The organism is Pseudomonas sp. DrBHI1 (assembly GCF_002205115.1).
In the GTDB taxonomy this organism is placed as follows: Bacteria; Pseudomonadota; Gammaproteobacteria; order Pseudomonadales; family Pseudomonadaceae; genus Aquipseudomonas; species Aquipseudomonas mosselii.
On record NZ_NIBE01000091.1, the window covers coordinates 85,955 to 131,350 of the forward strand.

General features: G+C 64.5%; 51 protein-coding genes, 1 tRNA gene, 1 pseudogene and 1 riboswitch (1 of these 54 running past the window's edge). Of the genes and pseudogenes, 18 read left to right on the forward strand and 35 right to left on the reverse strand.

Features of this window, described 5'->3' with window-relative positions:
• From CC207_RS18660 to CC207_RS18745, 19 genes are all read right to left on the reverse strand, one after another.
• Positions 1–1,064: the 5' portion of a phage tail protein gene (locus CC207_RS18660; RefSeq protein WP_088852554.1), read on the reverse strand. The gene continues 985 nt to the left of window position 1, outside the view; only the first 1,064 of its 2,049 coding nucleotides appear in the window; its start codon is at positions 1,062–1,064; its stop codon lies beyond the left edge, outside the window.
• 9 nt (positions 1,065–1,073) lie between these two features.
• Positions 1,074–1,598 (reverse strand): phage tail protein, encoded by a 525-nt coding sequence (locus CC207_RS18665; protein ID WP_088852555.1) that lies wholly within the window; start codon positions 1,596–1,598, stop codon positions 1,074–1,076.
• Positions 1,595–2,767, reverse strand: coding sequence for a baseplate J/gp47 family protein (locus tag CC207_RS18670; protein ID WP_088852556.1), 1,173 nt, complete (start codon positions 2,765–2,767; stop codon positions 1,595–1,597). Before CC207_RS18670 ends, CC207_RS18665 begins: the two co-directional genes overlap by 4 nt.
• The gene (locus CC207_RS18675) at positions 2,764–3,081 is read right to left on the reverse strand and encodes a DUF2590 family protein (protein WP_088852557.1); all 318 of its coding nucleotides are present in this window, start codon (positions 3,079–3,081) and stop codon (positions 2,764–2,766) included. The genes CC207_RS18670 and CC207_RS18675 overlap by 4 nt, the downstream gene beginning before the upstream one ends.
• On the reverse strand, positions 3,081–5,195 hold the full coding sequence (locus tag CC207_RS18680; RefSeq protein WP_088852558.1) for a phage tail tape measure protein: 2,115 nt from the start codon (positions 5,193–5,195) through the stop codon (positions 3,081–3,083). Before CC207_RS18680 ends, CC207_RS18675 begins: the two co-directional genes overlap by 1 nt.
• 6 nt (positions 5,196–5,201) lie before the next feature.
• Entirely contained in the window at positions 5,202–5,348 is a 147-nt protein-coding gene (locus CC207_RS28395; protein ID WP_371263118.1) for a hypothetical protein, read from the reverse strand.
• A 20-nt stretch (positions 5,349–5,368) separates the two neighbouring features.
• Positions 5,369–5,656 carry a putative phage tail assembly chaperone gene (locus tag CC207_RS18685; protein ID WP_050703720.1) on the reverse strand — a complete coding sequence of 96 codons (288 nt, stop codon included), beginning with the start codon at positions 5,654–5,656 and terminating at the stop codon, positions 5,369–5,371.
• Positions 5,657–5,712: 56 nt separating this feature from the next.
• On the reverse strand, positions 5,713–5,919 hold the full coding sequence (locus tag CC207_RS18690; protein ID WP_062364656.1) for a TraR/DksA C4-type zinc finger protein: 207 nt from the start codon (positions 5,917–5,919) through the stop codon (positions 5,713–5,715).
• Positions 5,919–6,368, reverse strand: a complete 450-nt coding sequence (locus CC207_RS18695) for a phage protein (protein WP_046857144.1) — start codon at positions 6,366–6,368, stop codon at positions 5,919–5,921. The genes CC207_RS18690 and CC207_RS18695 overlap by 1 nt, the downstream gene beginning before the upstream one ends.
• A gap of 3 nt (positions 6,369–6,371) precedes the next feature.
• Positions 6,372–7,487 (reverse strand): DUF2586 domain-containing protein, encoded by a 1,116-nt coding sequence (locus CC207_RS18700; RefSeq protein WP_088852559.1) that lies wholly within the window; start codon positions 7,485–7,487, stop codon positions 6,372–6,374.
• Between the two features lie 92 nt (positions 7,488–7,579).
• Complete coding sequence (locus CC207_RS18705) at positions 7,580–8,044, reverse strand: phage tail protein (RefSeq protein ID WP_062364652.1); 465 nt, start codon at positions 8,042–8,044, stop codon at positions 7,580–7,582.
• A gap of 504 nt (positions 8,045–8,548) precedes the next feature.
• Positions 8,549–9,649, reverse strand: coding sequence for a redox-regulated ATPase YchF (gene ychF, locus CC207_RS18710; protein ID WP_028691150.1), 1,101 nt, complete (start codon positions 9,647–9,649; stop codon positions 8,549–8,551).
• Between the two features lie 23 nt (positions 9,650–9,672).
• The gene (gene pth, locus CC207_RS18715) at positions 9,673–10,257 is read right to left on the reverse strand and encodes an aminoacyl-tRNA hydrolase (protein ID WP_023629555.1); all 585 of its coding nucleotides are present in this window, start codon (positions 10,255–10,257) and stop codon (positions 9,673–9,675) included.
• A 79-nt stretch (positions 10,258–10,336) separates the two neighbouring features.
• The gene (locus CC207_RS18720; RefSeq protein ID WP_028691149.1) at positions 10,337–10,933 is read right to left on the reverse strand and encodes a 50S ribosomal protein L25/general stress protein Ctc; all 597 of its coding nucleotides are present in this window, start codon (positions 10,931–10,933) and stop codon (positions 10,337–10,339) included.
• 123 nt (positions 10,934–11,056) lie between these two features.
• Entirely contained in the window at positions 11,057–11,998 is a 942-nt protein-coding gene (locus CC207_RS18725) for a ribose-phosphate pyrophosphokinase (protein WP_016391678.1), read from the reverse strand.
• A 45-nt stretch (positions 11,999–12,043) separates the two neighbouring features.
• Positions 12,044–12,118 (reverse strand) — tRNA-Gln (locus CC207_RS18730).
• 20 nt (positions 12,119–12,138) lie between these two features.
• A complete protein-coding gene (gene ispE / locus CC207_RS18735) occupies positions 12,139–12,999 on the reverse strand; it encodes a 4-(cytidine 5'-diphospho)-2-C-methyl-D-erythritol kinase (RefSeq protein WP_088852560.1) in 861 nt (286 codons plus the stop codon).
• Positions 13,000–13,003: 4 nt separating this feature from the next.
• Positions 13,004–13,621, reverse strand: coding sequence for a lipoprotein insertase outer membrane protein LolB (lolB, locus tag CC207_RS18740; protein ID WP_028691147.1), 618 nt, complete (start codon positions 13,619–13,621; stop codon positions 13,004–13,006).
• 3 nt (positions 13,622–13,624) lie between these two features.
• Positions 13,625–15,346: a tetratricopeptide repeat protein gene (locus tag CC207_RS18745; protein WP_062364647.1), complete on the reverse strand. Its 1,722-nt coding sequence runs from the start codon at positions 15,344–15,346 to the stop codon at positions 13,625–13,627.
• A 517-nt stretch (positions 15,347–15,863) separates the two neighbouring features.
• Here CC207_RS18745 and hemA point away from each other — a divergent pair.
• The 5 genes from hemA to murI are packed head-to-tail and all read left to right on the forward strand — an operon-like array spanning position 15,864 to position 20,590.
• Positions 15,864–17,141: a glutamyl-tRNA reductase gene (hemA, locus tag CC207_RS18750; protein WP_062364645.1), complete on the forward strand. Its 1,278-nt coding sequence runs from the start codon at positions 15,864–15,866 to the stop codon at positions 17,139–17,141.
• Complete coding sequence (gene prfA, locus CC207_RS18755; RefSeq protein WP_028691144.1) at positions 17,138–18,220, forward strand: peptide chain release factor 1; 1,083 nt, start codon at positions 17,138–17,140, stop codon at positions 18,218–18,220. Before hemA ends, prfA begins: the two co-directional genes overlap by 4 nt.
• Entirely contained in the window at positions 18,221–19,051 is an 831-nt protein-coding gene (gene prmC / locus CC207_RS18760; protein ID WP_028691143.1) for a peptide chain release factor N(5)-glutamine methyltransferase, read from the forward strand.
• Positions 19,045–19,800 (forward strand): molybdopterin-synthase adenylyltransferase MoeB, encoded by a 756-nt coding sequence (locus tag CC207_RS18765; RefSeq protein ID WP_028691142.1) that lies wholly within the window; start codon positions 19,045–19,047, stop codon positions 19,798–19,800. Before prmC ends, CC207_RS18765 begins: the two co-directional genes overlap by 7 nt.
• Positions 19,793–20,590: a glutamate racemase gene (gene murI, locus CC207_RS18770; RefSeq protein ID WP_028691141.1), complete on the forward strand. Its 798-nt coding sequence runs from the start codon at positions 19,793–19,795 to the stop codon at positions 20,588–20,590. Before CC207_RS18765 ends, murI begins: the two co-directional genes overlap by 8 nt.
• A 9-nt stretch (positions 20,591–20,599) precedes the next feature.
• Here murI and CC207_RS18775 read toward each other — a convergent pair whose 3' ends face one another.
• The 5 genes from CC207_RS18775 to CC207_RS18795 form a co-directional block, all read right to left on the reverse strand.
• Positions 20,600–21,280 carry an SDR family oxidoreductase gene (locus CC207_RS18775; protein WP_028691140.1) on the reverse strand — a complete coding sequence of 227 codons (681 nt, stop codon included), beginning with the start codon at positions 21,278–21,280 and terminating at the stop codon, positions 20,600–20,602.
• A 3-nt stretch (positions 21,281–21,283) separates the two neighbouring features.
• The gene (phrB, locus tag CC207_RS18780; protein WP_088852561.1) at positions 21,284–22,720 is read right to left on the reverse strand and encodes a deoxyribodipyrimidine photo-lyase; all 1,437 of its coding nucleotides are present in this window, start codon (positions 22,718–22,720) and stop codon (positions 21,284–21,286) included.
• An 11-nt stretch (positions 22,721–22,731) separates the two neighbouring features.
• The gene (locus CC207_RS18785) at positions 22,732–23,607 is read right to left on the reverse strand and encodes a MerR family transcriptional regulator (protein ID WP_088852562.1); all 876 of its coding nucleotides are present in this window, start codon (positions 23,605–23,607) and stop codon (positions 22,732–22,734) included.
• The gene (locus CC207_RS18790) at positions 23,597–24,565 is read right to left on the reverse strand and encodes a DUF523 and DUF1722 domain-containing protein (protein WP_028691137.1); all 969 of its coding nucleotides are present in this window, start codon (positions 24,563–24,565) and stop codon (positions 23,597–23,599) included. The genes CC207_RS18785 and CC207_RS18790 overlap by 11 nt, the downstream gene beginning before the upstream one ends.
• 106 nt (positions 24,566–24,671) lie before the next feature.
• The gene (locus tag CC207_RS18795) at positions 24,672–25,658 is read right to left on the reverse strand and encodes an NAD(P)/FAD-dependent oxidoreductase (RefSeq protein WP_028691136.1); all 987 of its coding nucleotides are present in this window, start codon (positions 25,656–25,658) and stop codon (positions 24,672–24,674) included.
• A gap of 186 nt (positions 25,659–25,844) precedes the next feature.
• Between CC207_RS18795 and CC207_RS18800 the strand changes: the two genes are divergently transcribed.
• Together CC207_RS18800 and hemH are read left to right on the forward strand one after the other, a co-directional pair.
• Positions 25,845–26,750, forward strand: coding sequence for a TIGR01777 family oxidoreductase (locus CC207_RS18800; protein WP_028691135.1), 906 nt, complete (start codon positions 25,845–25,847; stop codon positions 26,748–26,750).
• A gap of 13 nt (positions 26,751–26,763) precedes the next feature.
• The gene (gene hemH / locus CC207_RS18805; protein ID WP_028691134.1) at positions 26,764–27,777 is read left to right on the forward strand and encodes a ferrochelatase; all 1,014 of its coding nucleotides are present in this window, start codon (positions 26,764–26,766) and stop codon (positions 27,775–27,777) included.
• Positions 27,778–27,837: 60 nt separating this feature from the next.
• On the opposite strand, the gene CC207_RS18810 is transcribed toward hemH, so the two are convergent.
• Both CC207_RS18810 and upp read right to left on the reverse strand, forming a co-directional pair.
• On the reverse strand, positions 27,838–29,112 hold the full coding sequence (locus CC207_RS18810) for a uracil-xanthine permease family protein (protein WP_062364640.1): 1,275 nt from the start codon (positions 29,110–29,112) through the stop codon (positions 27,838–27,840).
• Positions 29,113–29,114: 2 nt separating this feature from the next.
• The gene (gene upp, locus CC207_RS18815) at positions 29,115–29,753 is read right to left on the reverse strand and encodes a uracil phosphoribosyltransferase (protein WP_028691132.1); all 639 of its coding nucleotides are present in this window, start codon (positions 29,751–29,753) and stop codon (positions 29,115–29,117) included.
• A 165-nt stretch (positions 29,754–29,918) separates the two neighbouring features.
• On the opposite strand from upp, the gene CC207_RS18820 reads away from it, so the two are divergent.
• The 4 genes from CC207_RS18820 (at position 29,919) to CC207_RS18835 (ending at position 31,881) form a co-directional block, all read left to right on the forward strand.
• Positions 29,919–30,476, forward strand: coding sequence for a hypoxanthine-guanine phosphoribosyltransferase (locus CC207_RS18820; RefSeq protein WP_028689509.1), 558 nt, complete (start codon positions 29,919–29,921; stop codon positions 30,474–30,476).
• A 2-nt stretch (positions 30,477–30,478) separates the two neighbouring features.
• Complete coding sequence (locus CC207_RS18825) at positions 30,479–30,952, forward strand: WbuC family cupin fold metalloprotein (protein ID WP_088852563.1); 474 nt, start codon at positions 30,479–30,481, stop codon at positions 30,950–30,952.
• Positions 30,953–31,049: 97 nt separating this feature from the next.
• Positions 31,050–31,520: a hypothetical protein gene (locus tag CC207_RS18830; protein WP_050703744.1), complete on the forward strand. Its 471-nt coding sequence runs from the start codon at positions 31,050–31,052 to the stop codon at positions 31,518–31,520.
• Between the two features lie 70 nt (positions 31,521–31,590).
• A complete protein-coding gene (locus CC207_RS18835) occupies positions 31,591–31,881 on the forward strand; it encodes a PA4642 family protein (RefSeq protein ID WP_028689512.1) in 291 nt (96 codons plus the stop codon).
• 55 nt (positions 31,882–31,936) lie between these two features.
• On the opposite strand, the gene mqo is transcribed toward CC207_RS18835, so the two are convergent.
• Positions 31,937–33,442: a malate dehydrogenase (quinone) gene (gene mqo / locus CC207_RS18840; RefSeq protein WP_028689513.1), complete on the reverse strand. Its 1,506-nt coding sequence runs from the start codon at positions 33,440–33,442 to the stop codon at positions 31,937–31,939.
• 605 nt (positions 33,443–34,047) lie between these two features.
• Positions 34,048–34,281 carry a hypothetical protein gene (locus CC207_RS18845; RefSeq protein ID WP_028689514.1) on the reverse strand — a complete coding sequence of 78 codons (234 nt, stop codon included), beginning with the start codon at positions 34,279–34,281 and terminating at the stop codon, positions 34,048–34,050.
• A gap of 139 nt (positions 34,282–34,420) precedes the next feature.
• Here CC207_RS18845 and CC207_RS18850 point away from each other — a divergent pair, with 139 nt between their 5' ends.
• Complete coding sequence (locus tag CC207_RS18850) at positions 34,421–35,005, forward strand: YajG family lipoprotein (RefSeq protein ID WP_011532230.1); 585 nt, start codon at positions 34,421–34,423, stop codon at positions 35,003–35,005.
• A gap of 81 nt (positions 35,006–35,086) precedes the next feature.
• Here CC207_RS18850 and CC207_RS18855 read toward each other — a convergent pair whose 3' ends face one another.
• Positions 35,087–35,293: a hypothetical protein gene (locus tag CC207_RS18855; RefSeq protein ID WP_028689515.1), complete on the reverse strand. Its 207-nt coding sequence runs from the start codon at positions 35,291–35,293 to the stop codon at positions 35,087–35,089.
• 158 nt (positions 35,294–35,451) lie between these two features.
• Here CC207_RS18855 and CC207_RS18860 point away from each other — a divergent pair, with 158 nt between their 5' ends.
• Entirely contained in the window at positions 35,452–35,712 is a 261-nt protein-coding gene (locus tag CC207_RS18860) for a hypothetical protein (RefSeq protein ID WP_028689516.1), read from the forward strand.
• Between the two features lie 40 nt (positions 35,713–35,752).
• Here CC207_RS18860 and CC207_RS18865 read toward each other — a convergent pair whose 3' ends face one another.
• Positions 35,753–36,919, reverse strand: coding sequence for a 1-acyl-sn-glycerol-3-phosphate acyltransferase (locus CC207_RS18865; RefSeq protein ID WP_028689517.1), 1,167 nt, complete (start codon positions 36,917–36,919; stop codon positions 35,753–35,755).
• 125 nt (positions 36,920–37,044) lie between these two features.
• Here CC207_RS18865 and CC207_RS18870 point away from each other — a divergent pair, with 125 nt between their 5' ends.
• Genes CC207_RS18870 through CC207_RS18880 form a run of 3 tightly spaced genes read left to right on the forward strand, consistent with a single transcriptional unit; the run spans position 37,045 to position 38,123 of the window.
• Positions 37,045–37,227, forward strand: a complete 183-nt coding sequence (locus tag CC207_RS18870; RefSeq protein WP_010225771.1) for a CPXCG motif-containing cysteine-rich protein — start codon at positions 37,045–37,047, stop codon at positions 37,225–37,227.
• The gene (locus CC207_RS18875) at positions 37,227–37,487 is read left to right on the forward strand and encodes a putative signal transducing protein (RefSeq protein ID WP_028689518.1); all 261 of its coding nucleotides are present in this window, start codon (positions 37,227–37,229) and stop codon (positions 37,485–37,487) included. The genes CC207_RS18870 and CC207_RS18875 overlap by 1 nt, the downstream gene beginning before the upstream one ends.
• Before the next feature lie 15 nt (positions 37,488–37,502).
• The gene (locus CC207_RS18880) at positions 37,503–38,123 is read left to right on the forward strand and encodes an SOS response-associated peptidase (RefSeq protein ID WP_028689519.1); all 621 of its coding nucleotides are present in this window, start codon (positions 37,503–37,505) and stop codon (positions 38,121–38,123) included.
• Positions 38,124–38,142: 19 nt separating this feature from the next.
• Here the strand turns inward: CC207_RS18880 and CC207_RS28400 are convergent, their stop codons facing one another.
• Both CC207_RS28400 and CC207_RS28405 read right to left on the reverse strand, forming a co-directional pair.
• The gene (locus CC207_RS28400; RefSeq protein ID WP_371916482.1) at positions 38,143–38,985 is read right to left on the reverse strand and encodes a methyl-accepting chemotaxis protein; all 843 of its coding nucleotides are present in this window, start codon (positions 38,983–38,985) and stop codon (positions 38,143–38,145) included.
• Positions 38,986–38,997: 12 nt separating this feature from the next.
• Positions 38,998–40,284, reverse strand: a pseudogene (locus CC207_RS28405) (HAMP domain-containing protein); the annotation flags it as partial.
• 152 nt (positions 40,285–40,436) lie between these two features.
• Between CC207_RS28405 and CC207_RS18890 the strand changes: the two are divergent.
• A complete protein-coding gene (locus tag CC207_RS18890) occupies positions 40,437–41,252 on the forward strand; it encodes a M48 family metallopeptidase (protein ID WP_028689521.1) in 816 nt (271 codons plus the stop codon).
• A 73-nt stretch (positions 41,253–41,325) separates the two neighbouring features.
• On the opposite strand, the gene CC207_RS18895 is transcribed toward CC207_RS18890, so the two are convergent.
• The 3 genes from CC207_RS18895 to CC207_RS18905 form a co-directional block, all read right to left on the reverse strand.
• Positions 41,326–41,910 carry a TMEM165/GDT1 family protein gene (locus CC207_RS18895; protein ID WP_178080977.1) on the reverse strand — a complete coding sequence of 195 codons (585 nt, stop codon included), beginning with the start codon at positions 41,908–41,910 and terminating at the stop codon, positions 41,326–41,328.
• Between the two features lie 91 nt (positions 41,911–42,001).
• Positions 42,002–42,121: riboswitch (yybP-ykoY riboswitch) on the reverse strand.
• Between the two features lie 39 nt (positions 42,122–42,160).
• Entirely contained in the window at positions 42,161–43,159 is a 999-nt protein-coding gene (locus tag CC207_RS18900) for a class I SAM-dependent methyltransferase (protein ID WP_088852565.1), read from the reverse strand.
• 51 nt (positions 43,160–43,210) lie between these two features.
• On the reverse strand, positions 43,211–44,176 hold the full coding sequence (locus CC207_RS18905) for a 2-hydroxyacid dehydrogenase (protein WP_062364626.1): 966 nt from the start codon (positions 44,174–44,176) through the stop codon (positions 43,211–43,213).
• Positions 44,177–44,365: 189 nt separating this feature from the next.
• On the opposite strand from CC207_RS18905, the gene CC207_RS27780 reads away from it, so the two are divergent.
• Positions 44,366–45,396: AMP-binding protein (locus tag CC207_RS27780; RefSeq protein ID WP_256582123.1), on the forward strand; the 1,031-nt coding region annotated here is incomplete at its 3' end.

Sequence of the window (45,396 nt, forward strand, 5' to 3'; positions counted from 1 at the left end):
CCATTGATCGTGACTTTGGAGTAAGTCCCGGGCACCACGCCGATGTCCGCAAGCGTGGCCTGGATTGCCACGTTCCTGGAGCCGTCGAAGTCCACGCGCCCAACGACATCGCCCTGCAACGCGATCTGACGCGCTTCGGCCAGCTGGCGTGCCTTGCCGGCGGAGGTCACTCCCTCCTCGAGGTCCGCAACCGACTTGCGGCTGGCGAAGTGCTCCACCAGCGGGCCGGCAATGGGGGCGGACTTGCGCTTGTCGGCGATGACCCCGGCGCTGGTGATGTCCGCCAGCTGGATGCAGTAGACCCAGCCGTCTGGCGTGACGTAATCCTGCTGGTCGGGCAGGTAGACCACCTTCCAGCTGGGGATCACATCGTTCAGCTCGCGGCGCCAGGTTATGTGCATCCACACCTGGGTCGCCCCTTGCGGCGGGCTCAGCGGCACGGCCTTGGGCAGCTCCAGGCGCATGCCTTCCAGGTAGGCGATGCCGGCGGCCAGCTGGTACTTGTCACCCACCTTCTGGAACTGCAAACCGTCGCCGAAGAAGCACGCTCGCCCATACACATCGCGGTTGCTCAGGCGCTCGCGCTCGTCTATGCCTTTCAGGCGCACGGTGAAGTCGTGCTGCCAGGTGCTGGCATCGATGGTGATGCCGGTCAGTTCCTGGGCACCGCTGTATTCCACCAGGATGTTGCGGGTGACGTTGTTGCCGATCTGCAGCGGCGGGATGTTGCGCCGTTTCTGCTGCAGCGGCAGGTAGGCCACGGCGAACAGCACGCCCTCGGCGCTTTCCAGGCCCATCCAGTTCCAGTCGAAGTCGCCGATGTCGCTGCCCAGCATCGAGCTGTAGACGACCTGGTTGGGGTTCACGTAGCCGCTGTTGCCCGCCGGGATGTCGTAGCTGTGCACGATCTGGCTGGCTGGCGGCTTGGGCGCGGCGCGGTCGATTGGCGTGTTCGGGTCGAGCCCGGGCACATTGGCGTAGATGAAACGGGTGATCTGCAGGACTTCTTTGGCCCCCTGCTTCTGGGCGATCAGGCTTTCGCCCGCGAAAGTGATTCTGGCCACGGCGGACTCCTAAAGCGTGGCGACCAACGTCTGCTGGTCGTCGTTGAATTGGGCTGCGGCAATGCGCAGGGTGACGGGGGTGATGCTGACGAAGTCGTAGCGGCGACAGGTCCGGCCGTACTGCTGGATCAGTACCCGCAGCAGCTCGGGGTTCTCCGACAGCTGCGAGTCGGAAAGGCGCAGCAGGACCACGTCCCAGTCGCGGCCGGCCAGGCGTTCGTCGATCTCGACATAGCCCACGCCGAGCCGGCGCAGGATGCGTTTGAGCCCCGCGGTGCTGCCGGCATCGACCGCGTTGATGAAGGCGAACTTCACCCGCAGGCGGTACAGGCGTTCCGGTTCGTCCTTGAAGCGGGTGATGTCGCGCTGCCAGGCGAGCAGGTCCAGCACGGTGAGGTGGCAGGTCTCGGCGTCCATCTGCAGCAGCGGCCAGCGCAGCCACTCGGTCACCCTGGCCCACCAGGTCTGGGCGGCGTCCTTGAGCTTGGTCAGTTCGGTGCCGGCGAGCCAGAACGGCAGTTTCAGCGGGCTCATACCAGGTCCACCCGCAGGTTGGCGATGCGCGCGATGCTCAGTTGCGAGACGATGTCCTCGCTGGCGAAATGCAGCGACTCGATGTCGGCGAAGGCCTGATGCAGTTCCTCGGCCAGACGGCTGAAGGAGAACCGCGACTGTGGGTAGGTCAGGGTCGGGCGATAGTCGCTGGCCGTGCTTTCGCGGAACGCCGCGCGGATGAACTGGGTGATGCCTTGCTGCAATGCCTCGCGCCGCTTCACCGTCAGGTTCGCCTGTGGCCAGACCGTCAGCGCGATGTCGTGCCGGGTCTCGGGCATGACCATCACCAGCAGGTCGTCGCCGTGACCGTGGTTGCCTTGGTCGCGCACATGGGCGTTGATCTGCTCCAGATACGCCTGCGCCGGCACGTCGGCGTCGAACAGCACGTAGGCGTTGGCGCTGCCCGGACCACGCGGTGCGTCGTGGAGGAAGTACACGCCATCGGGGCGCACCCCCGGGAAGGCGGCGATCATGGCGCGGTAGACCGCGTCGGTGTGCCATTGGTTGACCGCGCTGAACTGGTTGCGGGTGCGCAGGCGCAGCTGATCGTCGGGCTCGGGGTCGGCTCCGGGCGAGGTCATCCAGCCGTCGTCGTTGACCACCTGGACAATCCCCGGCACCGGTTCGGGCAGGATGGCGTAGTAACCGGGCGCCAGGTTGTAGCCGCTGCCGACCTGGTGCGCCTGGACCTTGACCGACTGTTGCAGGCGGCCGTCGGGGAACAGCGCATCCTCGACCGTCACCAACTGGTAGACGTGGCCGTTGATCGCGGCGGATTGCACCGCGACGCCGGCGCGCATCAGCAGCTCGCCGGCGCTGTTTTCGCGGGTGAACAACAGCTGCCCCTGGGCCTTGGTCGCGCCCTTGCGCTCGACGTTCACCGCCCAGGCCAGGCTGTCCAGCCAGGCACCGCTGGCCGTCTTGACGAAGAAGTTGGGCAGCACGGTGTCGCTGATGAAACCGACCAGCCACAGCACCGGCTTGGTCACCAGCGCCGTCACCACGCGCCAGAACGGCGAGTAGGCGCTGGTGTTGCTGAGCTTGCTGCCCTGGGCGGCCACTTCGGCCTCCCAGGCCTGGTGCAGGGCCGCCTCAGTGGTGGGAATGCCGGCGTCGGCCAGCACCTTGCGAAAGTCCAAGTCGCTCACAGGTATACCTCGATATCACCGAATTTCAGGGTTTTCGCCGTGACCAGGTAGCGGCCCGGATGCTCTTCCAGGACGCGGGCCGTACCCGGCAGCAGGCGCTCGTCGTCCTCCACCAGCAGCTCCAGTTGCAGGATGCAGTCGGCCTGGCGCTGGCGGCTGCGCTCGGCCACCAGTGTCACCAGCAGGCCGCTGTCGCGGATCATGTGGGCGATGTCCTGGGCGATGCTGGCCCGGTCCTCGATCAGCAGCGGTTGGTGGGAGGGGTCCAGGACCAGGTCGTTGTCGTGGATCAGCAGGTCGATGTAGTCACTCATCAGCCCACCGCCATTGCCATCATCTGTTCCAGCTCCAGCGGGTTCATGGCCTTGCTGGTGTTGATCTCCACCTTCTCGACATGCATGCGCCGGTCTTGCGTCTGGGTGGTGTTCTGGATCTGGTTCATCAGGCCTCCCTGGGGAACGCTCGTCGGGCTGGCCGGCGAGAGGTTGAGTGCGGTCTGGGTCATGCGCTGGCGCTGCTGCTCGAGTTGCTCGACCGGCGCGCTGGCCATGCTGGGGGCGAGGGCAGCGGGTGCCATCGAAGCCGTGTGCGGGGCCGCTGATGGCACCTGCATCAGGGTCTTGAGCAGTGGCTGCGTGTTGCTCATGGGCAGTACGCCGATCGGCGCGACCTGGCTGGCAAGTCCTGGCACCTTGGGCGCTTCCGGCAGATCGGCGAACGAGGTCTCGATGTTGACGCCCGGGATCTTGTTCAACCACTCGATCACCAGGTCGAGCGAACTGCGGAAGATCTTGACGATGCCGTCCCAGGCGGCCTTGGCCATGCCGGTCCAGCCCCCCATGTCGGTGAACCACTTGCTCAGTGCGTCCAGCTGTGAGCGGACCCACTGGAAGGCGGCACTGTCCAGGAACGCGGCCTTGAGCTCGTCCCAGTAGGCAATGACCAGGACCACGGCAGCGACCAACGCGATGATGCCCGCGATGATGAGGATGATCGGGTTCGCCAGGAGTGCGGCGTTCACCAGCCAGAGTGCGCCTTGCCAGGCAAGGGTGGCGAGCCTCACGATCCCCATCCAGGCGTACATGGCGATCAGGCTTGTCAGGAAGATCGACAGCACCAAGGCGTGCCGGAGGAACATGAAGATGCTCTTCAAACCGGTCATGTTGAGCAGGGCCCAGGCGGCCTGTGCCCCCAGCATGGCGATCCGGGCCAGTCCGCTCAGGACTGCAAGCGCGGTCAGCGCGGCGCTGGTGCCAAGGATCGCCAGGGTGGCGATGGCGATCACCTGGGTGATGTTGGGAAACAGCTTGATCCAGCGGACCAGGGTCTGGGCGATCTCGACCAGGCGTGTCATCAGCGGTTGCAGAATGGGAATCAGCGCCTGGCCGAAGGCGATGCGCAGTCCTTTTACCGCGGCCCCGAACTGCTGCCAGGGGTCGACCATGGCCTTGGCCATATGTTCGGCCTGTTCCAGGCCGCGTACCTGGCCGAGTTTGTCGATGCCGTTCTTCAGGCGGTCGGTGTCCTGGGCCAGGGCGCCGATGAGCTGGGCCGCCTCACCGCCGAAGGCCTCGGTGATCTTGGCGTTGGCCGCCGCACCGCGCAGGTCGCCGAACTTGCCCTGCAGCTTGGCCAGGATGTCCAGCATCGGCAGGACCTTGCCATTGGTGTCGGTGAACTTCATGCCGAGCTTGTCCGAGGCGTCCTCGATGTTCTCGAAGAAGGCCTTGTAAAGCCCGCCGGCCGCGCTGCCGTCCATGCTGCCGGACAGGCTGCCGATCACGGCCATTTGCTCGGCCAGACCGATGCCGGCGGCGGAGGCCTGGGCGCCGGCCTCCTTGAAGCCATCCTTCATCTGTTCGCCGCTGGTGCGGAACAGCTGGACCGCCAGGGCGGTCTGCCCGCCCAGGATCTTGACCCACTGGCCCTTGCCCATGGCGTCGGCCTGCTGCTTCTGCAGGTTGTACATCGTGCCGACATACTCGGCCATCACGCCCTGGTCGGACTTGGTGGCCTTGGCCAGCACGCTGCTGGCGTAGGTGAACGTGGCCAGCTGGGAGCCGGACAGACCTTTGATCGCGCCCTCGATCTTGTACGCCGAGGCGACGAAGTCGCGGGCGTTCTCACCATAGGCGATGGAGAACATCAGGGCTTTCTTGTTCAGGGCCTCCAAGGCGTCCTCGGCCACGCCGAGCGAGCGTACATCCCCAAGGGCACGGTTCATTTCCAGGGCGGGTTCAAGGAAGGTGCCGAAGCCGCTGGCGGAGCTTTGCAGCTTCTGCGTGCCCTCGCTGATCTGCTTGATGGCGGCCTGGCTTTTTTCGGTCAGATTGTTGAACCCTTGGGTCATCCTCGCCAGCGGCGCGGTGACTTTGTCGGTCAGCGACAGGATGAAATCCAGCCGGCTGATTGCGTTGTTAGCGCTCATGGGATGTCAGCCTCCATTGAATGCACGGGCGATGCCGTTGGCGATGGCGATTTCCATTCGCCGCCAGTGCTCGTCCTCCAGCCACTTGGCCGTGCCCAGGTTCTCGGGTGTGGACGGGGCACCGGGCAGCCAGCGTTCGGCCAGGGCCAGCAGCTGGCCCAGGCCGTCCTCGGTCAGTCGCTCTGCGTGGCCGAGCGCTTTTTTACGGTGACTTCCACGGTCGGGGCGTACTCCTCGACCAGGGCACCGGCCAGCTGGATCACGGTCATCGGGTTGGCCAGCAGCGGCTTGAGCTGGTCCTTATGCTCGGGCTTCACGGCGGTGACCAGCAGGTTGTTGGCCGGGGCGACCTTGTTGGAGGGGGTCAGGGCGTTGATGTACTTGGTCATCAGCGCCGGATCGATGGCGAAGTCCAGGGACAGGTCGCCGACTTCCAGGGTGATTTCGGTGCGTTGGGTCATGGGGGTACTACTCCATTGGAATACGGGAATGGAAAAGAACGTGGCGGGCGCTGTGTTCAGCGGTCGCGCTCGTGAAGCTGTTGGCAGGGAATGCAGCGGCGCATGCCGCCCAGGGCGCGGCGCGCCTCGGCGATCTCGTCGCCGCAGTCCGTGCAGTGGGTAAGGCTGGGCCCAGTCGCCACGCGTCGGCCACGGACGGCGGCGATCGCCAGATCACGCCTGAGCTGTTCCAGGGCCTGGGCGCGGTCGAATGGGCACACCATCAGCTCAGGCCCTCGACCTCGGCGAAGGACAGGTACGGCACGCCGTTGACGTGGATGAAGTCCGGGCTGGTGACGTCGAACGGCAGCTTGTGCTTGGTCTTCTCGCCGCCCTTGGCGTCGATGTTGAGCAGGCTGGAGATCTTGAAGCGGCAGCCGAAGGCCTCGACACGGATCTCGTCGGTGGGGGTCTTGGCATAGAACAGCTGGTCGAAGGTTCCCAGCTGACGGAAGCTGCCGGCCTTGGCGGCGGCTTCGATGATCAGGTTGAAGTTGCTGGTATCCACCTCCAGCTCGCCGCTGGCGGCCACGTCGCCGGCGACCCAGCCGTCCGGCACGCCCTTGGTGTGCGCCACGGCGCTGTTGTCGGTGATGTCGAGGGTTGCGCTCTCAACGTGGATCTTCAGGTCGCCCACGTTGATGTCGAAGTTCAAGCCACTGATCTTGGCCATGGGTTACTCCTGGTTGTCCTGGGAAAGGTCCAGCGCGATGTTCGCGGTGATGTCCTTGGGGCAGTTGTGCGGGCGGATGCGGATGAACACTTCCACCTGGGTGTGGCTTTTCCAGACGATGACCAGGTCGCCGTCGCGCGGCGGCTGGATTTCGCCGGGGAACACTTCGCCGGCGAATTTCACCGCCTTGGCCATCCGTCGCAGCGGCGCCATCAGCGCGCTGGTGTTGGCGGCCATGCTGGCGGGGCTGTTGTTCAGGCGGCGGTCGCCGATGCGGCGGATCAGCAGCGGGCGGACCTGGCGGGCTGCCTTGTCGGCCAGGCGCAGGTATTCCAGGACCTGGAAGTCGCTGGCGGCGGTGTCGAGCATGTTGGCATCGCCCCAGTACACGCCCTCGTAGTCCGGGTAGGTCTGCGAGACGGAGAAGCGTGCCTTGTCCAGCTCGCTGCGCACCGCCGATGGCAGTGGCACGCCGTCCTTGTCCGCGGGCACCGCGCCCAGGCCCAGGACAGGGCCACTGGCGACGCGCATCGGGGTATCGGCGATGCTCCAGGCAGCGTTTGCCAGGCGCCCGGCGAGCACGCCCAGGTCGTTGCCGTGCAGCTGCGGCACTACCACGACGCGTGGCGCGGCGACATCGCCGGTGAGCGCCTTCTGCTCGAGCAGGTAGTCCGACCAGGTCACGGTCGGCAGGATGCCGGCGGACGCGGCCAGGACGAACGAGCGCCGGCCGTAGCGGGCGTTCAGCTGTTCGGCGGCGGTGTGCATGGCCAGCAGTTCCGCGCCGGCGGTCGCCGGCTTGGTGATGACGATGCCCTCGACCGAGTAGCCGTGTTGCTGGGCATACTCCAGGGCGCTCGCCCAGTCGCCCTCAGCGCCGATTGGCGCGGCCAGGCAGGCCCAGCGGTCGCCGCCGTTGGCCCGGGCAGCGATCAGTTGGGTCTTCAGGTCGCTGGCGGCCACGCCCAGCTCATTGTCCAGGTCGCTGTCCGTGTTCAGGGTCAACAGCTTGCCGACGTTCTTGGCGGCGGGGCCGATGAAGAGGAAGTAGCGCTCGATCTCGGTCACGGCACCCTGGCCGAGGTTGAGATTGTTCACGCTGATTTTACCGAGTGCCATAGGTTGCCTCGTTAGCGGGGTGATTGAAGGGTTGTGCCAGGACCTGTCGATCAGGTCGCGGGCGGGGCGGGCATCGCAGCCCGGGTAATGGGTCAGGGGAGGGGACTGGCCTGCAGGGCGACTTCGCCTTGCTCGGCGACCCACAGGTCATAGGGTTGGAATGACCAGGTCTTGCCGAAGACCTCGATCTCGCCGGCCGCATCCTCGGTCAGGTAAAGGGGCTCGACGAACTCCAGGACCAGCGACACATCGAGCAGGTCGCTGCCCGGGACCTTCTGCTTGACGGCGAGGGTCGGCGCCGGCAGGGCGAACAGGTGACGCCCGGGGTCGTTGGTTTCCAGCCAGCTGCCGGCGAGTGCCATCAGGCGCCCGGGATGACCGCTGAAGTCGTCGAAGTCGAACAGGGCGCGGTAGCGCAGGTTGCCCATGTGCAGGCCCAGTTCGGTTTGCGTCCAGGCCAGTTGCAGGTCCAGCTGCTGGGACCAGGCGTGCAGTTGCCCGGCAGGCACCAGCTTGCGTTCGAGCAGGTAGGTGGTGAGTGCTTTCAACTGGTTCATGGGGAGGCCTCCGTACAGGGAGAGGTGGCTGGGAAATTCATCGTTGAGTACGTGGGGGGATTGCCCGCTCCCACAGAGTTCGGTGAACCGCCGAAGTGATGCTCGGCATTCCAAAAAGCCCGCCGTGCAGGCTTTTCAGTAATGCGTTGTCGAACCGCTGGCCACGACTGGTGACGCCATGCGGCTGCGCTTCAAATTGATGACTCCGACCGCGGCCGTCTGCCCGCCGGAAAACTGATCGTGGTGCTTTACGCTGCACACCCGGGCCAGTTGCCAACCCTCTGAACAGTCGAGGCCTGTTCATCGCTGCCTGTGTCACAACCGGTTGCTGTCCGGCTCGAGGGATAGACTATGCATCAATGCATATGCAGTCAATGCATTTTGGGAAATATTTAGGCATGCAAATTTGCCGATATGCATGTCGGTCTTTACGGGCGCGGGTTGTAGGGCTTTTCTGTAGGCGAAAAAAAACCCGCCGCAGCGGGTTTTTTCAGGAGCGGGGTATCAGACGTTGAAGCGGAAATGCATCACGTCACCGTCCTTGACGATGTAGTCCTTGCCTTCAAGGCGCCATTTGCCGGCTTCCTTGGCGCCGCCCTCACCCTTGAACTGGATGAAGTCGTCGTAGGCCACCACTTCGGCGCGGATGAAGCCTTTCTCGAAGTCGGTGTGGATCACGCCGGCCGCCTGTGGGGCGGTAGCGCCCACGCGTACGGTCCAGGCACGCACTTCCTGCACGCCTGCGGTGAAGTAGGTCTGCAGGTTGAGCAACTCGTAACCGGCGCGGATCACGCGGTTCAGGCCAGGCTCTTCCAGGCCCAGGGCCTCGAGGAACATGTCTTTCTCTTCACCGTCGTCCAGCTCGGCGATCTCGGCTTCGATCTTGTTGCACACCGGCACCACCACCGCGCCTTCTTCCTCGGCAATGGCCTTGACCACATCCAGGTGCGGGTTGTTGTCGAAGCCGTCTTCGGCGACGTTGGCGATGTACATGACCGGCTTGCTGGTCAGCAGGTGGAAGCCGCGGATCACCGCCTTGTCTTCGGCGCTCATGTTCTTCATCAGGCTGCGCGCAGGCTTGCCTTCGGTGAAGTGGGGGATGAGCTGCTCGAGGATGGCCTTCTGAGCCAGAGCTTCCTTGTCGCCGCCCTTGGCGTTGCGGGCGACCTTCTGCAGTTGCTTCTCGCAGCTGTCGAGGTCGGCGAAGATCAGTTCGAGGTCGATGATCTCGATGTCGCGCTTGGGGTCGACGCTGTTGGAGACGTGGATCACGTTCTCGTCTTCGAAGCAGCGCACCACGTGGGCGATAGCGTCGGTCTCGCGGATGTTGGCGAGGAACTTGTTGCCCAGGCCTTCACCCTTGGAGGCACCGGCGACCAGGCCGGCGATGTCGACGAACTCCATGGTGGTCGGCAGGATGCGGTTCGGCTTGACGATCTCGGCCAGCGCGTTGAGGCGCGCGTCGGGCATCGGCACGATGCCGCTGTTCGGCTCGATGGTGCAGAAGGGGAAGTTCTCCGCCGCGATGCCGGACTTGGTCAGGGCGTTGAACAGGGTGGACTTGCCGACGTTGGGCAGGCCGACGATGCCGCAATTGAAACCCATGGGAATTCCCCTTTCGTAAAGTGTCAGGCCTTCTGGCTGTGCAGTTCGCGCATGGCCTTGGCGAAGTCGCCGGCCAGCACGTCGGGCATCACGCCGAGGGCAAAATCGATGCTGGCGTCGAGCTTCTCCTGCTCGGCGCGTGGCGCCCGGCCCAGGACGAAGTTGGAGACCAGTTTGGCGTCGCCCGGGTGGCCGATGCCGAGCCGCAGGCGGTGGAAGTCGTTCTGGTTGCCGAGCTGCGCGATGATGTCGCGCAGGCCGTTGTGCCCACCGTGGCCGCCGCCTCTCTTGAGCTTGGCGACGCCGGGAGGCAGGTCGAGTTCGTCGTGGGCCACCAGGATCGCTTCCGGCTTGATGCGGAAGAAATTGGCCAGAGCCGCCACGGACTGGCCGCTACGGTTCATGTAGGTGGTGGGGATCAACAGGCGAACATCGTTGCCCTGATGGCTGAACTTAGCCGTCAGGCCGAAATACTTTTTGTCAGCGGACAGCGAAACGCGCTGGGCGCTGGCGAGGCGTTCAACGAAAAGAGCCCCTGCGTTATGCCGGGTCTGTTCGTATTCGGGGCCGGGGTTACCCAGGCCGACGATCAACTGGATGGCGGTCACGTCAGGGGCTCTTCCTTGGAGTTGGTGGGTTACGGTGCGCGCGGCACTGTAACCCGATCAACGCCGGCGTGCGAGTGGATTACTCGGCAGCGCCTTCAGCAGCTTCAGCGGCAACGCGCGGGGCGTGGACGTTGGCAACAGCTTTGTCATCACCGTGGGCCAGAGCAACGAACTCTACGCCTTTCGGAGCTTTCAGGTCCGACAGGTGGATGATGGTGCCGACTTCGGCCTTGGACAGGTCGACTTCGATGAACTCAGGCAGATCCTTGGCTTCGCAGGACACTTCGATCTCGGAAACGACGTGCGAGATCTCGCCGCCTTTCTTGATCGGGGCTTCTTCACCGACGAAGTGAACTGGAACCTTGGCGGTCAGCTTCTGGCCAGCAACGACGCGAACGAAGTCGGCGTGCATGATGAAGCCTTTGGCCGGGTGACGCTGCATGGCCTTGACCACGACGTTCTGCTTGGCGCCGTCGACGTTCAGTTCGATCACGTGGCTGAAGGCAGCTTCGTTTTCGAACAGCTTGGCAATTTCCTTGGCCACGATGGTCAGGGATTGGGCTTCTTTATTGCCACCGTAGACAACGGCAGGGATGCTGGCGGAGTGACGCAGGCGGCGGCTCGCACCTTTCCCCAGGTCAGTACGCGCTTGGGCGTTCAGGATGAAGTCAGTCATTTTGTTTCTCCAAATTAGCCTCCCGAAAGGCGTTTGCGACCAGCGCCAGACGGGGATGGCAAAAAAGCCCCGCCCCAACAACCAGTGTTGGGGCGGGGCGCTTTTCGTCAGCGAGTGATCCGTTTAGCGGAACATCGCGCTGATCGATTCTTCGTTGCTGATGCGGCGTACCGCTTCAGCAACAACCGGTGCGATATCCAGCTGGCGGATACGGTCACAGGCTTGAGCAGCGGCGGACAGCGGCACGGTGTTGGTCACCACCAGCTCGTCCAGTACCGACTTCTCGATGTTCTCGATCGCGCGGCCCGACAGGACAGGGTGCGTGCAGTAGGCGTAGACCTTGGCGGCACCGTGTTCTTTCAGGGCCTTGGCCGCATGGCACAGGGTGCCGGCGGTGTCGACCATGTCGTCTACCAGGATGCAGGTGCGTCCTTCGACGTCGCCGATGATGTGCATCACCTCGGAGTGGTTAGCCTTTTCGCGGCGCTTGTCGATGATCCCGAGATCGACACCCAGGGACTTGGCGACGGCGCGAGCACGCACCACACCGCCGATGTCCGGGGAAACGATCATCAGGTTCTCGAAACGCTGGTCTTCGATGTCGTCGACCAGTACGGGCGAGCCGTAGATGTTGTCGACGGGGATATCGAAGAAACCCTGGATCTGGTCAGCGTGCAGGTCGACGGTGAGTACACGGTCGATACCCACGACAGTGAGCATGTCAGCGACGACTTTGGCGCTGATGGCTACACGTGCCGAACGCGGACGGCGGTCCTGGCGGGCGTATCCGAAGTAGGGAATCACGGCGGTGATTCGCGACGCTGAGGAGCGGCGGAAGGCATCTGCCATCACGACCAGTTCCATCAGATTGTCGTTGGTTGGAGCACAGGTGGGCTGAATGATGAAGACGTCTTTACCGCGGACATTTTCATTGATTTCAGCACTGATTTCGCCATCGGAGAATTTACCGACAGAAACATCACCCAGTGGAATATGCAGCTGACGTACAACACGCCGAGCCAGATCGGGGTTGGCATTCCCCGTGAAGACCATCATCTTGGACACGCGCAGTACCTGAAGGCTGAGGGTAACCTGGATGAGTATAAGAAATGGCAGGGGCGGCTGGATTCGAACCAACGCATGGCAGGATCAAAACCTGCTGCCTTACCGCTTGGCGACGCCCCTGTATCTGTTGCTGCGAATTCTTATGAACTCGACTTCTTGATCAGAACTTGCAGCTTGCGATGCAACATCGAAACATTGCTTCCTTTCGCCACAAACCCTGTTTGGGTCTCTGAAAGAAGGGCCAGAACTTTATCAGCTTCGGCTTTGCTTGGGAAGGCCCCAAACACACAACTTCCAGTGCCGGTCATTCGTGCTTCGGTGAATTTACCCAGTGAAATCAGCGCATTGCGAACTTCAGGATACCGTTGCTCTACTACCGGTTGGCAGTCATTTCGACTGTTTCCCTCGGGAACGGGGCGCATCTTAAGGGGGAGGGAATCACGTGTCAACTCCGGATGCGAAAAAATTTCCGCTGTGCTGACAGACACTTGCGGCACCAGCACGACATACCAAGGTTCCTCGGGGTCGACCGGGGTCAGTTGCTCGCCAACACCCTGGGCGAAGGCCGCATGGCCCCGGACAAACACCGGCACATCGGCGCCGAGCGACAGGCCCAGGCTGGCCAGGCGGTCTTCGTCCCAGTCCAGCTGCCACAGGTGCGCGAGCGCCAGCAGGGTGGTAGCAGCGTCCGAGCTGCCGCCACCGATGCCGCCGCCCATGGGCAACACCTTGTGTAGCCAGATGTCAGCGCCGAGCGGCGTGCCGGACTGTGCCTGCAGCAGGCGCGCGGCGCGGACGATCAGGTTGCTGTCGTGGGGCACGCCTTCAATTTCAGTCTGCAGGCGGATCTGGCCGTCCTCGCGCAGGGCGAAGCTCAGCTCGTCGCCGTGCTCGAGGAACTGGAACACGGTTTCCAGCTCGTGGTAGCCGTCGGCGCGGCGGCCGGTGATGTGCAGCCACAGGTTGAGCTTGGCCGGGGCGGGCAGGGTCAGCTTGTGCATTGTATTAATGCCCCAGCTGGCGTGGCTGCCAGTCCTTGACCACCAGGGTCACGTCGATGTTCTCGCCGTGCAGCTTGAGGCGCTCGGGCAGCCAGTAGCCGTTCTGCTCCACATAGCTCAGGTACTCGACCTGCCAGCCATCCTGGTGAAGGCTGGCCAGGCGGCTGTCGCCGTCGAGAGTCAGCTGGCTCTTGCTGTCCGGGGCGGGCAGGCCTCGCACCCACCAGACCAGGTGCGATACCGGCAGGCGCCAGCCCAGTTGTTCCTCCAGCAGCGCCTCGGGGTTGGCGGCCTCGTAGCGGCCCTGGTTGGCCACTTCCAGCACCACGCCGCCGGGGCGCCCGGTCAGGCGCGCCGCGCCGCGGCCCAGGGGGCCGGCCAGGCGGATGTCGTAGTAGTCCTGGCGTTGCAGCCAGAACAGCGTGCCGCTGCCGGAGTCGCGCGGGGCGCGGATGCCGACCTTGCCGTTGATCTGCCAGCCGTCGAGGCTGCCGAGCTGCTGTTTGTGCTCGCGCCACAGCTGCGGGTTGCCCTGGCCCTGTACGGCTTCCTTGCTGCCGAAGCCGGCGCAACCGGCGAGCAGGGCGATAAGGGTGAAGGTGATGCAATGACGCAGGAACATGGTTTAAAGGCTCTCGGATCCGGTCAGGCGCAGCAAGGTCTTGCGCAGGATGGGGCTGTCGGCCTGGGCTTCGAAGCCCTTGGCCCAGACTTGGCGGGCTTCGCGGCGCTTGCCGTTGGCCCAGAGGACTTCGCCCAGGTGGGCGGCGACTTCGTGGTCGGGGAAGCGCTCGAAGGCCAGGCGCAGCTGGCGTTCGGCTTCCTCGAGGTTGCCCATGCGATAGGCCACCCAGCCCAGGCTGTCGAGCACCGCGGGGTCGTCTGGGGTGAGCTGGTGCGCCTTGTCGATCAGCGCCTTGGCCTCGCTGTAGCGGGTGGTGCGGTCGGCCAGGGTGTAGCCCAGGGCGTTGAGGGCCATGGCGTTTTCCGGCTCGCGGGCCAGGATGGCGCGCAGGTCTTTCTCCATCTGCGCCAGGTCGTTGCGCTTCTCGGCGAGCATGGCGCGGGTGTAGAGCAGGTTGAGGTCGTCCGGGTAGCGCTTGATCGCTTGCTCCAGCACTTGTCCGGCCTGGGCCTCCTTGCCGTTGTTGCCCAGGCTTTCGGCTTCGATCAGGTACAGCTGGATGGCGTAGTCCGGCTGGGCTTCGCGGGCTTCGGCGAGTATCCGCGAGGCTTCGGCGCTGCGACCGTTGGCGATGAGGATATCGGCCTGGCGCAGTTGCGCTGGCAGGTAGTCCGGGCCGGGGCCGACCAGGGCGTATTCGCGCAGGGCGGCTGCCGGCTGGCTGCGTTCTTCGCGGATGCGGCCCAGGTTGAGGTGGGCGGCGTCGACGTTGGCGTCACGTTCGACCAGTTCCTGCAGGTAACCCTCGGCTTCGTCCCAGTGCTTGGTCTCCAGGCATACCAGGGCCAGCGAGTAGCGGATCTCGTCGTCTTCGGGGTACTGCTGCAGCAGGCTCTCGAACTCGGCCTTGGCGTCGTCGATGCGGTCCTGCTCGACCAGGGTGCGGGCGTAGGTCAGGCGCAGGCGCTTGTCCTCGGGGTTGTCGCGGATCGCCCCACGCAGCAGCGGCAGGGCCTCTGGGCCACGGTCCAGGGCCTGCAGCAGGCGGGCGCGCAGCAGCACCGGGGCGATCTCGCCGTTCTGCGGCGGGTGGGCTTCGAGCAGGTCGAGGGCTTGTTGCGGCTTGTCGTCCTGATTGAGCAGCAGGGCCTTGCCGAACACCAGCTGGCCGTTGTCGGGGTATTTCACCAGCAGGCGGTCGAAGCTCTGCATCAGGCCATCACGGGTGTTCTGGTCGGTCTCGGCCGCCGCCAGGGCGAGGAAGTCGAAATGGGTGTCGCCCTGGCCCTGCAGTACCTTTTCCATGTAGGTCATGGATTCGTCGTAGCGTCCGGCGCGGGCCAGCTGGATGGCCGCGGCGCGCTGGGCGTCGAGATTCTGCGGATCGTTGCGGGCCCAGATTAGCGCGGAGTCCAGGGCCGGTTCGTCGGCGCCGAGGTATTCGGCGATGCGATAGGCACGCTCGGAGACGGCCGGGTCCTGGGTCTTTTCGGCCTGGTCGACGTAGTTGGCCAGGGCAATGTCGAAGCGGTTGCGCTGGCCGGCCAGCTCAGCCACCAGCAGGCTGTACAGGGTGTCTTGCTTGAACGATCCATACACCACGGGCTTTTCCGCGCTCTTGCCGGCATCGGTGGCGGGCGACTGGGCGTCCGTCTTCGGGGCCAGGCTCTGGCAGCCTTGAAGCAGGGCGAGGGCAAGCAGCAATGCGTAGGATTTGTTCATAGAGGCTTATTAAAGAGGCTAAACCGGCGGTCGGAGCATGATGACACAAGCGCGATGGCAAACCCACCTGCGAAGGTCGTGGTGTGAAGCGGTGCTTCGGAGTATAGGGACAATGCGCCGGGGCGGTGGTTCGCAACCAGCCCAAGGCATCCTGCCCTTGCCCTTGCCCTTGTTTTTGCTTCTGAGCGCGCGGTAGTTCAGGCAACGCCAATTGCGACTTCAGGAGGCCGAGCGGAGTTCTTGCGCAGCGCTTGATGGGCATCCATGCCCGTCACCTCCCTTCGCTAGGCCTGCGTTCGGCCTCCTGAAGTCGCGAAAGTACGGGCGGCGCCTGGACTGGCGCAGCTGTCGCTAGCTGGGTATGGCGCTAGACTCCAGATCGGCAATGGCAACGGCAGGGATGGGTGGCGGTGTGGAGCGATAGGCACGCCGCATCGCCACAATAGCGAACGGTGGTTGTTCTAAAACCTGCGAAGTAGGACAATTATCGGCTTCACGTCCCAACCAGCGACCTTGCATGGCCTTTCTTGCACTTGGTATCAACCATAAGACTGCCTCGGTAGACGTACGCGAGCGCGTGGCGTTTACGCCCGAGCAGCTGGTCGACGCCCTGCAGCAGCTCTGCCGACTGACCGCCAGCCGCGAGGCGGCGATCCTGTCCACCTGCAACCGCAGCGAACTCTATATAGAGCAGGACCACCTCGCCGCCGACGCCGTGCTGCAATGGCTGGCCGACTACCACCAGCTGAGCCTCGACGAACTGCGTGCCAGCGCCTACGTCCATGAAGAGCACGATGCGGTCCGGCACATGATGCGCGTGGCCTCCGGCCTCGATTCGCTGGTACTCGGCGAACCGCAGATCCTCGGCCAGATGAAGTCAGCCTACGCCGTGGCCCGCGAGGCCGGCACCGTCGGGCCGCTGCTGGGGCGCCTGTTCCAGGCCACCTTCAGCGCCGCCAAGCAGGTGCGCACCGACACCGCCATCGGCGAAAACCCGGTCTCGGTGGCGTTCGCCGCGGTCAGTCTGGCCAGGCAGATCTTCTCCGACCTGGGCCGCAGCCAGGCGCTGCTGATCGGCGCCGGTGAGACCATCACCCTGGTCGCCCGTCACCTGCACGAGCAGGGCGTGCGTCGGATCGTCGTGGCCAACCGCACCCTCGAGCGCGCCAGCATTCTCGCCGAGCAGTTCGGCGCCCATGCCGTGCTGCTATCGGACATCCCGCAGGAACTGGCCAACAGCGACATCGTCATCAGTTCCACCGCCAGCCAGTTGCCGATTCTCGGCAAGGGTGCGGTGGAAAGCGCGCTGAAGCAGCGCCGGCACAAGCCGATCTTCATGGTCGACATCGCCGTGCCGCGTGACATCGAGCCGCAGGTGGGCGAGTTGGACGACGTCTACCTCTATACCGTCGACGACCTGCACGAAGTCGTCGCGGAAAACCTCAAGAGCCGCCAGGGCGCGGCCCAGGCCGCCGAAGAACTGGTCTCGGCCGGCGCCGACGATTTCATGGTGCGCCTGCGCGAACTGGCAGCGGTGGATGTGCTCAAGGCCTACCGCCAGCAGAGCGAGCGCCTGCGCGACGAAGAACTGCAAAAAGCCCAGCGCCTGTTGGCCAATGGCGGCAATCCCGAGGACGTGCTGATGCAGCTGGCCCGGGGCCTGACCAACAAGCTCCTGCACGCCCCCAGCGTGCAACTGAAAAAGCTCTCCGCCGAAGGCCGCCTCGATGCGCTGGCCATGGCCCAGGAACTCTTCGCCCTCCACGAGGGCTCGACGGACAAATCCCCGCAATGAAAGCGTCGCTGCTGAACAAACTGGACACGCTCCAGGATCGCTTCGAGGAACTCACCGCGCTGCTCGGTGACGCCGAAGTCATTTCCGACCAGACGCGTTTTCGCGCCTACTCCCGCGAGTACGCCGAAGTCGAGCCGGTGATCGCCTGCTATCAAGGCTGGCGCAAGGTCCAGGACGACCTCGAAGGCGCCCAGGCGCTGCTCAAGGACGCCGACCCCGACCTGCGCGAAATGGCGGTCGAAGAAGTGCGGGAAGCGAAAGAGCAACTGGTGGGCCTGGAGTCGCAACTACAGCGCATGCTGCTGCCCAAGGACCCCAACGACGGGCGCAACGTGTTCCTCGAGATCCGCGCCGGCACCGGCGGCGACGAGGCGGCGATCTTCTCCGGCGACCTGTTCCGCATGTACTCGCGCTACGCCGAGAAACGCGGCTGGCGCCTGGAGATCCTCTCCGAGAACGAAGGCGAGCACGGCGGCTACAAGGAGATCATCGCCCGGGTCGAAGGCGACAGCGTCTACGGCAAGCTCAAGTTCGAGTCCGGCGCGCACCGTGTGCAGCGAGTCCCGGAAACCGAATCGCAGGGCCGCATCCACACCTCCGCCTGCACCGTGGCGGTGCTGCCCGAACCAGATGAGCAGGTGGCGATCGAGATCAACCCGGCTGACCTGCGCGTGGACACCTATCGCGCCTCCGGCGCCGGCGGCCAGCACGTCAACAAGACCGACTCGGCGATCCGCATCACCCACTTGCCCACCGGCATCGTGGTCGAGTGCCAGGAAGAGCGTTCGCAGCACAAGAACCGTGCCCGCGCCATGTCCTGGCTGTCGGCCAAGCTGAACGACATGCAGACCAGCGCCGCACAGAACGCCATCGCCAGCGAACGCAAGCTGCTGGTGGGTTCGGGTGACCGTTCCGAGCGCATCCGCACCTACAACTATCCACAGGGCCGGGTCACCGACCACCGTATCAACCTCACGCTCTACTCCCTGGACGATATCCTCGCCGGTGGCGTGGAGGCCGTGATCGAGCCGTTGCTGGCCGAATACCAGGCCGATCAGCTGGCCGCCCTGGGGGATTGAATGACCATCATCGCCAGCCTGCTGCGCAACGCGCAGTTGCCGGACTCGCCGACCGAACGGCTGGACGCCGAGTTGCTCCTGGCTGCGGCCTTGGGCAAGTCGCGCAGCTTCCTGCACACCTGGCCCGAGCGCATCGTCAGCAGCGAGGCGGCGCAGGTGTTCGCCGACTACCTCGAGCGGCGTCGCGCCGGTGAGCCGGTGGCCTATATCCTCGGCCAGCAGGGGTTCTGGAAACTGGATCTGGAAGTCGCGCCACACACGCTGATTCCGCGTCCGGACACCGAGTTGCTGGTGGAAACCGCCCTCGAACTCGTGCCGCCCACACCTGCCCGGGTCCTCGACCTGGGCACCGGCACCGGGGCCATCGCCCTGGCCCTGGCCAGTGAGTGCCCGGCGTGGCAGGTCACGGCGGTGGACCGCATCGACGAGGCCGTGGCCTTGGCCGAGCGCAACCGCGAGCGCCTGGGCCTGGGCAATGTCCAGGTGCGCGCCAGCCACTGGTTCGATGCCCTTGTGGGTGAGCGTTTCGACATGATTCTCAGCAACCCGCCCTATATCCGCGCCGCCGATCCGCACCTGGTGGCTGGTGACGTGCGCTTCGAGCCCAGCAGTGCCCTGGTGGCCGGCGAAGACGGGCTGGACGACCTGCGGGTGATCGTCGCCCAGGCCCCGGCACACCTGCAGCCCGGTGGTTGGCTGCTGCTCGAGCACGGCTATGACCAGGCGCCTGCTGTACGCGACCTGTTGGCAGCGGCGGGCTTCATCGATGTCGCCAGCCGTGTCGACCTGGGCGGCCACGAACGTATCAGCCTGGGGCGCCTGTCATGCTGAGCGACCAGGAGCTGTTGCGCTACAGCCGGCAGATCCTGCTGTCGCAGGTGGATATCGATGGGCAGTTGCGCCTGAAACACGGCAAGGCCCTGGTCATCGGCCTCGGCGGGCTGGGCTCGCCGGTGGCGCTGTACCTTGCCGCGGCAGGTGTCGGCGGGCTGCATCTGGCCGATTTCGACACCGTCGACCTGACCAACCTGCAACGCCAGGTGATCCACGACAGCGACAGCGTCGGCATGAGCAAGGTCGATTCGGCCATCAGGCGTTTGCAGGCGATCAACCCGGAGATCAGCCTGGTCGCCCATCGTCGGGCACTGGATGAGGATTCGCTGGCCGCCGCAGTGGCGGCGGTCGATGTGGTGCTCGACTGCTCCGACAACTTCGGCACCCGCGAGGCGGTCAATGCTGCCTGCGTGGTTGCGGGCAAACCGTTGGTCAGCGGCGCGGCGATCCGCCTTGAGGGCCAGTTGTCGGTGTTCGACACCCGCCGCGACACCAGCCCCTGCTATCACTGCCTGTATGGCCATGGCAGCGAGGCCGAGCTGACCTGCAGCGAGGCCGGGGTAATCGGCCCGCTGGTGGGGCTGGTCGGCAGCCTGCAGGCACTGGAAGCGCTGAAGTTGCTGGCCGGTTTCGGCGAGCCGCTGATCGGCCGCCTGCTGCTGATCGACGCCCTGAGCACCCGCATGCGCGAATTGCGGGTCAAGCGCGACCCCGCCTGTGCCGTGTGTGGCAATCGCCATGGCTGAGCGTTCGGCGCCGGTGGGCGTGATGGACTCCGGCGTTGGCGGTTTGTCGGTGCTGGCCGAGATCCAGCGCCTGCTGCCCAACGAGTCGTTGCTCTATCTGGCCGACAGCGGCCATGTGCCCTATGGCGAGAAGTCGCCGGACTACATTCGCCAGCGCCTGCGACTAATCGCCGGTTTTTTCCATGAGCAGGGCGCCAAGGCGCTGGTCCTGGCCTGCAACACGGCTACGGTGGCGGCGGTGGCCGACCTGCGCGAGCTTTACCCGGACTGGCCGTTGGTGGGGATGGAGCCGGCGGTCAAGCCGGCGGCCGCGGCAACCCGTTCCGGCGTGGTCGGCGTGCTGGCCACCACCGGTACCCTGCAAAGCGCCAAGTTCGCTGCCTTGCTCGACCGCTTCGCCAATGACGTGCGGGTAATCACCCAACCTTGCCCTGGGCTGGTCGAGCGTATTGAGGCGGGGGACCTGGTCAGCGAGCAACTGCGCCAGTTGCTGTCGGGTTATGTGAAACCGTTGCTGGCGGCCGGCTGCGACACCCTGATCCTGGGTTGCACCCACTATCCGTTCCTACGGCCCATGCTGGCCGAGATGGTGCCGGCGGATGTGGCGATCATCGACACCGGCGCTGCCGTGGCGCGCCAACTGCAACGTCTGCTGGATGCTCGCGGGCTGCTCGGCGACGGGCCGGCGCAGCCGACGGCGTTCTGGAGCAGTGGCGAGCCAGGCAACCTGCAGAAAGTCCTGCCGCTGTTGTGGAACCAATCCGGCAGCGTGCAGCGCTTCCTGCCTTGAAGCCTGCAGTCAGCTGCTCTTCGGCAGTGGCCAGAGTTCGCCTGGGTTGAGCACCTCCAGTACCAGCTCGGGTTGGCGCTGATCCAGGCGTGCCAGCAACTCCTGCGCCGCGCTTTGCGCCGTCCAGGGCTCCGGAATGGCCTGCACCGAGCTCACCGGGTTTTTCAGCGATTGAGGCGCCACCACGGTCAGGTCGATGCCCAGCGCGTGCAAGGAGTTGCGTTGCTCGCTCAACCACTTCGGCAGGCTGTTGCCGCCACTGAGCGGCTGGTTCGGCTCGAACAGCTGCAACGCCGAGTAGCGACTGAGGATGGCCATGACCTGTGGTTTCTCGCCCTTGGCCAGCAGTGGCAGGGCGCCGGCCAGGCACTGCTGCGTGGCCAGCAGGTTGCTGCTGATGATCTGCTCGAACACCTCCCCATCCGCTACAGCATCTGGCAGGTAGTCGCAGGTGCCGGCGTTGATGATCAGGCTGTCGAGTGCGCCCCATTTCGCCAGAAGCCGTTGGCTGGCTTCCGGCAAGGGAGCGGGAAGGCGCAGCAGGCGTGCGCCGTGCTGTTGGCCCAGTGTGTCCAGTTCCTGGCTATCCCTGCCACTGGCGGCAACCTGATGCCCCGATGCGAGCAACTGTCCCACCAACGCCAGCCCAACTCCGTGGCTGGCTCCTGTGACCCAGAAACGACGTGTCATGCGTTATGCCCTCTGATCCTGCCAGTTGGACAAGCCTTTGAAGGCCTCCAGTGCTCTTTGGCGACTGCTATCGAGATCGACTATCGGGCTCAGGTAATAATTAGTAGCAAATAGATCCGTAGATTTCACCGGTTGATGGATCGATCGATCATCTTTTTCTTCCAGCTCAGGCAACCAATGACGGATGAAGGTTCCCTTGGGGTCGAAACGCTGCGATTGGGTAACGGGGTTGAAGATTCGGAAATAGGGCACCGCATCGGTCCCCGTCGAGGCGCTCCACTGCCAGCCACCGTTGTTGGCGGCCAGGTCCCCGTCTATCAGGTGACGCATGAAATGCCGTTCGCCCTGCCGCCAGTCGATCAGCAGGTTCTTGCTGAGGAACATGGCGACGATCATGCGCAAGCGGTTGTGCATCCAGCCAGTGTGCAGCAGCTGGCGCATGGCGGCATCGATCAGGGGGAAGCCGGTTCGGCCCTCTTTCCAGGCCTGCAGGTCGGCGGGTGCGTCGCGCCAGGGCAATGCTTCTGTCTGCGGGCGGAAGGCGCGGTGCCGGGAGACTCGGGGGTAGCCCACCAGGGTGTGCTTGTAGAACTCGCGCCACAGCAGCTCGTTGACCCAGGTCTGCACGCCGACGCTGCCGCTGTCGAATTCGCCCCTGTTGCTCGCCAGTGCCGCGTGTAGGCACTGGCGCGGCGAGAGCACGCCAGCGGCGAGATAGGGGGACAACTGGCTGGTGCCTGCCTTGGCAGGCAGGTCGCGCAGTTGGGCGTAGTCGTCGATGGTTTCGTCGACGAAGCGCTGTAGCCGCCGCCTGCCTTCATCCTCGCCTGCAGGCCAGTGCTGGCGCAGGGTATCGGAAGGGGGCTCGAAGCCTTCGATCTGCAGCGGGATGGCGTCGCCATGAATACCGAGGGACTGCTGGGCCTGTACCGATTGAACCAGCGGCGGGAGGCTGCGGTGCAGGTGCTCCAGGCAGACTCGCTTGAACTGGCTGAATACCTGGAAGTACTGGCCGGTGCGGGTCAGCACGCTGCCGGGTCTGAACAGCAGCTGGTCGAGGTGGCCGGTGGCGCTGATCCCGGCTTGCTGCAGCGCTTCATATGTCGCTTGGTCCCGCCGTGCCTCGTTGATGCCGTATTCGTCGTTCCAGTGCACGGCCTCTATGCGGTGCTGACGGCAGACACCGAGCACGCATTCAGGGACATCTGCCCAGGTGTCGGTGGTGCGAATCAGCAGTGGAATGTTCAGTGCCGCCAGCGACTGTTGTAGCAGTCGCAGGTTGCGCAGCCAGAAATCGACCTTGCACGGCGCATCGTCGTGGGCCTGCCACTGGCCGGGGCTGGCAATCCAGAGGGCCACGGTCGGGCCACGTTGACAGGCGGCCGCGAGGGCAGTGTTGTCGTCGATGCGCAGGTCGCTGCGCAGCCAGATCAGTTGCATGGGGGGAAGGCTCAAGGTCGGGATTGCTGAAGACGGCGCAAGGCGGTTTGCGGACTGTCGAACAGGTGTAGGTCAGTCAACGACAGTGCCTGCAATTGCGCCTTATGGAGAGTGACTGTGTTGCCACCCAGGAGTTTCATCGTGTTGATGTCCTGCAGCGCACGGCCCAGTGCGGCGAGGTCGGGGCGGCGACCGAGGTGCAGCAGCAGCGCTTGCGGCCGCAACTGCTCCACGGCCTGGCGCAGTTGGCGGGGCTCGACTGACCACTCGAGGATCTCCAGAGCGTAGCCGTTGCTGCTCAGCAGCCAGGCGCAGAGCCAAAATTGCGGATCGAAAGGTGCATCGTCGGTGCGGGCAAGCAGTACGCAGGGGCCACCGAGCGAGTGACTGTCGTGATAGACCCGTGCCCCCAGCTTGCTGCGCAGCCAGCCTTGGAAGAACACTTGTTCCAGCCGGGCGTCGAAATGCGTTTGCCAGCGCTGTTCGAGGGCTTCAAGCAGCGGTAGCAGCAGACGCTCGCAGACGGTCACAGCAGGGTAGAGGGCGATCATCTGGTTGATCAGCTGGTCCAGCGGACGCTGGGCAAGCCGGGCGATGGCCTTGATCAGCTGTTCGATACGCTCGCCCCATTCGCCCTGGATCGGCGCGGTGGCGTGCGTGGCATTGTCCAGCAGTTCGCGCACCTGGCTCACCGCAGCGCCACGCTCCAGCCAGCGCAGCACGGCCTGGACGCGCTCCACCTGGTCCTGGGGATAAAGACGATGCCCCTTGGGCGTGCGCTGCGGCGTGATCAAGCCGTAGCGGCGTTCCCAGGCGCGCAGGGTGACTGGGTTGACGCCGGTCAAGCGGGCCACTTCGCCGATGGGCAGCAAGGGGTCAGATGGCATTGCGCAGTCCGAGGTCTTCCGGATGGGGTTGCAGGTAGGCCTGTTGCAGCAGGTAGGGATCGGGATGACGGCGCAGATGGTGCTTGAGCAGGGTCAAGGGCACCACCAAAGGCACCACGCCTTTCTGGTACTGGCCGATGACCTGTTGCAGCTCGGCCTTGTCCGCCTGGCCGAGGTCGTTGCGCAGGTAGCCGCTCAGGTGCTGAAGCACGTTGCCGTGGGTGCCGCGGCTTGCGCAGCGGCGTAGCGCCTGCATCAGCTGGCTGAAGTAGCGCGGACCGAGCTGCGCTGGATCATCGTCGCGGCTCATGCTCCCGAGCAGGCGCCCAAGGCCGCGGTACGCCTGGGGATTGTGCGCCATCAGCAGGTACTTGTAGCGGGCATGGAAACGGATCAGCGCGCCGCGACTCAGGCCCTGGCGCAGCAGTTGGCGCCAGTCGGCGTAGGCGTAGACGCGGGCGATGAAGTTTTCCCGCAGCACCGGATCGTGCAGCCGGCCTTCCTCTTCGACCGGCAGGTCCGGGCGCCGCTCGCAGAATGCCGCAGCGTAGGCGCCCCGGCCATTCTGGTGGGCCGGGCGGCCGTCCTCCTGGTAGACCTTGACCCGTTCAAGGCCACAGGACGGTGACTTTTGCATGAAGATGTAGCCGCAGATATCGTCGAGTTCGTCGGCCATCTGCGCGCCGTAGGCACGCAACGGGCCGGCGAAATCGGTGACATTGTTACGCGTACCGGTGACAGCCGGGTGCTCGGGATCGCCCACCAGGCGAATGGGTTCCCGGGGCGTGCCCAGGCCAATGGCGACCTCGGGGCACAGTGGGACCCAGTCGAAATGCTGGTCGAGCAGTTCAAGACAGAGGCTGGAGGCTTTGTGGCCGGCGTTGTAGCGTACGTTCAGGCCAGTCAGGCAGGCGCTGATGGCCAGACGTGGCTTGCCGCTGGGCGGGAAAGCGTTCATCGCGGTCTCCGGAATGACTTGTACAGGCTGCACGGTTTGTACAAGTCTATTCCAGCACAGATGAAAACTTATACAAGAATATTTTTTTGTATAAATTCGCTGTCGATTATTCCAGATGCTCCAGCAGGCGTCGAGCGGCTTCCTGGCCGCTGAGCCACGCCCCTTCGACCCGACCGGACAGGCACCAGTCGCCACAGGCATACAGGCCCAGGTCGGCATCGGCCAGCGTGCCCCACTCATGATTGACGGCAGGGCGTGCGTACAACCAGCGGTGGGCAAGCGCAAAGGTCGGTGCGGGGACAACGCAGCCGACCAATTCGGCAAATTCTCCCCACAACTGCTCGATCACTTCTTCCTTGGGCAGGTCGATGTGCTGTTTGCTCCAGTTGGAGGTGGCATGCAGCACCCAGGTGTCGAGGTGCTCGTCACGGCCCGGTTTACTGCGGTTGCGCGCCAGCCAGTCGAGCGGGCTGTCTTGCACGAAGCAGCCCTGCATAGGGGTTTCCAGTGGTGTCTGGAAGCCCAGGGCAACGGCCCAGGTCGGCTCCATTTGCACCCCGGCGGCAACCGCCGCGAGTTTGGGGGCGGCGGCCAGCAACGGGGTGGCCTGGGGTGCCGGCACGGCGATCACCACCTGGCTGAACGGCCCATGGCTGCAGCCTTCGGTGTCCTGCAAGTGCCAGTATTGCTTGCCGCGGAACACCTCGGCGATGCGGCAGCCGAAGTTCACCGTGACATCCTTGAGCAGGCCGCGAGTGATGGCGCTCATGCGCGGCACGCCGACCCATCGGGTTTGTTCGTCGGGGGAGGGGGTCAGTTCGCCATCGCGGTAGTTGTACAGCTGCGGTTTCCACTGCGCAGCCCAGCCATTGGCCACCCATTGCTGGACCTGTTCGACAAAGCGCCGGTCGCGGGCGGTGAAGTACTGGGCACCGAGGTCCAGGGCGCCGGCATCGCTGCGCTTGCTGGCCATGCGTCCGCCGCTGCCGTGGCCCTTGTCGAACAAATGAACGGTCTGTCCGGCCTTTTGCAGGGCCTGGGCGGCGGACAAACCGGCGATTCCGGCACCGATGATGGCAATAGGTACTGTCATGATGGCCTCTTCGAACCTAGCTATACGCAGCCTACGCTGCCAGGTAAACCTGTACAATGCACGATGTTTGTATAAGGTTATTCCGCTCGATAGGCAGGTTGGCCTATGTTTATCCGAGAGCGTTCGGTCAAAAAAGTGCCTTGATCTTAAAAATAGACCACGGCCGCCCAGTGTGAGGACACAGCCATGCATATATTGCTGACCGGCGGTACCGGCCTGATCGGCCAACACCTGTGCCAGGTGTGGCGCCAGCAAGGGCATCGCCTGACGGTCTGGAGCCGGCGCCCTGAACAGGTGGCGAAAATCTGTGGCACCGGCGTGCGGGGCGTCGCCCGGCTGGAGGACATTGCCGATGAAGACGAGGTCGACGCGGTGGTCAACCTGGCCGGTGCGCCGATCGCTGACCGGCCCTGGACCGCAGCGCGACGCAATCTGCTCTGGACCAGCCGGGTGACCCTCACCGAGCAGTTGCTGGCCTGGCTGGAGCGCCGTGAGCGCCGGCCGCAGGTGCTGATCTCCGGCTCGGCGGTGGGCTGGTACGGTGACGGTGGCGAGCGTGAGCTGACTGAGGCTTCGCCGCCAGTGAAAGAGGACTTCGCCAGCCAGCTGTGCATCGCCTGGGAGGAAACCGCCCAGCGTGCCGAGGCCCTGGGAATCCGCGTGGTGCTGGTGCGCACCGGCCTGGTGCTGGCCGCCGATGGCGGCTTTTTGTCGCGCCTGCGTCTGCCTTACAAGCTGGGCCTGGGGGGGCCGCTGGGCGATGGTCGGCAGTGGATGCCCTGGGTGCATATCGACGACCAAATCGGCCTGATTGATTTTCTCTTGCAGCACAACGAAGCCAGCGGTCCCTATAATGCCTGCGCGCCGGAGCCGGTGCGCAATCGAGAGTTCGCCAAGCGCCTGGGGCGCACCTTGCATCGCCCGGCGTTCATGCCGATGCCGGCGCTGCTGCTCAAGGCCGGGCTCGGCGAGCTGTCGACGCTGCTGCTCGGTGGCCAGCGCGCGCGCCCGGTGCGGCTGCTGGCGGCGGGCTTCACGTTCCGTTTCAACGATCTGCAATCGGCCCTGGACAACCTGTCCAGCCGCCTCTGACATAGGACGCTGCATGACTGATCACGCCCTGCTGCTGGTCAACCTGGGTTCGCCGGCCTCCACCTCGGTGGCCGACGTGCGCCGTTACCTCAACCAGTTCCTCATGGACCCGTACGTGATCGACCTGCCCTGGCCGGTGCGGCGATTGCTGGTGTCGCTGATCCTGATCAAGCGCCCCGAGCAGTCGGCCCATGCCTACGCCTCGATCTGGTGGGACGAGGGCTCGCCGCTGGTGGTGCTGACCCGCCGTCTGCAGCAGGCGATGATGGCCCATTGGCCCCATGGGCCGGTGGAGATCGCCATGCGCTACGGCCAACCGGCGCTGCCGGAAGTCTTGGAGCGCCTGGCCGCGCAAGGGGTGCGCAAGGTCACGCTGGCGCCGCTCTATCCACAGTTCGCCGACAGCACCGTGACCACGGTCGTGGAGTTGGCGAAACAGACCATCGCCGAGCGCAAGCTGCCTTTGCAGACCCGCATTCTGCGGCCGTTCTACGACCACCCAGACTACATCGATGCCCTGGTGGCCAGCGCCCGCCCGTATCTGGAACAGGATTATGATCACCTGCTGCTGAGCTTCCATGGTTTGCCCGAGCGGCACTTGAAGAAGCTCGATCCCACCGGCAACCACGACTTCCAGGCCGCCGACTGCTGCAAGGACGCCAGCGCCGAGATGCGTGCGGTGTGCTATCGCGGCCAGTGCCTGGCCACGGCCAGGGCGTTCGCGCAGAAGATGGGCATCCCGGACGGCAAGTGGTCGGTGTCGTTCCAGTCGCGCCTGGGCCGGGCAAAGTGGATCGAACCCTACACCGAGACGCGCCTGGATGAGCTGGGCAAGGCGGGTGTGAAGAAGCTGCTGGTTATGTGCCCGGCGTTCGTCGCCGATTGCATCGAGACGCTGGAGGAGATTGGCGATCGGGGCAAGGAGCAGTTCATCGAGGCGGGCGGGAAGGAGCTGGTGCTGGTGCCGTGCCTGAATGATCACCCGGAGTGGGTGAGGGTGTTGGCGGGGATGTGCGAGAAGGCCTGAGAAACTCGCCTGGCTTTGAAACGAGGGGCCGCAAGGCGGCCCCAGGATTTCAATGAAGACTCAAGGCAACTGGTCATCCAGTTTCTTGTTCTTCCAGCCATCGTTGCCCGGCAGGATCAGGTTCAGGGCAATGGCCACCACGGCGCACAAGGCGATGCCCTTCAGGCCCCAATCGTCCGGGCCGTCGCCGCTGCCGATCAGCACGCCGCCGATGCCGAACACCAGGGTCACCGAAACGATCACCAGGTTGCGCGCCTCGGCCAGGTCGATCTTGTGGCGGATCATGGTGTTCATGCCCACCGCCGCGATCGAGCCGAACAGCAGGCAGAGAATGCCGCCCATCACCGGTACCGGAATGCTCTGCAGCAGCGCGCCGAACTTGCCGATGAAGGCCAGGGTGATAGCGAATACCGCCGCCCAGGTCATGATCTTCGGGTTGTAGTTCTTGGTCAGCATCACCGCGCCGGTCACTTCGGCGTAGGTGGTGTTGGGCGGGCCGCCGAACAGGCCGGCGGCGGTGGTGGCCAGGCCGTCACCCAGCAGCGTGCGGTGCAGGCCGGGCTTTTTCAGGTAGTCGCGGCCGGTCACGCTGCCCACCGCGATCACACCGCCAATGTGTTCGATCGCTGGGGCCAGGGCCACTGGCACGATGAACAGGATGGCCTGCCAGTTGAAGGCCGGCGCGGTGAAGTTGGGCAGCTCCAGCCAGGGGGCCGCGGCGATCTTGGCGGTGTCGACCACGCCGAAGGCGAACGACAGGGCGAAGCCCACCAGCACGCCGGCGATGATCGGCACCAGGCGGAAGATGCCCTTGCCGAACACGGCCACGATCAGGGTGGTCAACAGCGCCGGCATGGAGATCATCATGGCGGTCTTGTACGGCAGCAGTACGCTGCCGTCGCCGGCCTTGCCCATCGCCATGTTGGCGGCGATCGGCGCCATGGCCAGGCCGATGGAGATGATCACCGGGCCGATCACCACCGGCGGCAGCATGCGGTCGATGAAACCGGTGCCCTTGATCTTCACCATCAGGCCCATGAAGGTGTACACGAAGCCTGCCGCCATCACGCCGCCCATGGTCTCGGCCAGGCCGAACTGGCCCTTGGCGAGGATGATCGGGGTGATGAAGGCAAAACTCGAGGCCAGGAACACCGGGACCTGGCGGCCCGTGACCAGCTGGAACAGCAGGGTGCCGATGCCGGCGGTGAACAGGGCCACGTTGGGGTCGAGGCCGGTGATCAGCGGCATCAGCACCAGCGCGCCGAATGCCACGAAGAGCATCTGCGCGCCCGAGACGACCTGACGCCAGAGCGGGTCGTTGAAGCCGTCCTGCATGATCAGGCGTCCTTCTGCTTGGTGCCGAAGATCTTGTCGCCGGCATCACCCAGGCCTGGGACGATGTAGCCGTGTTCGTTCAGGCGTTGGTCGATCGAGGCGGTGTAGATCTGCACGTCGGGGTGGGCTTTCTCCACCACGGCGATGCCTTCGGGGGCCGCGACCAGGACCATGGCACGGATTTCCTTGCAGCCGGCCTTTTTCAGCAGGTCGATGGTGGCGACCATCGAGCCGCCGGTGGCCAGCATCGGGTCGATGATCAGGGCCAGGCGCTGGTTGATGTCCGGCGCGAGTTTCTCGAGGTAGGTGTGGGCTTCGAGGGTTTCCTCGTTGCGGGCAACGCCCACGGCACTCACCTTGGCCCCGGGGACCAGGCTGAGCACGCCGTCGAGCATGCCGATGCCGGCGCGCAGGATCGGCACGACGGTGATCTTCTTGCCGGCGATTTTCTCGACTTGCACCTTGCCGCACCAGCCGTCGATCTCGTAGGTCTCGAGCGGCAGGTCCTGGGTGGCTTCATAGGTCAGCAGTGCACCGACTTCCTGGGCGAGTTCGCGAAAATTCTTGGTGCTGATATCGGCACGGCGCATCAGGCCGAGCTTGTGGCGGATCAGCGGATGGCGGATCTCACGAGTAGGCATAGGGGGAGGGCTCCGGGAGGCGGGCAAAAAAACCGCGCTAGATTAATCTATTCATTCCTTGATGTCGTGCAGTCATTGTGCACGTTAGTCCATAAAGGCTTGATCTGGGACGAGCGGATGCGTACCTTTGCCCGCTTTTCCAAAACGCACCCCCTGGAGAGCGCCATGTCCGCCGATCTCGAGCATATCCGTCAAGTGATGCGCGAGGCTGATTGCCTGTACAACGAAGCCGAGGTCGAGGCCGCCATCGCCGAGGTCGGCAAGCAGATCTGCCAGGACCTGCACGACAAGAACCCGGTGGTCTTCTGCGTGATGAACGGCGGCCTGATCTTCTCTGGCAAGCTGCTGACCCACCTGCAGTTCCCGCTGGAAGCCTCGTACCTGCATGCCACCCGCTACCGCAACACCACCAGCGGCGGCGAGCTGTTCTGGAAGGCCAAGCCGGAAGTGTCGTTCATCGACCGCGACGTGCTGATCGTCGACGACATCCTTGACGAGGGCCACACCCTCAGCGCCATCATCGAGTTCTGCAAGCACGCCGGCGCCCGTGCGGTGCATACCGCCGTGCTGATCGACAAGGACCACGACCGCAAGGCCAGTCCGGACCTGAAGGCCACCTACAGCGGCCTGCCATGCATCGACCGCTACATCTTCGGCTACGGCATGGACTACAAGGGTTACTGGCGCAACGCCAACGGTATCTTCGCGGTCAAGGGGCTGTGATCATGCGCCAGCCTGCGTTCCTCGATCAGTCGTTGTTCGACGGGCTGGCGCAGAAGGCCAGCGAAAGCCCGCGTGGGCGTCAACACCACAACTTCCACCAGATGGAGGAACCTTGCCATCGCATGGCAGTGGGGTTGCAGCCGCACACCTACATTCCGCCGCACCGGCACCTGAGTGATGACAAGGCCGAGGCTCTGATCGTGCTCAAAGGGTGCCTGGGGCTGTTGATCTTTGATGATCAGGGTGAGGTAATCGACAAGCGTGTACTGCTGGCGGGCGGCGAGTGCCTGGGGGTCGACCTGGCGCCCGGGACCTACCACGGTTTGGTGGTGCTCGAGGCAGACAGCGTGATGTTCGAGTGCAAGGCCGGGCCGTACCGGCCGGTGGGCGAGGGAGAGCACGCTCACTGGGCGCCGCGTGAAGGCGAAGCGGGTGTTACCGAGTATCACGCCTGGATGCGCGCCCAGTTCGATTGAGCTCGCTCTCTCATCGCGGGAGCGGCGGTTCGCTGCTGCGACTTGCCCCCCGACAGAGCCTGTGCGTAGAGTGCCTGCTCATGCCAAGGAGCCCCACATGCGTGCGATCGTCCCCCTCCTGCTGGCGGTAAGCCTGCCGCTTTCCGCTGCGCCGCTGCACAGCCAGTTCCTCCCGCCCGACGACCTCTCCCTGCGCCAGGAGGCTCCGGCCAGCCAGCAACTGCTGCAGGTCACCGACTACAGCGTGGTGGTGGGCACCCAGCGCCAGTCCGACCAGCAACCGATTCCGATCACTTCGTCCTTGCAGATGCGCCTGAAGGGCAAGCCGTTGAGCAAGGGTTCTACCATCGCTCAGGTGTTGCTCAACTTCGACGGCGAAGGCGGCAAGAGCTTGAAAAAGCCGGCCTATGACGACAAGAGCCGGACCCTGACCCTCAACTACCCGATGGCCGACTACCGGGTGATCATGGACCTTCTGCGCAACGAAACCCTGTACGTGCAGTTCCTCACCTACGCCAATGGCCACATCTGGGCCGACCTGCACACCGGTACCGTACGTACGCGTTGAGGGCCGCAGGTTTCGGGGGGTAAACTGCCGGCCTTCGAAAATGTCCGTGATGGTCCAGTTGGAGTCGGCGATGCGTAAAGACAAGAAACAAGTGATTGGTGACGAGATCAGCGACGAGTACATCAAGACGTTCCTGCAGTTCGAGCCGGCCGATGGCCTTACCTCGCCGTCGCATCACAAGCTGATCAAGGGTTATCGTGGCCTGCGCATCGATGATTTCGAGCGTTATGTGGGCTTCTTCGTCGCGGCTGGTTATGACCTGGACGGCAAGGACGAGCACGGCAAGACCTTCGTCGAGGTGATCGCCGACCAGCGCAATGCGCCGGAGTACATCGAGATCATCGATAACGCCCGGGGCTGATAGAGATCCAGGCACAAAAAAACGCCCCGAGGGGCGTTTTTTCGTTTTGGCCGGATCAGGCGTAATGCTTGGCCGGGCTGCTTTCCACCAGTTCCAGTGCCTCGTCGTTGTCGGCGCTGATCTTGTGGTACAGGGCGGCATCGCTGGCCAGGAGCTTCTCGCGGGCCGGGAAGATTTCCTTGAGCTTGGCGGCCCAGGCACCCTTGGCCTGCTCAGGGAAACAGCGCTCAATCAGCTCTAGCATGATCGACACGGTCACCGAGGCGCCTGGGGATGCGCCAAGCAGCGCCGCCAGGCTGCCGTCCTGGGCCGAGACCAGCTCGGTGCCGAACTGCAGGATGCCGCCTTTCTTCGGATCCTTCTTGATGATCTGCACGCGCTGGCCGGCCACTTCCAGACGCCAGTCCTCGGCCTTGGCCTCGGGATAGAAGCGGCGCAGCGATTCCAGGCGTTGCTCCATCGACTGCATCACTTCGCTCACCAGGTACTTGGTCAGGTCCATGTTGTCGCGGGCCACCGCCAGCATCGGGCCGATGTTGCCCATGCGCACCGACAGTGGCAGGTCCATGAGCGAACCGTGCTTGAGGAACTTGGTGGTGAAGCCGGCGTATGGGCCGAACAGCAGCGATTTCTTGCCATCGACCACGCGGGTGTCCAGGTGCGGAACCGACATCGGCGGGGCGCCTACTGCGGCCTGGCTGTAGACCTTGGCCTGGTGCTGCTTGACGATTTCCGGGTTGTCGCAGCGCAGCCACTGGCCGCTGACCGGGAAGCCACCGAAACCTTTGCTCTCCGGGATGCCGGACATCTGCAGCAACGGCAGGGCCGCGCCGCCGGCGCCGAGGAAGACGAAACGGGCGTCGACTTCGCGGCTGCCGCCGCTGTTGACGTCCTTGATGCTCACGGTCCAGCCGCTGCCGTTGCGACGCAGGCCGACGACCTTCTTGCTGTACTTGACCTGGGCGTCCGGGCTGTTGCCCAGTTGCTTGAGCAGCTTGTTGGTCAGGGCGCCGAAGTTGACGTCGGTACCCTTCATCACGCGGGTCGCGGCGATGCGTTGGTCCGCCGGGCGGCCCGGCATCATCAGCGGCATCCAATCGTTCATCACGGCCTTGTCTTCGGTGTACTCCATCTCCGAGAAGGCGTGGTGCTGCTTGAGCAGCTCGAAACGCTTCTTGAGGAAGTCGATACCCTTGTCACCCTCGACGTAGCTCAGGTGCGGAACCGGGTTGATGAAAGCACGTGGCGAGCCGAAGTTGCCTTTCCTGCTCAGGTATGCCCAGAACTGGCGCGAAACCTCGAACTGGGTGTTGATGTGCACGGCTTTCTTGATGTCGATGCTGCCATCGGCAGCCTGCGGGGTGTAATTCAGCTCGCACAGTCCGGCATGTCCGGTACCGGCGTTGTTCCAAGGGTTGGAACTTTCCGCGGCCCCGGAGTCCATCGCCTCGATGACCTCAAGCTTCAGGGTCGGGTCGAGCTCCTTGAGCAGTACGGCCAGGGTGGCACTCATGATGCCCGCGCCTACCAGTACCACATCAACCGATTCGTTCTGCGCCATTAACGCGTCTCCACAATCTACAGCACCTAATTGACAGCATAGGATCCCTGGGGTGGCCAGGATCGCCATGTCCGACTCTTCGCAGTTCTTGCAACTTCCGCGGACACCGCCAATCAGTCTTGGGTGTTCGGCTATTGAACGCCCTTTGCCACGGGTGCGGCAATTCGACTTATGGTCAAGTGCTCCGTCGTGCGTTATGGACCGGCCTCAGAGGCTCATCGGGGATGAGCGTTTTTGCCGTCTGTTCAGGGCTGTTCGGGACACATCTGCCGCTCTTGCACATGCCAGACTGTTCATTTGCTCGCCACACTCTCGTGAAGTTGTGAAAAACCGTTTTTTCACGCTCTTTTGGAGTCGTGAACCTCAAAAGTGGACTGCGCGATGGCAACCCGCAGGTTCATGCGAAGCAGAAGGCCGGAAACAGCAGGCACGACAGCCAATGCAAGACCTGAGTGGAAGGCTCTCTGTGGGCGAAGCGTCGAGGGTGCCGGGGTCAAGCGGCGAATGCGGGGCCCGATCAGGAGACGTCCTTATAATCGGGGGGAGATTATAACGATGTCGCGGGCGGAAAGGGCGTACTTGTTGGGTTTTTATTGCAGCGTTTGTCAGGCCGACAGGGTGCGTTGCTGCCAACGCTGCGTTGCATGGGCGCAAACCCGGGCGTTGGCTGGCAGCGGACGGCCGAGCCAGGCCAGTTGCGCCTCGTTCACCTGCACCCAGCCGCCGTTGCCCGGTGGCGTGGCACAGTGCTTGAAGCCGAGGCAGATGCCGTCGCTGTCGAGGCGGGCGTAGGTGGCGTGGCGCGGGCGGTGGAAGAGCAGGGTCCAGAGCGAGGCCATGGCGGTCAGTCCTGTGTGTGAGGGCTGGCGCCAGAGTAACCGGGGGGCATGAAACGATTGTGACACAGGGGCAGTTGCTGTTTGTGGCTTGCCGCTGGGTATACTGTGGGCCTTTGCCGCTTTTTCTGGAGAAACGCGCATGTTGCAACGTCTGTTGGTCGGTTTGTTCGCGGTGGCCAGCCTGAGCCTGGCCGGTTGTGCCCACAGCCCGCAGCAACTCAGCCCGCAACCCAAGCTTACCCAGCAACTGGCCCCGGTCGGCCACGGCCAGCCGGTGGTGGTCAAGGTCGTCGACGGGCGCGCCTCGCAGTCGCTCGGCACTCGCGGTGGCATGTACCCCGAGACCAGCACCATCACCGTCAATGGCAACGATGTCGTGCCCAAGCTGCAGGCCCAGGCCGAGGCGGCGGTGCGCCTGCTCGGTTTCACCCCGACGCCCAACGCCTACAACGCGCCGCAGTTGACTGTGACCCTGGCCGAGCTCAAGTACCAGTCGCCCAAGGACAAAATGTACGTGACCGAGGCGACCATCGGCGCCACCTTCCGTGCCGACGTGTCCAACGCCAACCGTCGTTACAGCGGCCGCTACGGTGCTTCGCTGGACCAGCGCTTCGGCATGGCGCCGAACCAGGAAACCAACACCAAGCTGGTGAGCGATGTGCTCAGCGATGCCCTGACCCGTCTGTTCAAGGACCCGACCGTCGGCCAGGTGCTGGGCGAGTAAGGCTTCTGTAAAGAACAAAACCCGCCTCCCGGTCATCCAGGCGGCGGGTTTTTTTATTATCTTCGCGTACGTATTCGCGGCTCAGGCAGCCTGTACATTGAAGTCCAGCAGGCTGATCCCGGTATATGGGTCGACCTCAGGCAGGTCCTGATGGGCATGCCCGCCCAGCGCGCAATACACCAGCCACTGGCGGTCCTGGACATTGATGGCGAAACCGTCGATCAGCGCCTGCTGCTCGTCGCTCTGGGCGACAAGGTAGAGGCGGTCCTGGTTCTCGGCGTGCAGCATGACAAGCTCCGGTTCGGTAGAGGCCGACAGGGTGGCCTGCCCTCATGACGAGCGTGTGACAGATGAAATTAAATGACAGCTGGTCGTAAAGTGGCGGCACCGATCCCGGGCTTGAGTAGAATGCCGGGCTTTGCCGTACGTGATGCCGAGGTCGCGCAATGTCGTTGCAAATGCTCTGGGGCTTCCTGGCCGCCCATCCGGCCAAGCTGATCAACCTGCTGGCCCTGCTCATTACCTGCCCTGGCGGGCTGCTGCTGCACAGCGCCCGGCGTCGCGAGGCGCTGAGCCGGGAGCGTCTGGCGGTGGATGAAGGCGTGGTTGAAGGCCTCGAGCAGCGGGTGCCGCGCTATTACTACATCCTGGGCTTCTGCTGCCTGGCGATGGCCTTGCTGCTGTCCTGGTTCAGTACCTGGATCTGATTTGTCGGAGCGGGCACGCCCGCTTCGACAAAGCGTTTTGTCAGGCCGATGCCGGCTGACGCTTCACCTGATACTGGTTACGTACCGGCGTCGCATACTGCTGTACCAGGTACGGCTGATGCTCTACGGGGCATGCGTCCAGCCGACGCTGCCATTCTTCCTTCGCCTTGGCCAGTTCGTCGGCCGGGAAGATTTTTTCCGCGCTCGGCACCTCGAGCGTCGCGTCCTTCTGCGCCCACATCGCATAGGCCAGGTAGTGCACCGGGAACAGCCGGTAGCCGCCGAGGATCTGCCGGTCGATGGCCTGGGCCAGTTGCTTGGTGTCCTCGTGATAGTCGCTCACCGGTGGGGCGAAGTTGATGTGTACCCGACCTTTGTAGCCGGTGATGCCCTGGGCGATGCTGTTGTCGTCCTCGCCCGGCGCCTTGGTGTAGCTGCCGGTGGTGGCGCGGATATAAAGCTCGCGGGCCTTGGCCTGGTCGCAGGGGTCGTATTCGTAGCTGATCGACACCGGGATCAGGTTCAGGCCCTGGATCACCGCGCCGAACGGCTCGTCCTTGCGGCTCATGTGGAACATCTTGAGGATCGCCGAATCGGTACGGTCGTCACCGTCCTTGGCGCGGCCTTCGGCCTGGGCGATCCAGATCGACACGCAATCGTTGCGGATCGAGTGGTTGATGTAGGCCGAGAGCAACTGATAGGCGGCCAGCTTCTCGCGGCGGCCACTGATCGAGCGGTGCACGATGAAGCTCTTGTTCAGGCGCATCATGTCGCTGACGAATGGCTTTTGCAGCAGGTTGTCGCCGATGGCGATGCGCGGCGTCGGCAGGCCGGCGTGGTACACCGCGTAGTTGACGAAGGCCGGGTCCATGACGATGTCGCGGTGGTTGGCCAGGAACAGGTAGGCGGTACCCGACTTGAGCTGTTCGACGCCGGTGTAGGTGACGCCATCGGTGGCGCGGTCGATGGTGCGGTCGACGTAGTACTCGACCTTGTCCTGCAGCGTGGACACGCAGCTTACGCCGGCGAATTCCTTGCGCAGGCGCCGGGCGATGAGCGGTTTGAGCAGCCAGCCGAAGGCGCCCGCGGCGCGCGGGAAGCGGAAGTGGGTGAGGATATCGAGGAATGCCGGGTCGCTGAGCAGGCGTGCCAGAACGGCAGGGACCTCAGCGTCGTCGTACGGTCGGATGGCATCGAATTCGCCCATCATGCTCTCTTGTTGGAAACGGCTAGGGTAATTAGGTAGGGGCGGGCTCCGAAAAACGGCTCGGACGCACACTGACCCTGTAAACAGACCGGCAATTATACGCACAAGTCACTCCGGAGGCCGCGATGCTGGAAACTGCGATCTACGATTGCCCTTATTGTGGCGAAGAAGTCGAAACCACGGTGGACCTGTCCGGCGGCGACCAGGAATACATCGAGGACTGCCAGGTGTGCTGCAAGCCTATCCGCTTCGTGCTGCAGGTGCATGGCGAGGAGTGGATGCTCGATGTCTATGGCGAGAACGATTGATGCAACGGATCTATGACCCGGAAAGCCTATTGGAGGCGCAGATGCTGGTGGGCATGCTGGCCAGCGAGGGCATCGACGTGCACCTGGTCGGGCGCGACCTGATGGGCGCCGTGGGCGAGTTGCCGATGCACGGTTTGCTGGGGCTGGCGGTACCGGACGAGCAGGCCGGGTACGCACGGCAGTTGATCGATGCGTACAATGCCGCCCAGCCGCTTGCCGGCGACGAACCGGAGAGTTATCCCGGAACCCTGATCTGCTAGGTTTTGATTTCGCCCATGTGTGGACGCTACGCCCTGTTTCGCTGGTCCCAGAGCTTCGCCGGCTTGCCGGGCTTCCCTGCGGGCCAGCAGGCTCAATGGAACATTTCGCCCGGTGCCACGGTGCTGATCCAGCGCCAGCTCGACGGCCAGCTGCAACTGGCCGGTGCGCGCTGGGGACTGACTCCGGCCTGGCTCACCGACCTGTCCCGCACCCCGGCCCAGGCCCGTGCCGAGACCCTCGCCGAGCAGCCGATGTTTCGCGAGCCGTTGCGTAAGCGGCGCTGCCTGATGCCGGCCAACGGCTTCTACGAATGGCGCGGCACGGCGCGCAAGCGTCCGTACTGGGTAACGCCGGGGGAGGGGGCGTCGCTGTTCTTCGCCGCGCTGTGGGAGGTTTACCCGGTGCAGGAGCAGGCATGGCTGAGTTGCGCGGTGGTGACGCAAGCGGCGATGAACCAGCGCCGACCGCTGATCCTGGACGAGGCCGAGCAGGCGCTGTGGCTGGACCCCGAAACACCGATGGCGAGGCTGCACGAGTTGCTGGCCAAGCCGCCAACGGTGTTGCGTGAGCGGGCGCTGGCGAATTTCGTCAACGATCCGAAGCTCAATGGGCCGGAGTGCCTGACTCCGGCCTAGGTGGCGGCGCGCCCGGGGATCAAACCCTGAACTGATTGATCAACCGCCGCTGCTGCTCGGCCAGCTTGGTCAGCTCGGCGCTGGCCTGGCTCGACTCATCGGCGCCACCTGCCACTTCGCCGGCCACCTGGCCGATGTTGATCACGTTGCGGTTGATGTCCTCGGCCACGGCGCTCTGTTCCTCGGCGGCGCTGGCGATCTGCGTGTTCATGTCGTTGATCACCGAAACCGCCTGGGTGATGCTGGCCAGCGACTCGGCCGCGCGGCTGGCCTGCTGCACACTGATGTCGGTCTTGCCCTGGCTGTCTTCCATCACCTTGACCACTTCGCGGGTGCCCAGCTGCAGTTGCTGGATCATCTGCTGGATTTCCTGGGTGGCCTGCTGGGTCTTCTGCGCCAGGTTGCGCACCTCGTCGGCGACTACCGCGAAACCGCGGCCCTGCTCGCCGGCCCGGGCCGCCTCGATGGCGGCGTTGAGCGCCAGCAGGTTGGTCTGCTCGGCGATGGCGCGGATGGTCACCAGGATGGCGTTGATGTTCTCGCTGTCGCGGGCCAGGTCCTGGACCACGGTCACGGCGCGACCGATCTCGGTGGCCAGCTCGCTGATCGAGTGCGAGGTATCGCGGACGATGTCCAGGCCCTGGTTGGCGGCGCGGTCAGCTTCACTGGCGGCCTGTGCCGCCTGCGTGGCATTGCGCGCCACGTCCTGGGCAGTGGCGGTCATTTCGTGCACGGCGGTGGCCACCTGGTCGATCTCGGCCATCTGTTTGTGCACGCCCTGGTTGGTGCGGATGGCAATGTCGGCGGTGTGTTCCGACGAGTCGCTGACTTTCTGTACCGAACTGACCACCTGGCTGATCATCGCCTGCAACTTGGCCAGGAAAGTGTTGAAGCCCTTGGCGATGGCGCCCAGTTCGTCGGCCCGGTCGCTTTGCAGGCGCCGGGTCAGGTCGCCTTCGCCCTGGGCGATGTCGTCGAGCATGCTCACCATCTGCTTGAGCGGGCGGGCAATGCCCAGGGCCAGCAGCCAGATCACCAGCAGGCCGAGCGCGGCGATGCCCAGGCCGACCACGGTCATACCGGCGATATCGGTACGGCGCTGTTCGGCCAGGTCCTGCTGCAGGCGGTTGACGTCGGCCATGACCGTGCTCAGCGGCAGCTCCAGCAGCAAAGTCCAGCGTGCGTCGGTGCCGGCGATCTTGAATGGCAGGTACAGCTCGATGCGGTCCTTGGTGGCGTCCACTTCATAGTGCAGCGCCTCGCCGCTCAGGTTATTGAGGGTGTTGGCTTCGTCGCTGTCCAGCACGTCGCCGGCCTTTTCACCGAACTTGGCCGGATCGCGGGTGTAGGCCACCAGGCGCCCGTTGCTGGAGACCAGCGCCAGTTCACCGGCACCTTCATAGAGCTGGCGGTCGGCGGCATTGAGCAGGTCCTGGATGAAGTTCACCGACAGGTCGGCGCCGGCCATGCCCTGGAACTGGCCGTCGATCATGATCGGCTCGACGAAAGAGGCGAGCATGACCATCTTGTCGCCCACTTTATAGGGCGCGGGATCGATCACGCAGGCCTTTTTCGACTCCTTGGGGCACAGGTAGTACTCGCTGGCGCGCACGCCGGTGGCGAGCACCGTGCGGTCGTCGACATCGGCCAGCTTGTCCTGGCCGAGGCTACCGTCGCCATTGCGGAACCACCAGGGCAGGAAGCGCCCGCTGGCGCTGTCGATACCCACCAGGTGGCTGCCGACGTAGCGGCCATCGGCATGGTCGAGGGCGTTCGGCTCCCAGCCCAGGTAGGCGCCCAGCACGCTCGGGTTGACCTCCACGGTGCGCTTGAGCTGGTTGATCAGGTGTTCGCGATCGACGCGCATCAGTGGCTGGCCGTCGGCGCCCTGCATGCCGAGCATGGCATTGCCGGTGGCCAGGCCGCGGGCGATCGCCAGGGGCGCTTCCAGGCCGCGCTGGATCTCGCTGACCTGGGTGCGGGCCAGGGCCGAGAGGCGTTGTTCGATGACCGTCTCGAACTGCTGCTGCGTGCGCTGTTGTACCAGCGTCTGGGTCCGCTGCCCCGAATACACGGCGTACAGCACCAGGGCCGCGACAATGCTCAGCACGATGGCACCGGCCAGGGCGGCCACGGAAAACTGGATCGACTTGAACTTCATGGCAAAGCTCCGCGCGCAAGGAGGTCGTTACCGAGTGTTATCGGCGGGCTAATACCAAAGCATGAGGGGATTGTCAGAAATCTTACCTGTGGCTCTGGCAGGCGCGGACGTCTGGGCCTAGGATACGCGGCACGTAAATAGGGAGTGTTTTCATGCGTAAGTCATTCGTTGTCAGCATGCTGACGGCCAGCGTCCTGCTCGGCGGTTGCCAGGCGGTCAATACCACCAGTGGCGGTGCCGTGGGCGTCCAGCGCCAGCAGTACATGTTCAGCATGCTCTCGACCGATGAGGTCAACCAGATGTACGCCCAGTCCTACCAGCAGACCCTCGGCGAGGCGTCGAGCAAGGGTGTGCTGGACAAAACAAGCAATGATGCCAAGCGCGTGCAGGCCATTGCCAAGCGCCTGATTGCCCAGGCACCACAGTTTCGGCCGGATGCCGCGCAGTGGAATTGGGAAGTCAACGTGATCAAGAGCGACGAGCTCAACGCCAACTGCGGCCCGGGCGGCAAGATCATCGTCTACACCGGCCTGATCGACCAGCTCAAGCTGACAGACGCCGAGATTGCCGCGGTGGTGGGCCACGAGATCGCCCACGCCTTGCGCGAGCACAGCCGTGAAGCGATGTCCAAGGCCTATGGCGTGGAAATGGCCCGCCAGGGCGCCGGCGCGATCTTCGGCCTGGGCCAGGACAGCATGGCCATGGCCGATACCGTGGTGAACTACGCCATGACCCTGCCCAACAGCCGGGCCAACGAGAACGAAGCCGACCTGATCGGCCTCGAACTGTCGGCCCGCGCCGGCTACGACCCGAACGCCGCGATCACCTTGTGGAACAAGATGAGCAAGGCGTCCGAGGGGGCGCCGCCGGAGTTCATGAGCACCCACCCGGCGTCGAGCAGCCGGATCGCTTCGCTGCAGGCGGCGATTCCGAAGGTGATGCCGTTGTATCAAGCGGCCAAGCAGTAAGCCGCCGGGGTTGCATGCAAAACGTGGGAGCGGCGCACCGCCGCTCCCACGAGGGGTAAAGTCCCCTGCGCGATCAGCCAATCCAGCCACTGGTCTTCATCGCCGAATACACCGCGACGATGGCCAGCACGATGAACGCGGTCGCCGCCAGGCGACGGATCAGCGTCAGCGGCAGTTTCTCCGCCGCGAAGTTACCCGCCAGGACCACCGGGACGTTGGCAATCAGCATGCCCAGGGTGGTGCCGATGATGACCATGATCAGGTGCGGATACTGGGCGGCCAGCATCACTGTGGCCACCTGGGTCTTGTCGCCGATCTCGGCGAGGAAGAAGGCGATCAGCGTGGTGACGAACGGCCCGAAGCGGCGCGCGTTGCTGGTTTCGTTATCGTCCATCTTGTCCGGTACCAGTGTCCACAGCGCGGTGGCGGTGAAGCTCGCGGCAAGAATCCAGTGCAGCACCGACTCGGTGAAAAAACTGCTGACCCAGGCGCCCACGGCGCCGGCGGCGGCATGGTTGGCCAGGGTCGCGGCGATGATCCCGGCGATGATCGGCCAGGGCTTGCGAAAGCGTGCGGCGAGGATGAGCGCGAGCAATTGCGTCTTGTCGCCGATTTCGGCGAGGGCAACGATGGCGGTGGGGACGAGCAACGATTCCAGCATCAGGATTCCTACGGGGGCGGGTCGACACGGCTATGACACGTACAGCCTCCCCGCCCCGGGTAAGGTGTGCGTGTCATAGGTCTTGTCAAACCCTGGATCTGTCTGCGCAGATCGTGGGTCGCACGCGCCATGGCCTGTGGGCCAAGTGTGTTGACGCGTACCGGGCGAGCAGGGTGCTCGCGGGAGACTACTCCCCTAGGACGGAGCGGATTCTGCCTAGGCGAAACGCTTTCGGCAAGCCCTGTTTTTATCCACGCGTCGCCCGGTAGATGCGAAAGCCTTGTGCCTCGGCTCGGATTTCACAATTGCCCAGGGCGCCTTCGATGAGTGGTTGATAGCGCAGGAAACTGTTGGCTACCAGCCGCATTTCTCCGCCTTTTCGCAGATGTTCGCCTGATTTTTTCAGCAGTTTTTCCGATGCCTGGTAGTCGGTGTGCACACCGGTGTGGAACGGCGGATTGCTCAGGATCAGGTCCAGATCCGACGGCGCGGCATCGATGCCGTCGCCGCTGATCACCTCGCCTTCCAGGCCATTGGCCGCCAGGGTCAGGCGGCTGGCCGCGACCGCGAAGGCATCGACATCGAGCAAGGTGACCCGGCTCTGCGGATAACGGCGCTTGATCGTGGCGCCGAGCACGCCGGCGCCGCAGCCGAAGTCCAGGACATGGCCGTTGGGCAGGCCGTCGAGGTGGTCCAGCAGCAGCGCGGTGCCCTTGTCCAGGCGCCCATGGCTGAACACCCCGGGCAGGCTGATGACTTGCAGCGGACCATCGGCCAGCGGCAGTTCGAAGCGTTCGGCCAGGCTTTCCAGTGGCGTGGCCCCAGGGGGGTTATCCACGGTTACCTGCCACAGCTGGCAGTGCCTGGCGCTGTCGAGCTTGCGCGGTTTGCCGAACACCTGCAGTTGCTTGGCCGCGCCTTCGATGCCGCCGCGCTTTTCCCCCACCAGGTACAGCTGGCGACCACCCAGGCGCGAGGCCAGGGCGTTGAGCAGGTAGGCGGCCAGCTCGCGGGACTTGGGTAGGAACAGCACGGCGGAGTCGAAGGCCACCTCGGGCACTTCGACACCATAGTGGCTACGCCCGGCGAAGCGGCTCTCGAGCAGCGCCTGGTCGCCGGCATGCCAGGTCCAGCCATGGGCGCCGGGCAGTTGGCCGAGCAGGCCGTCGGCCTGGGCCCCGGCGATCAGCAGCGGGCCTTGGAACAGCTCTGCCTGGCGGAGCAACACTTCACTGCGCGGGTCCATGGACGACGCCTCCTGAAAAAAGTGGCGCAGTGTAGCAGAGGCGTCGGCGGATCAGCCGACCACTCGCCGCGGTTGGCCGGCGAAGTAGGCCTGGGCGTTCTCGGCCAACTGGCTGACGATGCGCTGGCGCGATTCCACCGCACCCCAGGCGCTGTGCGGGGTGATGATCAGGCGCGGGATGTCCGCCGCCAGCAGCGGGTTGCCCTCGGCCGGCGGCTCGACGCTCAGCACATCGGTGGCGGCGCCGCCCAAGTGGCCGCTACGCAGGGCATCGGCCAGGGCCTGTTCGTCGATCAGCCCGCCGCGGGCGGTGTTGACCACCAGTGCCCCCGGCTTGAGCAGGGCCAGTTCGTTGGCGCCGATCATGTGCCGGGTCTGCTCGTTGAGCGGGCAGTGCAGGGTCAGGGCATCGACCTGTGGCAGCAGTTCGTCCAGCGGCAGGCGATCGGCGCGGGCGGGCCGGCCGGGAATCTGCCCGCTCAGCACGCGCATGCCGAACGCCTCGGCCAGGTGCGCCACCGCGCCGCCCAGCTCGCCATGCCCGAGCAGGCCGAGGGTCTTGCCCTCCAGCTCGACGATGGGGAAGTCCAGCAGGCAGAACTGGCTGGCCTTGGCCCACTGCCCGGCCTTGACCGCCTGGTTGTAGTCGCACAGGCGCGTGGCCAGGGCCAGCAGCAGGGCCAGGGTGTGCTGGGCCACCGACGGCGTGCCGTAGCCCTGGCAGTTGCACACGGTGATGCCCTGGGCTCGGGCGGCGGCCAGATCGACATTGTTGGTGCCGGTGGCGGCCACCAGGATCAGCTTGAGGTCAGGGGCGGCGGCCAGTGTGGCGGCATCGAGCAACACCTTGTTGCTGATCACCGCCGTGGCGCCTTGCAGGCGTTCGGCGACCTGATCGGCAGTGGTGGTGGCGCACAGTTGCAGTTCATCGAACTGCGCCTGCAGCGGTGAAAGGTCGAGGTCACCCAGGTCCAGTGACTGGTGATCGAGAAACACGGCGCGACGTGGGCTGGGCATCGGGGGCTCCGGTGGTAGGGCGGCGGGCATCAACGCAGTGTCTGGTCCGCCGGCGCCATTCGTCAACGGTGCCGTCCGCACTCATACCTCGCGGGCGCAAATCATTCCTTCGGCTGATTTGACCGGTGCGTCACCGAACTACAGTGGATTACTGAACCGTTCTGCCCGTATTGAAGAAAAGGGATACCCATGTTGCAGACTCGCATCATCAAGCCCGCCGAGGGCGCCTACGAATACCCGTTGCTGATCAAGCGCCTGCTGATGTCCGGCAGCCGCTACGAGAAGACCCGCGAGATCGTCTACCGCGACCAGGTCCGCCTTACCTACCCGCAGCTCAACGAGCGCATCGCCCGCCTGGCCAACGTGTTGACCGCGGCCGGTGTGAAGGCCGGTGACACCGTGGCGGTGATGGACTGGGACAGTCACCGTTACCTGGAGTGCATGTTCGCCATCCCGATGATTGGCGCGGTGGTGCACACCATCAACGTGCGCCTGTCGCCCGAGCAGATTCTCTACACCATGAACCACGCCGAAGACCGTTTCGTGCTGGTCAACAGCGATTTCATCGGCCTCTACCAGGCCATTGCCGGGCAGCTGACCACGGTCGACAAGACCCTGCTGCTGACCGATGGCCCGGACAAGACCGCCGACCTGCCGAACCTGGTGGGCGAGTACGAGCACCTGCTGGCCGCGGCCAGCCCGCAGTACGACTTCCCTGACTTCGACGAGAATTCGGTAGCCACCACCTTCTACACCACCGGCACCACCGGCAATCCCAAGGGGGTGTACTTCACCCATCGCCAGCTGGTGCTGCACACCCTGGCCGAAACCTCGGTTCTGGGCAGCCTGGACAGCGTCAGGCTGCTGAGCAGCAACGACGTCTACATGCCGATCACGCCGATGTTCCACGTGCACGCCTGGGGCATCCCCTACGCGGCGACCATGATGGGCATCAAGCAGGTCTACCCGGGGCGCTACGAGCCGGACATGCTGATCAGGCTGTGGCGCGAGGAAAAGGTCACCTTCTCCCACTGCGTGCCGACCATCCTGCAGATGCTGCTCAACTGCCCGTCGGCGGCCGGCCAGGATTTTGGCGGCTGGAAGATCATCATCGGCGGCAGTGCGCTCAACCGGGCCCTGTACCAGGCGGCGCTGGCTCGCGGCATCCAGCTCACCGCCGCCTATGGCATGTCCGAGACTTGCCCGCTGATCAGCGCCGC

Excerpts from the sequence above, each read along its gene's own strand:
- CC207_RS18665 (WP_088852555.1), bottom strand. The coding sequence starts at position 1,598 with ATGAGCCCGCTGAAACTGCCGTTCTGGCTCGCCGGCACCGAACTGACC.
- CC207_RS18675 (WP_088852557.1), bottom strand. The coding sequence starts at position 3,081 with ATGAGTGACTACATCGACCTGCTGATCCACGACAACGACCTGGTCCTG.
- CC207_RS18680 (WP_088852558.1), bottom strand. The coding sequence starts at position 5,195 with ATGAGCGCTAACAACGCAATCAGCCGGCTGGATTTCATCCTGTCGCTG.
- CC207_RS18685 (WP_050703720.1), bottom strand. The coding sequence starts at position 5,656 with ATGACCCAACGCACCGAAATCACCCTGGAAGTCGGCGACCTGTCCCTG.
- CC207_RS18690 (WP_062364656.1), bottom strand. The coding sequence starts at position 5,919 with ATGGTGTGCCCATTCGACCGCGCCCAGGCCCTGGAACAGCTCAGGCGT.
- CC207_RS18695 (WP_046857144.1), bottom strand. The coding sequence starts at position 6,368 with ATGGCCAAGATCAGTGGCTTGAACTTCGACATCAACGTGGGCGACCTG.
- CC207_RS18700 (WP_088852559.1), bottom strand. The coding sequence starts at position 7,487 with ATGGCACTCGGTAAAATCAGCGTGAACAATCTCAACCTCGGCCAGGGT.
- CC207_RS18705 (WP_062364652.1), bottom strand. The coding sequence starts at position 8,044 with ATGAACCAGTTGAAAGCACTCACCACCTACCTGCTCGAACGCAAGCTG.
- ychF (WP_028691150.1), bottom strand. The coding sequence starts at position 9,649 with ATGGGTTTCAATTGCGGCATCGTCGGCCTGCCCAACGTCGGCAAGTCC.
- CC207_RS18720 (WP_028691149.1), bottom strand. The coding sequence starts at position 10,933 with ATGACTGACTTCATCCTGAACGCCCAAGCGCGTACTGACCTGGGGAAA.
- ispE (WP_088852560.1), bottom strand. The coding sequence starts at position 12,999 with ATGCACAAGCTGACCCTGCCCGCCCCGGCCAAGCTCAACCTGTGGCTG.
- lolB (WP_028691147.1), bottom strand. The coding sequence starts at position 13,621 with ATGTTCCTGCGTCATTGCATCACCTTCACCCTTATCGCCCTGCTCGCC.
- CC207_RS18745 (WP_062364647.1), bottom strand. The coding sequence starts at position 15,346 with ATGAACAAATCCTACGCATTGCTGCTTGCCCTCGCCCTGCTTCAAGGC.
- hemA (WP_062364645.1), top strand. The coding sequence starts at position 15,864 with ATGGCCTTTCTTGCACTTGGTATCAACCATAAGACTGCCTCGGTAGAC.
- prfA (WP_028691144.1), top strand. The coding sequence starts at position 17,138 with ATGAAAGCGTCGCTGCTGAACAAACTGGACACGCTCCAGGATCGCTTC.
- prmC (WP_028691143.1), top strand. The coding sequence starts at position 18,221 with ATGACCATCATCGCCAGCCTGCTGCGCAACGCGCAGTTGCCGGACTCG.
- CC207_RS18765 (WP_028691142.1), top strand. The coding sequence starts at position 19,045 with ATGCTGAGCGACCAGGAGCTGTTGCGCTACAGCCGGCAGATCCTGCTG.
- murI (WP_028691141.1), top strand. The coding sequence starts at position 19,793 with ATGGCTGAGCGTTCGGCGCCGGTGGGCGTGATGGACTCCGGCGTTGGC.
- CC207_RS18775 (WP_028691140.1), bottom strand. The coding sequence starts at position 21,280 with ATGACACGTCGTTTCTGGGTCACAGGAGCCAGCCACGGAGTTGGGCTG.
- phrB (WP_088852561.1), bottom strand. The coding sequence starts at position 22,720 with ATGCAACTGATCTGGCTGCGCAGCGACCTGCGCATCGACGACAACACT.
- CC207_RS18785 (WP_088852562.1), bottom strand. The coding sequence starts at position 23,607 with ATGCCATCTGACCCCTTGCTGCCCATCGGCGAAGTGGCCCGCTTGACC.
- CC207_RS18790 (WP_028691137.1), bottom strand. The coding sequence starts at position 24,565 with ATGAACGCTTTCCCGCCCAGCGGCAAGCCACGTCTGGCCATCAGCGCC.
- CC207_RS18795 (WP_028691136.1), bottom strand. The coding sequence starts at position 25,658 with ATGACAGTACCTATTGCCATCATCGGTGCCGGAATCGCCGGTTTGTCC.
- CC207_RS18800 (WP_028691135.1), top strand. The coding sequence starts at position 25,845 with ATGCATATATTGCTGACCGGCGGTACCGGCCTGATCGGCCAACACCTG.
- hemH (WP_028691134.1), top strand. The coding sequence starts at position 26,764 with ATGACTGATCACGCCCTGCTGCTGGTCAACCTGGGTTCGCCGGCCTCC.
- CC207_RS18810 (WP_062364640.1), bottom strand. The coding sequence starts at position 29,112 with ATGCAGGACGGCTTCAACGACCCGCTCTGGCGTCAGGTCGTCTCGGGC.
- upp (WP_028691132.1), bottom strand. The coding sequence starts at position 29,753 with ATGCCTACTCGTGAGATCCGCCATCCGCTGATCCGCCACAAGCTCGGC.
- CC207_RS18820 (WP_028689509.1), top strand. The coding sequence starts at position 29,919 with ATGTCCGCCGATCTCGAGCATATCCGTCAAGTGATGCGCGAGGCTGAT.
- CC207_RS18825 (WP_088852563.1), top strand. The coding sequence starts at position 30,479 with ATGCGCCAGCCTGCGTTCCTCGATCAGTCGTTGTTCGACGGGCTGGCG.
- CC207_RS18830 (WP_050703744.1), top strand. The coding sequence starts at position 31,050 with ATGCGTGCGATCGTCCCCCTCCTGCTGGCGGTAAGCCTGCCGCTTTCC.
- CC207_RS18835 (WP_028689512.1), top strand. The coding sequence starts at position 31,591 with ATGCGTAAAGACAAGAAACAAGTGATTGGTGACGAGATCAGCGACGAG.
- mqo (WP_028689513.1), bottom strand. The coding sequence starts at position 33,442 with ATGGCGCAGAACGAATCGGTTGATGTGGTACTGGTAGGCGCGGGCATC.
- CC207_RS18845 (WP_028689514.1), bottom strand. The coding sequence starts at position 34,281 with ATGGCCTCGCTCTGGACCCTGCTCTTCCACCGCCCGCGCCACGCCACC.
- CC207_RS18850 (WP_011532230.1), top strand. The coding sequence starts at position 34,421 with ATGTTGCAACGTCTGTTGGTCGGTTTGTTCGCGGTGGCCAGCCTGAGC.
- CC207_RS18855 (WP_028689515.1), bottom strand. The coding sequence starts at position 35,293 with ATGCTGCACGCCGAGAACCAGGACCGCCTCTACCTTGTCGCCCAGAGC.
- CC207_RS18860 (WP_028689516.1), top strand. The coding sequence starts at position 35,452 with ATGTCGTTGCAAATGCTCTGGGGCTTCCTGGCCGCCCATCCGGCCAAG.
- CC207_RS18865 (WP_028689517.1), bottom strand. The coding sequence starts at position 36,919 with ATGGGCGAATTCGATGCCATCCGACCGTACGACGACGCTGAGGTCCCT.
- CC207_RS18870 (WP_010225771.1), top strand. The coding sequence starts at position 37,045 with ATGCTGGAAACTGCGATCTACGATTGCCCTTATTGTGGCGAAGAAGTC.
- CC207_RS18875 (WP_028689518.1), top strand. The coding sequence starts at position 37,227 with ATGCAACGGATCTATGACCCGGAAAGCCTATTGGAGGCGCAGATGCTG.
- CC207_RS18880 (WP_028689519.1), top strand. The coding sequence starts at position 37,503 with ATGTGTGGACGCTACGCCCTGTTTCGCTGGTCCCAGAGCTTCGCCGGC.
- CC207_RS28400 (WP_371916482.1), bottom strand. The coding sequence starts at position 38,985 with ATGATCAGCCAGGTGGTCAGTTCGGTACAGAAAGTCAGCGACTCGTCG.
- CC207_RS18890 (WP_028689521.1), top strand. The coding sequence starts at position 40,437 with ATGCGTAAGTCATTCGTTGTCAGCATGCTGACGGCCAGCGTCCTGCTC.
- CC207_RS18900 (WP_088852565.1), bottom strand. The coding sequence starts at position 43,159 with ATGGACCCGCGCAGTGAAGTGTTGCTCCGCCAGGCAGAGCTGTTCCAA.
- CC207_RS18905 (WP_062364626.1), bottom strand. The coding sequence starts at position 44,176 with ATGCCCAGCCCACGTCGCGCCGTGTTTCTCGATCACCAGTCACTGGAC.